Origin of the sequence: Sphingopyxis sp. OAS728, assembly GCF_014873485.1 — a bacterium.
Classification (GTDB): domain Bacteria; phylum Pseudomonadota; class Alphaproteobacteria; order Sphingomonadales; family Sphingomonadaceae; genus Sphingopyxis.
The window spans coordinates 796,911-854,581 of sequence record NZ_JADBDT010000001.1; the positions used below are offsets into that span (position 1 = coordinate 796,911).

41 protein-coding genes, 1 tRNA gene and 1 pseudogene (2 of these 43 cut by a window edge) are annotated in these 57,671 nt (G+C 65.6%); 22 read left to right on the plus strand and 21 right to left on the minus strand.

Annotated elements, in window-relative coordinates; genetic code table 11:
* The 4 genes from GGC65_RS03835 to pth form a co-directional block, all read left to right on the plus strand.
* On the plus strand, nucleotides 1–98 hold the 3' end of the coding sequence (locus GGC65_RS03835) for a TraB/GumN family protein (RefSeq protein ID WP_192645954.1). The gene continues 832 nt to the left of window position 1, outside the view; 98 of the gene's 930 nt are visible here — the last part of the coding sequence; its start codon lies off the left edge, out of view; its stop codon occupies nucleotides 96–98.
* Between the two features lie 26 nt (nucleotides 99–124).
* Nucleotides 125–994, plus strand: coding sequence for a TraB/GumN family protein (locus GGC65_RS03840; protein WP_225940664.1), 870 nt, complete (start codon nucleotides 125–127; stop codon nucleotides 992–994).
* 109 nt (nucleotides 995–1,103) lie between these two features.
* Nucleotides 1,104–1,739, plus strand: coding sequence for a 50S ribosomal protein L25/general stress protein Ctc (locus GGC65_RS03845; RefSeq protein WP_192645955.1), 636 nt, complete (start codon nucleotides 1,104–1,106; stop codon nucleotides 1,737–1,739).
* A gap of 66 nt (nucleotides 1,740–1,805) precedes the next feature.
* Nucleotides 1,806–2,375, plus strand: a complete 570-nt coding sequence (pth, locus tag GGC65_RS03850; protein ID WP_192645956.1) for an aminoacyl-tRNA hydrolase — start codon at nucleotides 1,806–1,808, stop codon at nucleotides 2,373–2,375.
* Nucleotides 2,376–2,529: 154 nt separating this feature from the next.
* Here pth and GGC65_RS03855 read toward each other — a convergent pair whose 3' ends face one another.
* Entirely contained in the window at nucleotides 2,530–3,213 is a 684-nt protein-coding gene (locus tag GGC65_RS03855; RefSeq protein ID WP_192645957.1) for a hypothetical protein, read from the minus strand.
* A gap of 503 nt (nucleotides 3,214–3,716) precedes the next feature.
* Between GGC65_RS03855 and GGC65_RS03860 the strand changes: the two genes are divergently transcribed.
* From GGC65_RS03860 to GGC65_RS03870, 3 genes are all read left to right on the plus strand, one after another.
* A complete protein-coding gene (locus tag GGC65_RS03860) occupies nucleotides 3,717–4,064 on the plus strand; it encodes a hypothetical protein (RefSeq protein ID WP_192645958.1) in 348 nt (115 codons plus the stop codon).
* A gap of 91 nt (nucleotides 4,065–4,155) precedes the next feature.
* The gene (locus GGC65_RS03865) at nucleotides 4,156–5,148 is read left to right on the plus strand and encodes an SDR family oxidoreductase (RefSeq protein WP_192645959.1); all 993 of its coding nucleotides are present in this window, start codon (nucleotides 4,156–4,158) and stop codon (nucleotides 5,146–5,148) included.
* A gap of 144 nt (nucleotides 5,149–5,292) precedes the next feature.
* On the plus strand, nucleotides 5,293–7,167 hold the full coding sequence (locus GGC65_RS03870; RefSeq protein WP_192645960.1) for a PhoX family protein: 1,875 nt from the start codon (nucleotides 5,293–5,295) through the stop codon (nucleotides 7,165–7,167).
* A gap of 44 nt (nucleotides 7,168–7,211) precedes the next feature.
* Here the strand turns inward: GGC65_RS03870 and GGC65_RS03875 are convergent, their stop codons facing one another.
* Together GGC65_RS03875 and GGC65_RS03880 are read right to left on the minus strand one after the other, a co-directional pair.
* Nucleotides 7,212–8,363, minus strand: a complete 1,152-nt coding sequence (locus tag GGC65_RS03875) for a serine hydrolase domain-containing protein (RefSeq protein WP_192645961.1) — start codon at nucleotides 8,361–8,363, stop codon at nucleotides 7,212–7,214.
* A gap of 67 nt (nucleotides 8,364–8,430) precedes the next feature.
* The gene (locus GGC65_RS03880) at nucleotides 8,431–9,087 is read right to left on the minus strand and encodes a CAP domain-containing protein (RefSeq protein ID WP_192645962.1); all 657 of its coding nucleotides are present in this window, start codon (nucleotides 9,085–9,087) and stop codon (nucleotides 8,431–8,433) included.
* 130 nt (nucleotides 9,088–9,217) lie between these two features.
* On the opposite strand from GGC65_RS03880, the gene ychF reads away from it, so the two are divergent.
* Nucleotides 9,218–10,315: a redox-regulated ATPase YchF gene (gene ychF / locus GGC65_RS03885; protein WP_192645963.1), complete on the plus strand. Its 1,098-nt coding sequence runs from the start codon at nucleotides 9,218–9,220 to the stop codon at nucleotides 10,313–10,315.
* A 27-nt stretch (nucleotides 10,316–10,342) separates the two neighbouring features.
* On the opposite strand, the gene GGC65_RS03890 is transcribed toward ychF, so the two are convergent.
* Nucleotides 10,343–10,747, minus strand: a complete 405-nt coding sequence (locus GGC65_RS03890; RefSeq protein WP_192645964.1) for a MerR family transcriptional regulator — start codon at nucleotides 10,745–10,747, stop codon at nucleotides 10,343–10,345.
* 41 nt (nucleotides 10,748–10,788) lie between these two features.
* Between GGC65_RS03890 and GGC65_RS03895 the strand changes: the two genes are divergently transcribed.
* The 3 genes from GGC65_RS03895 to GGC65_RS03905 all read left to right on the plus strand — a co-directional run bounded on the left by GGC65_RS03895 (nucleotide 10,789) and on the right by GGC65_RS03905 (nucleotide 14,412).
* On the plus strand, nucleotides 10,789–11,526 hold the full coding sequence (locus GGC65_RS03895) for a glutaredoxin family protein (RefSeq protein ID WP_318780114.1): 738 nt from the start codon (nucleotides 10,789–10,791) through the stop codon (nucleotides 11,524–11,526).
* Nucleotides 11,527–11,604: 78 nt separating this feature from the next.
* Nucleotides 11,605–13,173, plus strand: a complete 1,569-nt coding sequence (locus tag GGC65_RS03900; RefSeq protein ID WP_192645965.1) for an alkaline phosphatase D family protein — start codon at nucleotides 11,605–11,607, stop codon at nucleotides 13,171–13,173.
* A gap of 42 nt (nucleotides 13,174–13,215) precedes the next feature.
* Nucleotides 13,216–14,412: an alkaline phosphatase family protein gene (locus GGC65_RS03905; RefSeq protein ID WP_192645966.1), complete on the plus strand. Its 1,197-nt coding sequence runs from the start codon at nucleotides 13,216–13,218 to the stop codon at nucleotides 14,410–14,412.
* On the opposite strand, the gene GGC65_RS03910 is transcribed toward GGC65_RS03905, so the two are convergent.
* Both GGC65_RS03910 and mutL read right to left on the minus strand, forming a co-directional pair.
* On the minus strand, nucleotides 14,413–14,943 hold the full coding sequence (locus GGC65_RS03910; RefSeq protein ID WP_192645967.1) for a hypothetical protein: 531 nt from the start codon (nucleotides 14,941–14,943) through the stop codon (nucleotides 14,413–14,415).
* Nucleotide 14,944: 1 nt separating this feature from the next.
* The gene (gene mutL, locus GGC65_RS03915; RefSeq protein ID WP_192645968.1) at nucleotides 14,945–16,768 is read right to left on the minus strand and encodes a DNA mismatch repair endonuclease MutL; all 1,824 of its coding nucleotides are present in this window, start codon (nucleotides 16,766–16,768) and stop codon (nucleotides 14,945–14,947) included.
* A 192-nt stretch (nucleotides 16,769–16,960) separates the two neighbouring features.
* Here mutL and GGC65_RS03920 point away from each other — a divergent pair, with 192 nt between their 5' ends.
* The 6 genes from GGC65_RS03920 (at nucleotide 16,961) to GGC65_RS03945 (ending at nucleotide 22,688) form a co-directional block, all read left to right on the plus strand.
* Complete coding sequence (locus GGC65_RS03920) at nucleotides 16,961–18,007, plus strand: rod shape-determining protein (RefSeq protein ID WP_192645969.1); 1,047 nt, start codon at nucleotides 16,961–16,963, stop codon at nucleotides 18,005–18,007.
* A gap of 20 nt (nucleotides 18,008–18,027) precedes the next feature.
* A complete protein-coding gene (mreC, locus tag GGC65_RS03925) occupies nucleotides 18,028–18,945 on the plus strand; it encodes a rod shape-determining protein MreC (protein ID WP_192645970.1) in 918 nt (305 codons plus the stop codon).
* Nucleotides 18,942–19,463, plus strand: a complete 522-nt coding sequence (locus GGC65_RS03930; RefSeq protein ID WP_192645971.1) for a rod shape-determining protein MreD — start codon at nucleotides 18,942–18,944, stop codon at nucleotides 19,461–19,463. Before mreC ends, GGC65_RS03930 begins: the two co-directional genes overlap by 4 nt.
* A gap of 18 nt (nucleotides 19,464–19,481) precedes the next feature.
* Complete coding sequence (gene mrdA, locus GGC65_RS03935; protein ID WP_192645972.1) at nucleotides 19,482–21,389, plus strand: penicillin-binding protein 2; 1,908 nt, start codon at nucleotides 19,482–19,484, stop codon at nucleotides 21,387–21,389.
* Nucleotides 21,386–22,492, plus strand: a complete 1,107-nt coding sequence (rodA, locus tag GGC65_RS03940; RefSeq protein WP_192645973.1) for a rod shape-determining protein RodA — start codon at nucleotides 21,386–21,388, stop codon at nucleotides 22,490–22,492. The genes mrdA and rodA overlap by 4 nt, the downstream gene beginning before the upstream one ends.
* A 120-nt stretch (nucleotides 22,493–22,612) precedes the next feature.
* A tRNA-Lys gene (locus GGC65_RS03945) sits at nucleotides 22,613–22,688 on the plus strand.
* A 50-nt stretch (nucleotides 22,689–22,738) separates the two neighbouring features.
* Here the strand turns inward: GGC65_RS03945 and GGC65_RS03950 are convergent.
* The 5 genes and pseudogenes from GGC65_RS03950 to GGC65_RS03975 form a co-directional block, all read right to left on the minus strand.
* A pseudogene (locus tag GGC65_RS03950) lies at nucleotides 22,739–24,145 on the minus strand (MFS transporter).
* On the minus strand, nucleotides 24,142–25,599 hold the full coding sequence (locus GGC65_RS03960; RefSeq protein WP_192645975.1) for a leucyl aminopeptidase family protein: 1,458 nt from the start codon (nucleotides 25,597–25,599) through the stop codon (nucleotides 24,142–24,144). Before GGC65_RS03960 ends, GGC65_RS03950 begins: the two are co-directional and overlap by 4 nt.
* Before the next feature lie 12 nt (nucleotides 25,600–25,611).
* A complete protein-coding gene (locus GGC65_RS03965; RefSeq protein WP_192645976.1) occupies nucleotides 25,612–26,829 on the minus strand; it encodes an alpha-hydroxy acid oxidase in 1,218 nt (405 codons plus the stop codon).
* A gap of 29 nt (nucleotides 26,830–26,858) precedes the next feature.
* Complete coding sequence (locus tag GGC65_RS03970) at nucleotides 26,859–27,569, minus strand: helix-turn-helix domain-containing protein (RefSeq protein ID WP_192645977.1); 711 nt, start codon at nucleotides 27,567–27,569, stop codon at nucleotides 26,859–26,861.
* A gap of 146 nt (nucleotides 27,570–27,715) precedes the next feature.
* On the minus strand, nucleotides 27,716–29,947 hold the full coding sequence (locus tag GGC65_RS03975) for a TonB-dependent receptor (protein ID WP_192645978.1): 2,232 nt from the start codon (nucleotides 29,945–29,947) through the stop codon (nucleotides 27,716–27,718).
* A gap of 314 nt (nucleotides 29,948–30,261) precedes the next feature.
* Here GGC65_RS03975 and GGC65_RS03980 point away from each other — a divergent pair, with 314 nt between their 5' ends.
* The 3 genes from GGC65_RS03980 (at nucleotide 30,262) to GGC65_RS03990 (ending at nucleotide 34,723) form a co-directional block, all read left to right on the plus strand.
* Nucleotides 30,262–31,461 (plus strand): serine hydrolase domain-containing protein, encoded by a 1,200-nt coding sequence (locus tag GGC65_RS03980; protein ID WP_192645979.1) that lies wholly within the window; start codon nucleotides 30,262–30,264, stop codon nucleotides 31,459–31,461.
* Between the two features lie 27 nt (nucleotides 31,462–31,488).
* Nucleotides 31,489–32,358, plus strand: a complete 870-nt coding sequence (locus GGC65_RS03985) for an alpha/beta hydrolase (RefSeq protein ID WP_192645980.1) — start codon at nucleotides 31,489–31,491, stop codon at nucleotides 32,356–32,358.
* Between the two features lie 181 nt (nucleotides 32,359–32,539).
* Nucleotides 32,540–34,723, plus strand: a complete 2,184-nt coding sequence (locus GGC65_RS03990; protein ID WP_192645981.1) for a calcium-binding protein — start codon at nucleotides 32,540–32,542, stop codon at nucleotides 34,721–34,723.
* A gap of 8 nt (nucleotides 34,724–34,731) precedes the next feature.
* Here the strand turns inward: GGC65_RS03990 and GGC65_RS23250 are convergent, their stop codons facing one another.
* Nucleotides 34,732–39,543 carry a hypothetical protein gene (locus tag GGC65_RS23250; protein ID WP_264081020.1) on the minus strand — a complete coding sequence of 1,604 codons (4,812 nt, stop codon included), beginning with the start codon at nucleotides 39,541–39,543 and terminating at the stop codon, nucleotides 34,732–34,734.
* A gap of 241 nt (nucleotides 39,544–39,784) precedes the next feature.
* Here GGC65_RS23250 and GGC65_RS04030 point away from each other — a divergent pair, with 241 nt between their 5' ends.
* Together GGC65_RS04030 and GGC65_RS04035 are read left to right on the plus strand one after the other, a co-directional pair.
* On the plus strand, nucleotides 39,785–41,938 hold the full coding sequence (locus GGC65_RS04030; protein ID WP_318780115.1) for a type I secretion system permease/ATPase: 2,154 nt from the start codon (nucleotides 39,785–39,787) through the stop codon (nucleotides 41,936–41,938).
* Complete coding sequence (locus GGC65_RS04035; protein WP_192645982.1) at nucleotides 41,935–43,329, plus strand: HlyD family type I secretion periplasmic adaptor subunit; 1,395 nt, start codon at nucleotides 41,935–41,937, stop codon at nucleotides 43,327–43,329. The genes GGC65_RS04030 and GGC65_RS04035 overlap by 4 nt, the downstream gene beginning before the upstream one ends.
* 36 nt (nucleotides 43,330–43,365) lie before the next feature.
* Here the strand turns inward: GGC65_RS04035 and GGC65_RS04040 are convergent, their stop codons facing one another.
* From GGC65_RS04040 to GGC65_RS04080, 9 genes are all read right to left on the minus strand, one after another.
* Nucleotides 43,366–43,539 (minus strand): DUF1328 family protein, encoded by a 174-nt coding sequence (locus tag GGC65_RS04040; protein ID WP_192645983.1) that lies wholly within the window; start codon nucleotides 43,537–43,539, stop codon nucleotides 43,366–43,368.
* Between the two features lie 161 nt (nucleotides 43,540–43,700).
* Nucleotides 43,701–46,226 carry a beta-glucosidase gene (locus GGC65_RS04045; RefSeq protein WP_192645984.1) on the minus strand — a complete coding sequence of 842 codons (2,526 nt, stop codon included), beginning with the start codon at nucleotides 46,224–46,226 and terminating at the stop codon, nucleotides 43,701–43,703.
* On the minus strand, nucleotides 46,226–46,561 hold the full coding sequence (locus GGC65_RS04050; protein ID WP_225940666.1) for a hypothetical protein: 336 nt from the start codon (nucleotides 46,559–46,561) through the stop codon (nucleotides 46,226–46,228). Before GGC65_RS04050 ends, GGC65_RS04045 begins: the two co-directional genes overlap by 1 nt.
* Nucleotides 46,558–48,234: an AMP-binding protein gene (locus tag GGC65_RS04055; RefSeq protein ID WP_192645985.1), complete on the minus strand. Its 1,677-nt coding sequence runs from the start codon at nucleotides 48,232–48,234 to the stop codon at nucleotides 46,558–46,560. Before GGC65_RS04055 ends, GGC65_RS04050 begins: the two co-directional genes overlap by 4 nt.
* On the minus strand, nucleotides 48,231–49,829 hold the full coding sequence (locus GGC65_RS04060; RefSeq protein WP_192645986.1) for a tannase/feruloyl esterase family alpha/beta hydrolase: 1,599 nt from the start codon (nucleotides 49,827–49,829) through the stop codon (nucleotides 48,231–48,233). The genes GGC65_RS04055 and GGC65_RS04060 overlap by 4 nt, the downstream gene beginning before the upstream one ends.
* Nucleotides 49,826–50,674: an alpha/beta hydrolase gene (locus tag GGC65_RS04065; RefSeq protein ID WP_225940667.1), complete on the minus strand. Its 849-nt coding sequence runs from the start codon at nucleotides 50,672–50,674 to the stop codon at nucleotides 49,826–49,828. The genes GGC65_RS04060 and GGC65_RS04065 overlap by 4 nt, the downstream gene beginning before the upstream one ends.
* 14 nt (nucleotides 50,675–50,688) lie before the next feature.
* Nucleotides 50,689–52,152: a carboxylesterase/lipase family protein gene (locus GGC65_RS04070; RefSeq protein ID WP_192645988.1), complete on the minus strand. Its 1,464-nt coding sequence runs from the start codon at nucleotides 52,150–52,152 to the stop codon at nucleotides 50,689–50,691.
* Nucleotides 52,149–55,376, minus strand: coding sequence for an alpha-L-rhamnosidase (locus GGC65_RS04075; RefSeq protein WP_192645989.1), 3,228 nt, complete (start codon nucleotides 55,374–55,376; stop codon nucleotides 52,149–52,151). Before GGC65_RS04075 ends, GGC65_RS04070 begins: the two co-directional genes overlap by 4 nt.
* A 43-nt stretch (nucleotides 55,377–55,419) precedes the next feature.
* Nucleotides 55,420–57,671, minus strand: partial view of a TonB-dependent receptor domain-containing protein gene (locus GGC65_RS04080; RefSeq protein ID WP_192645990.1) — the 3' portion only. 394 nt of this gene lie beyond the right edge of the window; only the last 2,252 of its 2,646 coding nucleotides appear in the window; its start codon lies off the right edge, out of view — the gene reads right to left on this strand; it ends in the stop codon at nucleotides 55,420–55,422.

Sequence of the window (57,671 nt, forward strand, 5' to 3'; positions counted from 1 at the left end):
TGTTCGTTGCGGTCGGCGCGGGCCATCTGGCAGGCGAAAAAAGCGTGCAGGATTATCTGAAGGCACGCGGCATCGTCGCCAAACGGGTCAAATATTGACCGGGGCGCCCCGCCCTTCCGGCCATTTGGGTCGCCGCCTTGCGGCGGCCCTTTTGCCGTGCCTGCTCGCCGCATGTGGCACTGCCGAGCCCGCACGGCAGGCGAAGCCGGCGATGTGGCTGGTCGCCGACGATGATACGCAAATCTATATGCTGGGCGCGATGCATGCGCTGCCGCGCGGCACCGACTGGGACGGCGGCAAGGTCGCCGAGGCGGTGGGGTCCGCCGACGAGTTGGTGATGGAATTGTCGCCCGAGGAGCTGGCGGAGGCAGGCAGCGTCTTCCAAGCGCTCGCGCCGCGGACCGCGCCACTCGCGATGGAGAAGCGGCTGCCGCCTCCCGCCCTCGCGGGCTATCGGGCGCTCGAGGCCAGCGGCGGCGATTTCGGCGGCGACGCGCTCGACGATTGGGCGGTGATGGTGCTGATGGGCCAGCGCGTCGCGCAAAATGCGGCGCTGGATTCGTCGGGCGGTGTCGAAACGCGCCTGACACAGCGGTTCGCGGACGCCGGAAAGCCGATCCGCGGTCTCGAGACCGCGCGCGAACAACTGATGTTCTTCGAAACGCTCGATCCGGCGACGCAGCGCACACTCCTGACCCGCGCGGCCGAAAATTCCGCCGATGCCGTGAAGGAGGTCGGCGCGCTGACTGCCGCGTGGGGCCGCGGCGACGTCGCGGCGCTGGAAAAGGTCATCAACGAGGATGTCGACGCTGTGCCCGCGGCACGAAAGGCCATCATCACCGACCGCAACAGGCGCTGGAGCGCATGGGTGCAAAAGCGGCTGGAGCAACCGGGTACGGTGCTGATGGCGGTCGGCGCCGGCCATCTGGTCGGGCCCGACGGCGTGCCGGCGATGCTCGAAGCCGAGGGGCTCAAGGTCCGCCGCGTACAATAAGCGCGGCGGCGCTTGCATTTCGGCCACTTCCCCGCTAAGCGCCGCCGCTTCCGTCCATGGTCATCCCTGGAGGCGTGGCGGACTGTGAAATCTGTTTCGGAGAAAAATGATGAGCGACCAGCTGGTGCTGTCGGCCGAGACGCGTGATCGCGGAGGCAAGGGAGCCTCGCGTGAACTGCGTCGTAATGGCCGCGTCCCCGCCGTTGTCTATGGCGGCAAAGAAGAACCCCTGATGATCCACGTCGAAGAAAAGCTGCTGATGAAGCAGCTGATGACGGGTCACTTCATGAACTCGGTCGTGATGATCGAAGTCGGTGGCAAGCAGGTGCGGACCCTGCCGAAGGACGTCGCTTTCCACCCGGTCAAGGATCGTCCGATCCACGCCGACTTCCTGCGCATTTCGAAGGATGCGACGGTTCAGGTCGCGGTTCCGGTCGTGTTCGCGAACGAAGACGCCTCGCCGGGCCTGAAGCGTGGCGGCGTGCTGAACATCGTTCGTCACGAGCTGGAACTCGTCTGCGACGCGGACAAGATCCCCGACGAGATCGCGATCGACGTCACCGGCTTTGATGTCGGCGATTCGATCCACATCAGCAACGTCACCCTGCCCAAGGGCGTCGCAAGCGCGATCACCGATCGCGACTTCACCATCGCCACCATCGTCGCCCCGTCGGCGCTCAAGTCGAGCGACGGCGACACGACGAAGGACGAAGGCGAAGCTGCCGAAGGCGGCGACGAAGCCTAAGCATTTCGGAGCGCCCCTCCCCGAACGGGAGGGGCGTGTCCACCAGACCCCGGGAAAGGCACTTCCATGCAACTCTGGGTCGGCCTCGGCAATCCCGGGCCCAAATATGCGATGCACCGTCACAATGTCGGCTTCATGGCCGCCGACGTCATCGCCGATCTCTATGGCTTCCCTGCCCCCGCGAAGAAATTCCAGGGCTGGATCCAGGAAGGCCGTATTGGATCGCAGCGCATCCTGCTGCTCAAACCCGGCACCTTCATGAACGAAAGCGGCCGCAGCGTACGCGCCGCGCTCGATTTCTACAAATTGACCGCGCAGGACGTCACCGCCTTCTACGACGAGCTCGACCTTGCCCCGATGAAGGTCAAGGTCAAGCAAGGCGGCGGTGCAGCCGGCCACAATGGCATCCGGTCGATGATCCAGCATATCGGCGAAGATTTCCGCCGCGTACGCATCGGCATCGGCCATCCCGGCCACAAGGACCGCGTCACCGGCCACGTCCTCGGCAATTATCACAAGAGTGAAATGGAACCGCTGATCGACCTTTTGGGCGCGATCGCGGCCGAAGCGACATGGCTTGCCGACGGTGACGATGTGCGATTCCAGAGCGACCTCGCGCTGCGCCTGCAGGGTTGAGGCGACGCCGGCCGCTTTCGACCGATTGCAGACGTTCCTGCTCGCTACGTGATGAGCACACCGCCCATGCGCTACCAGCGGTGGCTCACCACTTGGAAGCAAGGATTGATCGAACGGCAGGCGTGGGCTTCTCTGAAGTGCGTGGCGGCCGCCTTTACCGAATCTCCGTCGAGAAGAGTCGTTTGAAATCGCCGAGCGGTATGCCCTCGGCCCGGAAACGAAGTTTTCGGCTGATTTTCTGAAAATTGTTCAGCCACGGCAGTCGCGTGCCGATGCCTTTCCTCACACGGTCCCTCGTCAAATGGATTGCGACGCTTTTAACCGCGTGCCCGGGACCGAGTGCCGCGGAGAAATCGACAGGCAGCACGCGCCGGATCGAGCTCGGATCCGCCGTATCGCCAAAGACCGCGATGATCGGATATTCGGCCGGAGCAATTTCAGCCGACTCCAGAACATTCTTTCGGCGGGCAATTCTTCGGGCGCTCTCGACGACATCGTTCCGAAAAGCTGGATCGAGTGCCAGCATCGACATTCCCGCAAGGTCGCCATGAATATTTCCGGTCCTCAGGAGAGCAAAGAGCGTCACGCCGTTCGGCAAATCGACCATCAGTGCTTCACCGCGTACATCCCATGAATGATACCTTCCTTCGGGATTTATTCCGAGCCGGTAACGCGCGCGCACTTCGTACACCGACGTGCCGGCCCAGGGTCCGGACGGCGTATCGACTTCCACATTCATGCGAAAACGATAAGCGGAACCGGTGCCGATATAGCGAAGCGAAAGGACCGGGAGGATCACGGCAAGTGCTAGAAGATTCAATAAGCTGCGCCAGCGCATTGCAATCATTCTCCTTCTGCGACGTGCTGATCAACGGACGCCACAAGCTTTGGATCAACCACTTCCTTGCGCACGAATAATCCGGTTGTATGCGATGAAGTTTAACGTCCGCCCCCCCCTTTTGTGGCCATTCGCTCAATGACCGGAAGCGACCGATAGTGGACGTTAGCATTCACGGGATACTAACCCCGAAAGAGCATCAGTAATGAATGCATTTTCGATACGATGACATAATCGCACAGATTTCAGGCCGCCCCACTTGGTGGTTCAACGGTGTGCCTCGCTATAGCGCGTTCGATCCAGCTATGGTCGGATCATTTGAAATTGCGTTGGTTCACACTGAATGCCGGGAATGTCGAACTCGCTATGACGTTGCGATTGGCTCGCAACCTCCATCCTTCGCTTCCCTTCGGGACGTAATCTCTTTCGAAAACCGTCTTAATGTGGGTGACCCACCATTTGCGTGCGCCGAAATGGGCGCGCGCTGCAGCGGGGGTTATTGCATGACATCACTTGAAATGCGCGTGCTTGAGTTTTGGACGAAAGATGGACGAATCTCAAACGCGTGGCGCCGCGATACTCATTGGGAACGCCCCCTCATCCACGCAAACTGGGATTCCAACGCTCAAGATGACGAAGGTGTTTGGGGCCGCATTCTGGATTCAGATCGGATTGACGAATGGTCGCAAGCGCGTCGCGACGGTGACTTTGCTACTATGGTTGCGATCCTCAAAGAGTTCGATTGCGAGCGCCCCTTGGAAGTGGCGCATATGATTGACCTCGAACGCCGTTATCAACTTTTGAGGGACAAAACCTCGGCGATAAGAAATGATCGCTTCGGCGAAAATTGAACGTCAGCTCCCCACCCCAAAACAGACATTCAAACGTCAATTTGGCGGGGCGACCGAAGTAAGGCATGATGGGTCCGAAAGGAGCCGTCTCATGCCCGATCGCCATAGCCCGAGCCGCCGCGAGCTTATCGCTGGCGCCGCCGCCCTCACCGCGGCAGCCCCCGGCCTGCTTCACGCCGCCACGCCGGAGGCTCCATCGCTGAAGGGCCGCACCGTGCTGATTACCGGCGCATCGAGCGGTTTCGGCCGCGTGGGTGCGCTCCACTATGCCCGGCTCGGCGCGAAGGTCATCGCGACAATGCGGGGTGTTCCGCGCCCCGAAGCCGAAACGCTTGCCGCCGAGGCCGCGAAGGACAAGCTCGACCTGCACATCGTCGAGATCGACGTGACCGATGACAGCTCGGTTGCAGCGGGAACCGCCAAGGCTCTGCAACTCGCAAATGGGCGTATCGACACGCTGGTCAACAATGCCGGCATCGGCATCACCGGCCCGGTCGAGGTGCAGGACATGGAAGCGACGCGGCTGATCTTCGAAACCAATGTGCTGGGCATCCAGCGCATGCTTCGCGCGTTGCTACCGCAGATGCGTGCGGCGAAGCGCGGGCAGATCTTCAACATCTCGTCGCAACTCGGCCGCGTTATCGTGCCCGGCGGCGGTCATTATTCGGCGACGAAGTTCGCGGTCGAAGCGCTGTCCGAACAGCTCGCCTATGAGCTGGTTCCGCACGGGATCGAGGTGACGATCATCCAGCCCGGCGGCTATCCGACGCGCGTGTGGCAGAATCGCAATGTCTATACCGGCGCATTGAAAGGGCGCAGCGACGCCGCGCTGCTCGCCGCCTACGAACCCTTTACCAAGGGCATGGGCACCGAAGACGGCACAGGCCGCAGCGCCGACCCTGCCGACGTGCCGCGCGCGATTGCCGACATCATGGCGATGCCCGCAGGGTCGCGGCCGCTCCGCCGCGCGGTGCACCCCGGCAACAAGCCGCAGGAGGCGATCAACAAGGTCGCGGCGGAGGTGCAGCTTGCATGGCTGGGCGGATCGCCGCTCGGCCCACTGATCAAGGCCGTGCACGACTGACCGTTCGCCATGTCACGGAAGCGTCATAGGAATCATATGCTCCCGACTTGGTGAAGCCATGTAGCTGACACCTCCCTCTGCAATCGGTGCGCGACCTCACCCGGACAGCGAGTCCGGGGCTCAACCGAAAACAGGGGAACTGCATTGTCCTATCTTACCGATGAAGCCCGCGCGCCCTTTCGCCGCGAGGCCGACGGGCTTCCCGGGCCCGACAGCCTGGAGGCGATTGTCGCCCAAAATCCGACGCGCCGCACGCTGCTCAGAAACGGCCTGTTCGGCCTGTCCGTGCTCCCCGTCATGGCCCTTGCTGCGTGCGACGATACGAGCGGCGACCCGAGTGTCACACTCCCGCCAAACCCCACCCCGACGCCGACCCCCACCCCGACACCCGCGCCGAGCTTCGCGGTCAGCTTTGCAGCGGTCGCCGCGAACCAAAATGACGCGGTCACCGTTCCCGCGGGCTACACCGTCGACGTTCTCCTAAAAGCCGGCGATTCGGTCGAAGCGGGCGCGCCGTATAGCGGCAGCTTCCCGACCCCCGCGGTCGCCGAGAAATGGGCCGGCGGCAATCACGACGGCATGGAATATTTCGCATTTCCGGGCGTCGACGCCAACAATCGCGGCCTGCTGGCGCTCAACCATGAGCTGCCCGATTTCAACATCCTGATGGCCGGCACCTATAATGAAGCGACCGCAACCGCCGACCAAAAGGCGCTTGCCCTGTCGGCAGTCGGCATCAGCGTCGTCGAGATTTCAAAGGGCAGCGACGGCAAATGGTCGGTTCAGGCCGGATCGACCTTCAATCGCCGCTACACCGGCAATACCAGCTATCGCGCCAGCGGCCCCGCCGCCAGCCGGACCACGGGCACTATCAAGGGCATGCTGAACAATTGTTCGAGCGGCCGCACGCCGTGGGATACCTATCTGACCTGCGAAGAGACGATGAACAATTATCTCGACCTGTCGCAGCCCGACAATGACTATGGCTGGGTGGTCGAGATCGACCCGCGGCGCGAACTGGCGGTGCCGACCAAACGCACCGCGATGGGCCGCTTCAACCATGAAAACGTCGCCTATATGACGAACAGCGCCAACCGCGTCGCATTCTATATGGGCGACGACAACACGCCGGGCTGTATCTACAAATTCATCCCCAATCAGGCGTACAGCACGACGAACCGCGCGGCGAACACCGACCTGCTCGACAATGGCACGCTTTATGTCGCGCGCTTCAACGCCGACGGCACGGGCGAATGGCGCGCACTGGTCGTTGGGCAGAACGGCCTGACTGCGGGCGCGTCGGACCCCGGCAACGTCAGCCAGAGCACGACGCCGCCGACCCCCACGATCGTCAACTTCAACAACCAGGCCGATGTGCTGATCAACTGCCAGTCGGCGGCGCGCGTCGCCGGCGGCACCGTGATGGACCGCCCCGAATGGCTGACCGTCGCGCCCGACAACAAGGCCGTGTTCTGCACGCTGACGAACAACAGCGGTCGCCGCGTCGTCGATGCGGCAAACCCGCGCGTCACCAACCTGCACGGCCATATCCTGAAGTTCCGCGAGCAAGGCGATTCGCCGCTGGCGACAACGTTCACCTGGGAAATCTTCCTGACCGCCGGCGACCCGTCGCTGGCATCGGGCGGCAGCAACCTCGTCGGCAATATCGTCGGCGACACCTTCTCGAGCCCCGACGGGCTGCGCATCGACCCGCAGGGCCGCATGTGGGTCCAGACCGACCATAGCGTTCCCGGCAACTCGGGCGTCGCGGGCCGGACGATCGACCAGGCCTTTGGTCATAATGCGATGTTCTACATCGACCAGGTGTCGAAGCAGTCGAAGCGTTTCCTCGTCGGCCCGCTGGGCTGCGAGATCACGGGCCTCGCCTATACGCCCGACCTTCGCACCTTCTTCGTCAACATCCAGCACCCGACCGGCAACTGGCCGGTCGCGGGGCAGCAGCCGCGTTCGTCGACCATCGTCGTCCGCCGCACCGACAATCAGCCCGTCGGGAACTGACAGGCCGCGCGCCGCCCGCTTTCATTGGGAAGCGGGCGGCGGCGTCACACGAATTTCATATCGCCGAAAATCCAGCGCCACGGCGTACCGGTCTCGCCGAGGATGTCGCGCACGATCATCGGGAACGCCGCCTCGGCGCGGACATCGTTCGACATGATCAGAACGCAGCGCTCGCCCTTTTCGAGGCAGACGAGCGTATTGCCGGTCGAATCATTATGCCCGCCGCGGAAGAATGCGGCGCCCTGCGGCCCGGTGAAGGTGATCAACCCAACGCTCGCAGCAATACCGGGCGACTGCGCGGCCACCGGCGCGTCGTCCTGCAGCGTTGGAAATTGCGAGCGCGACCGGATGGCAAGGCCCGGCCGCAGCAGTTCGGCGCGCGCGGCCTTCGACAGCCCCTCCCCTGAAACGAGAGCTGCTGCGAAATTGGCGAGATCGGTGATCGTCGTATCCATCGACCCCGCCGCGCGCACGCGGCTCCGCTCGTCGTGCGGCACTGCCTTGCCGTCGATTTCCCAGCCGTCGGCCAGATTGGCCGCAAAATCGGGGCGCCAGATCAGGCTGGAATTCGGCATTTTCAGCGGATCGAAAACGAGCCGCTGGATTTCCTTGCCGGCGTCAAGACCGAGCCCCTCATCGATAGCAAATTGAAGCAGGCTGATCCCCTCGCCCGAATAGCCGTAACGGCTGCCCGGATCGAAATGGATGCGCAGCTTTTCGTCGGGTTCGAGAAAAGCGAAATTCGCAAAGCCGGTGCTGTGGTTCAGCACCATACGCGGGGTGATCGTCCGCCAACGCTCGTCACCGGCCAGATCGCCCCAATTGCCATAGGCGTCGAGATTGCCATAGTCGGGCAGCGGCTTCGCGAGCATCGCCGCGATCGGCTTGTCGAGATCGACCTTGCCCTCGTCGACCAGCCGCAGCACGGTATAGGCGAACACCGCCTTGGTCAGCGACGCGCCATACATGATCGTCTGCGGCGTCAGCGGATCGCCCTTGGCATTGCGCTCGCCGAACGCCTGCACCGAGACGACCTTACCCTTGTCGATCGTCGCGATTGCCAGACCGCGCGCGCCGGTCGCGCTCATTGCCTGCTTTGCGGTTTTGGCGATCGCCGCCTCGCCCGGCAGCGATTTGGCGGCAGCGGGCGTCGCCATCAGCAAGGGTAACAGCCAACCGAGTTTCGCAGCACGCATTACCATCTCCCGATGCAAGATATGGCAACTGCTATACTATGGCAATACACCATGCAAGCTCTTGCGGTCAGGGCGCTTTTCTCCGTGGCGGCGGTGGCGGCGAACCGTCGCGGGTCTCCGACATCAGCGTCACGCACATCGTTCTGTGCACCGGATGCCGGCCGCATGCGATTCCGGCATAACGGTGCGTCGGGCGCAGCAGGCTATGGCGATGTCCGCGGTCGGGGACGCCGTCGTCGATCAGCAGCTGGTCGACCACGCCTTCGGGGGTGTGGTGGCCATAGGTGATGACCTCGTTCACATAGGGCCCACCACCGCGCGCCTTCATTCGTTCGCCGGGGCCGCTGCCCTTCGTGTAATGGCCGACCGCACCCGATCGCGACTGGACCGCGACATGGTCGGCGGCGGCGCGGGCCAGCGGGTCGCTCCATTCGAGTTCGGTAAGCGGCTTTTCGCGGCGGAGGTCGCGGATCGCCTCGTCGACCGCGGCGACGCCCTCGCGCGTCATGATGTCGATCTCGCTATCGTCGTCGCTGACGAGGAGCTTGCCCTCGAAGCGCGGGCGATAGTCGCGCAGATATTCGGCATAGGCCGCCGGATCGCTGCGGAAGCGATTGAGTTCGGTGAAGACCCCTTGCTCGAAACGGCTCGGCGCCGCAATCGCGGCAGTCGCGCCGATGGTGAGCAAGACGCCGGCGGCAAGAAGGAAGCGGGGCTTTGTCATGGCCGGTGCGATAAAGCCGCAAGTCTGAACCGCGCGCAACGGCAAAGGCTGGCATCCGGCGCAACTTGGCGCTAGGGGCGCTGCAACAGCGGCGCCCACTCAATCGCGCGCCGAACCTCACGGAGTTTTTATGGGTTTCAAATGCGGCATCGTCGGCCTGCCCAACGTCGGCAAGTCCACCCTCTTCAACGCGCTGACCGAGACCGCGGCGGCGCAGGCGGCAAACTATCCTTTCTGCACGATCGAGCCGAATATCGGCAACGTCGCGGTGCCCGACGCGCGGCTCGAAAAGCTCGCCGCCATCGCCAGCAGCAAAAAGATCATCGCGACGCAGCTCGCCTTCGTCGACATCGCCGGACTCGTGCGCGGCGCGTCGAAGGGCGAAGGTCTCGGCAACCAGTTCCTCGGCAATATCCGCGAAGTCGACGCGATCGTCCATGTGCTGCGCTGCTTCGAGGATGACGACATCCAGCATGTCGAGAACAAGGTCGATCCGGTCGCCGATGCCGAGACGGTCGAGACCGAGCTGTTGCTCTCCGACCTCGAAAGCCTCGAAAAGCGCGTCCCTGCCTTTGCGAAGAAGGCGGCGCAGGGCGACAAGGAAGCGAAGATCGCCGCCTCGGTGCTCGGGCAGGCGCTCGACCTGCTCCGCGAAGGCAAGCCCGCGCGGCTCGTCGAACCGAAGGACGACGAGGAAGCCCGTGTGCTGCGCACCGCGCAGCTTTTGACCTCGAAGCCCGTCCTCTACGTCTGCAACGTCGACGAAGGCAGCGCCGCCAATGGCAACGCTTTCTCCGAAAAGGTCTTCGCCAAGGCCGCCGCCGAGGGCGCGCAGGCCGTCGTTGTCTCGGCCGCGATCGAAAGCGAGCTGGTGACGATGGACATGGCCGACCGGCTCGAGTTCCTCGAAGAGATGGGCCTCCACGAAACCGGGCTCGCTCGCGTCATCCGCGCCGGTTACGAGCTGCTCCACCTGATCACCTTCTTCACCGTCGGCCCGCAGGAAGCGCGCGCCTGGACCGTTCACACGGGCGCCACCGCCCCCGAAGCCGCGGGCGAGATCCACAGCGATTTCCAGAAGGGCTTCATCCGCGCCGAAACCATCGCCTACGACGATTATGTCACGCTGGGCGGCGAAGCGAAGGCGCGCGAGGCGGGGAAGCTGCGCGCCGAAGGCAAGGCCTATGTCGTCCACGACGGCGACGTGATGCACTTCCTGCACAGCTAGTATCTGCCCTCCCGCTCGCGGGAGGGGTCAGTTCGGTTCGAATGCCGCCAATATGGGGCACGGCCCCTTGTCGCTCGCCGCGCATTGGTCGGCGAGGCGCGCGAGCGCGGCGCGCGTTTGGGTCATCTGCGCGATTTTTTCGTCGAGAACTTCGATCCGTTGGCGCGCCAGCGTGCGCACGCGGACGCGGTCGTCGCTCGCCTCGAGCGCGAGCAGTTCGGAAATCTCGTCGAGCGTGAAGCCCGATGCCTGCGCCGATCGGATGAACTTCAAGCGCCGCAGGTCATCCTCGCCATAGCGGCGGATGCCGCCGCCCCAGCCGTCGCCGCCGCTGCGCGCGGGTGTGTCGAGCAGGCCGCGGCGCTGGTAATAGCGGATCGTCTCGACCCCGACATCGCCTGCCCGCGCCAATTTTCCGATCGTGAGCTGCATCGCTTGACTCCGTACTATGGTACGGATGCCATATGGGGTGCATGAAACGCCAAGCAACCCTCCATCGCATGGTCATGCCGGGGCACACCTGCCCCTATGGCCTCAAGGCAAAACATCTGCTCGAAAGCCGCGGCTTCACGGTCGACGACCGCTGGCTGACGACGCGCGAAGAAACCGATGCGTTCAAAGCCGAACATGGTGTCAAAACGACACCGCAGACCTTCATCGACGGCGTGCGCATCGGTGGCCATGACGACCTCCGTCGCCATTTCGGGCTGAAGGTCGCCGATCCCGATGCAACGAGCTACACGCCTGTGATCGCACTCTTCGCGATGACCGCGCTGATGGCGCTCGCCGCGAGCTTTGCGGTCGAAGGCAATGCCTTCACCCTGCGCGCCGCCGAATGGTTCATCTCGTTCAGCATGATCGTCCTCGCGCTGCTGAAACTGCAGGATGTCGACAAATTCGCGACGATGTTCCTGAATTACGACCTGCTCGCCAAACGCTGGGTGCCCTATGCGAGCATCTACCCCTTTGCCGAGGGGCTCGCGGGCGTGCTGATGACCGCGCATGCGCTGCCCTGGCTGTCGATCCCGCTTGCGCTTTTCATCGGTGGCATCGGCGCGGTCTCGGTGTTCAAGGCGGTCTATGTCGACAAGCACGACATCAAATGCGCGTGCGTCGGTGGCAGCAGCAAGGTGCCGCTGGGCTTCGTCTCGCTGACCGAGAATGTGATGATGGTCGCGATGGCGCTGTGGATGGCGTCGATGTGGCTGTAACGGCAGCTCTTATCCGTCATTGATGAAACCTATGGCTGGGCTATCAGAGGCGGTGATTCGCCCCCACGGAGCCCAGCCATGTTCAATCGCCGCCACTTCCTCGCCGGGGCCACCCTCGCCGGTCTAGCCGCCCCTGCGATCCTGCGTGCCGAGGGCGGCATCTTTCGCGAATTTCCGTTCAGCCTCGGTGTCGCGGCGGGCGATCCCGCGAGCGACGGCTTCGTCATCTGGACGCGCCTTGCGCCCGAACCGATGGAGCGCCACGGCGGGATGCCGCTGGCGAATTTCCCCGTCGACTGGGAGGTCGCAAGCGACAGCGGCTTTCGCGACGTCGTCGCCAAGGGCACCGAACTAGCGCGCCCCGAACTTGCGCACAGCGTCCATGTCGAGGTCGCGGGTCTCCAGCCCGACCGCCCCTATTATTACCGCTTCACCGCCGGCGGTGAGCGCAGCCTGCGCGGCCGCGCGCGTACCCTGCCTGCCCCGGGCGCCAAGGCCGATGCGCTGAAATTCGGCGTCGCGGGATGCCAGCATTTCGAGGCGGGTTTCTTTGGCGCCTATCGCCACCTCGCGCGCGAAGACCTCGCCTTCGTCTATCATTATGGCGACTTCATCTACGAATATAGCGAGGAATATCTGTTCAACACCGGGCTGCCGACGCGCCCGGTGCGCAAGCACGCCTTCCGCGCGCTCGTCGACGTCACCGATTTCCGCAATGCCTATGCGCAGCAGCTCGGCGATATCGATTTGCAGGCGGCGCGCTGTACCCATGCTTTCCTCTCGAGCTTCGACGATCACGAGATCCGCAACGACTGGGTCTCGGATATCGACAATTGGAAGCTCGGGCTCGACGTCAACGATCCCGAAGCCGCATCGCCCGAAGTCTTCATGCTGAAGAAGCAGGCAGCGATGCAGGCGTGGTATGAGCATATGCCGGTGCGCAAGGCGCTGCTGCCGCGTGGCGGCATGGTCGCGATGAACCGCGAATTCCGATACGGCGACCTGATGGCGATGCAGTTGCTCGACACGCGGCAATATCGCGACGACCAGCCGTGCGACGACGGTTTCAAACCCGCCTGCCCCGGCGTGTACGACAAGAATGCGCAGGTGCTCGGCAAGGCGCAGGAAGAATGGCTCGGCCGCAACCTCGCGAAGGGCGGCGCGACGTGGAACGCCTTTGCGCAGCAGATCACGATGATGTCGCTCGACCGGCGGCGGAAAGCCGACGAGCCCAAGAAGATCGTCAACCTCGACAGCTGGGCGGGTTACGAGGCGCCGCGCGAGCGCATCCTGTCGCGCATGGCGGGGCTCAAGAACAATATCGTGCTGACCGGCGACGAGCATCAGAATTTCTGCGGCGACCTCGTCCTCAGGGACAAGGTTGTCGGCGCCGAGTTCGTCGCAACCTCGATCTCGTCGGGCGGCGATGGCAGCGACAAGCGCAACGGCACCGACGTGTTCCTGAGCCAGAATCCCGAACTCAAATTCGCGAACGACCAGCGCGGTTATGTCGTGTGCGAGGTCAATCGCGATGCATGGCAGACGCACTTCATGGTCGTCGACAAGGTGACGACGCCGGTGAACACGCTGTCGAAGCGCGCGACGGGCGTCGTCGAGCGCGACGTCGCCGGGATCAAGATGGCGTGAGCTGTCGCCGGACGGTCACATAAGGCCCATAGCGGACCCCGCATGACCCGTTTCCTCTCGCTGATCCTCGCCTTCCTCCTTCCCCTCGCCGCCCACGCGCAGGAGGGAGACGCGCGCAAGCCCGTCACGATCCTGATCTCGATCGACGGTTTTCGTGCCGATTATCTTGATCGCGGCATCACGCCGAACCTGTCGCGGCTCGCGGCAGAGGGCGCGCACGGCAAGCTGCGCCCGTCCTTCCCGACCAAGACCTTCCCCAACCATTATGCGATCGTCACCGGCAAGCGCCCCGATACGAACGGGATCGTCGGCAACAATATGATCGATCCGCGTCGCCCCGACGTGCGCTTCAGCCTTGGCGATCCCAAACAGTCGCTCGATCCCTTCTGGTGGGATCAGGCCGAACCCGCATGGATCACCGCGGGCAAGGCGGGCGTGCGCAGCGCGACGATGTTCTGGCCCGGGAGCGAGGTCGCGATCCACGACAGCCGGCCGCCCGACTGGCTGCGTTACGATGCCGACATCAGCTATGCGCAGCGCGTGAATACCGTCCTCGACTGGATGCGCCGCCCCGCCGATATTCGCCCAGCTTTCGTGACGCTCTATTTCGAGGCGGTCGACGATGCGGGCCATAAATTCGGCCCCGACAGTGCCGAGGTCAACGCCGCGATCACCGCTGTCGATGCACGGGTCGGCGAGCTTGTTTCGGGGTTGGCCGCGATGGGGCAGCCGGCGCGGATGATCGTCGTCGCCGATCATGGCATGCGCGCGATCGACGAAAGCCGCGTCATCCAGCTCGCCGACCTGATCGACCTGCCGAGCATCGTCGCGGTCGAAACCGGCCCCTATGCCGCGATCGAACCCGCCGCGGGCACCGACGACCGGGTGTATAAGGCGCTGCTGAAACCGCACGATCATATGATTTGCAACCGCCGCGAGGAGCTGCCGAAGCGGCTGCACTACGGCCAAAACCCGCGTGTTGCCGCGATTATCTGTATCGCCGAGCCCGGCTGGTCGATCATCGCGGGCACCCCGACATGGCCCGTCAAGGGCGGTGCGCACGGCTATGACAATCAGGATCCCGAAATGCTCGCGCTGTTCGTGGCGAGCGGCACCGGCCTCAAAGGCAATATTGGGATCGTCGACAATATCGAGGTCTACCCACTGCTGATGCGGCTGATCGGCGTTGCGCCGCTGCCGAGCGACGCGACCGGCGAACTCGCCAGGCGCCTGCGCTGATCAGTCGCGCAGCACCGCCATCGCGTGGATCGACGCGGTCGGCGCATTGACGATCTGGAGCTGGTAGCGCCCCTGCGTCACGTCGAATTCGACCATCTTGCGGATGCCAGAGCAGGCGGGCCCGTGGCCGTGGGTGACCGATTTCACCGCCGCGCCGTCGCGTACAAGATCGATCCACGCGCCGGCGTCGAGTGCGACGATGAGCCGCCCCGCCTTCTTCACCTCGATCGGGATCATGCCGCCGAATTTATGGACGTCGGGCTTGCGTTCGGGGGCGACGCCATAGCGCAGGCTTTCGAACTTGTGCAGCGGCAGCGCCGTCCGCGCCGCTCCCAACGCCGACCAGTCGGCGCCGAGGTCGTCGCCATAGGCATAAATCGTCTTGCTCGACGCATCGCGCGACCAATCGGCGAGTTCGGGCGGCAATACGGGCGTTGCAGGACAGGCGGTCGCGGGCTTCTCGGCCGGCGCCGCAACGACCGTCGCGGGCAGAATAGCAGCCAGCGAAATCGCGATGATCCGAACCTTCATCCTATTTCCTCCCGAACAATTTCTCGACATCGTCCATCGCGAGTTTCACCCACGTCGGGCGGCCGTGATTGCACTGCCCCGAATGCGGCGTGACCTCCATCGTACGCAAGAGCGCATTCATTTCGGCGACACTGAGCGTACGCCCTGCCCGCACCGATCCATGGCACGCCATCGTCGCGGCGACCAGTTCGAGCTTCTCGCTGAGCCCCAAAGCGGCGTCGTAACCCGCAAGATCGTCGGCGATGTCGGTAACGAGCTTCTGGCAGTTGATCGCCCCCAGCATCGCGGGGGTTGCGCGAACCATCACCGCGGCGGGGCCGAAACGTTCGATCTCGACGCCCAGCGCCGCCAACTGCGGCGCGGCCGCCTCGAGGCGGTCGCACGCGGGCTCGTCGATTTCGACGACCTCGGGAAGCAGCAGGCCCTGCGACGGCACCGCTTGCCCGCCCATGCCGCGGCGGAGTTGTTCGAGCACGAGCCGCTCGTGCGCGGCATGCTGGTCGACGATGACGAGGCCGTCTTCGGCCTCGGCGACGATATAGGTTTTCGCGATCTGCCCGCGCGCGATCCCCAACGGGTGCGCCTCGGCCTCGGGCACCGGCGCGGTCGCAGGCTCGGCGCGGCCCATCGGGAGCGCATCGCGCGGCGGCGTGAAATCGACGATGCGGTCGTGCAGCAACGCCGTTGTCGCGGCATCGCCCTCGGCGCCGAAGAGATGCGTCGCCGGAGCATGGGGATAGGGATAGTGCGCGGCAAACAAAGTCGGCGCCGGAGGTTGCGGAGCGACGGGTTCCTGCTGCCACGCCGCCAGCGCCGCCTCGGCGGGGCGCTGGACGCTTCGGAACCCATGTTCGTCGAGCGCGCGGCGGAGCCCCCCAACAATCATGCCGCGGATGAGCTGCGGATCGCGGAAACGCACCTCGGTCTTCGCGGGATGGACGTTCACGTCGACCTCGCTCGTCGGCACGTCGAGGAACAGCGCGACGACCGGATGGCGATCGCGCGCGAGCAGGTCGGCATAGGCACCGCGCAGCGCGCCGACGAGCAGCCGGTCCTGTACCGGGCGGCCGTTGACGAACAGATATTGATGGTCGGCGATCCCGCGATTGTAGGTCGGCAGGCTGATGACGCCGCCCAGATGCACCTCGCCGCGATCGATATCGACGCCGATGCTGTTTGCGGCGAGATCGCGCTGCGTCAGCGCCGCGACGCGCGAAAGCTGGTCCTGCCCGCCCTGCACATCGAGCACGCGGCGCCCGTCGTGCTCGACGGTGAAGCCGATATCGGGCCGTGCCATCGCGAGCCGCCGCACGACATCGAGGCACGCCGCATATTCGCTGCGGCCGCTGCGCAGGAATTTGCGCCGCGCAGGGACGCGCGCGAACAGGTCTTCGACCATCACGCGTGTCCCTTTGGCCAGCGCCGCCGGCCCTTCGGCGACGACCGCGCCGTTGTCGACCACGCGCTTCCAGCCATCGCCGTCGGCAACGCGACTTTCGAGCGTCAGCCGCGCGACACTCGCGATCGAGGGCAGCGCCTCGCCGCGAAAGCCCATCGTCGTGACGTCTTCGATGGCATCGGTCGGCAGCTTCGACGTCGCATGGCGCTCGAGCGCGAGAGCCATGTCGGCGGCGGTCATTCCGCAGCCGTCATCCTCGACCTCGAGCCGCGAAATCCCGCCCTCGGCGATTCGCACCGAAATGCGAGTCGAACCGGCGTCGATGGCATTTTCAACCAGTTCCTTGAGCGCCGCGGCAGGTCTTTCAACCACTTCACCGGCTGCGATCCGATTTACGAGCTTTTCGGGCAGGCGACGTATTGACATGGCCGCTCTCCTAGCGCAGTCGAACGCAAATCGCGACCCATCCGCACAGCCCTGATCATTTTGTCCAGCCACCCCAAAAGGAAGAGCCGGAATCTCCCCCTGATTGTAGCTGTCGCCGGCCGGGCGCACGCGTAAAATCACGGTAGGGGCGTGTCCGTCACGGGCGCGGCTTCATGACAGGAAGCAGTATCGATGTCCTTCTTTTCTCGCTGGCTTAAATTCAACTCCCAAGACATGGCTATCGACCTCGGCACCGCAAACACGGTGGTCTATGTGCGCGGCAAGGGCATCGTCCTGAACGAACCCTCGGTCGTTGCGGTCGAGACGCTGAACGGGATCAAGCGGGTGAAGGCGGTCGGCGACGACGCGAAGCTGATGATGGGCAAGACCCCCGACAGCATCGAGGCGATCCGCCCGCTGCGTGACGGCGTCATCGCCGACATCGACGTCGCCGAACAGATGATCAAGCACTTCATCACCAAGGTGCACGGCGGCAAGCCCAACGCGTTCCGCAGCCCCGAAATCGTGATCTGCGTCCCCTCGGGCTCGACGAGCGTCGAACGCCGCGCGATCCGCGACGCCGCATCGAACGCCGGCGCCAGCGAAGTGTGGCTGATCGAGGAACCGATGGCGGCCGCGATCGGCGCCGACATGCCCGTCACCGAACCGATCGGTTCGATGGTCGTCGACATCGGCGGCGGCACGACCGAAGTCGCGGTGCTTTCGCTCCGCGGCCTCGCCTACACCACCTCGGTCCGCGCCGGCGGCGACAAGATGGACGAAGCAATCGTCTCCTATGTCCGCCGACACCATAATCTGCTGATCGGCGAAGCCACCGCCGAGCGGATCAAGAAGGATTTCGGGATCGCGCGCATTCCCTCGGACGGTGTTGGCCTGACCATCCACATCAAGGGCCGCGACCTTGTCAACGGCGTGCCCAAGGAAATCTCGATCAACCAGGCGCAGATCGCCGAAGCTTTGTCCGAACCGATCGGCACGATCGTCGAAGGCGTGCGCATCGCGCTCGAAAACACCGCGCCCGAACTCGCGGCCGACATCGTCGACCAGGGCATCGTGCTCACCGGCGGCGGCGCGCTGATCGCCGAGCTCGACGAACTGCTCCGCGACGCGACCGGCCTGCCGGTCACGGTGGCCGAAGACCCGCTGACCTGCGTCGCGATCGGCACCGGCCGCGCGATGGAAGACCCCGCTTTCCGCGGCGTACTCCAGCAAGCCTGATCGGACGGTAGCGCTTCACTATGGTCCGCCCGGCACATCGACGTCCGGGGCAATCCCGAAAGGCTCAGTACAGCCTGTTCGTCGCCTATGTCATTGCGGTGACCGGCGCGGTGGCCGGGCTGTTGCTGGCGATCCTTTCGGTCGTTGATCCCATCGGCTTCGCCCAATTGCGTGTGGCGAGCCAGGAAATCACCGCGCCCATCGCGCGGGGATCGCGGTCGATCATCGGGTCGATTTCGGGCATCGACGATACCGTCGGCGCCTATGTCAGCGCGGGCACCCAGAACCGGCGGCTGCGCAAGGAACTGGCCGACACACGCCGCGAGCTTGTCGCGACGAGCTCGCTGCAGGAAGAGAATCGCCAATTGAAGGCGCTGCTCAAGCTGCAGGAAACCGACAAGACCGCGCTCGCCAACGGCTATCTGCTGACCTCGACCTCGACGAGCAGCAAGCGCATCGCGCTGCTCAGCATCGGGCGCAACCTCGGCGTCGCCGCGGGCCAACCGGTGCGCGGCGCCGACGGGCTGATCGGCCGCGTGCTCGGCGCCGGGCCCTCGGTGTCGCAGGTGCTACTGCTGACCGACGTCGACAATATCGTTCCCGTCCGGCGCGCGCGCGACGGCCTGCCCGCGCTCGCCAGCGGCCGCGGCAACGGCGACCTCGACGTGCGCACGCTCAACATCGCGAACAATCCGTTCAAGCCGGGCGATATCCTTGTCACCTCGGGCACCGGCGGGCTCTATCCGCCCAACATCCCGGTCGCGATCGTCGTGCGGCGTCAGGACGACGGCGCGCTCGCCCGCCCGCTCGCCGACCCCGGCAAGGTCGATGCGGTATCGGTGCTGCGTCCCTATACCCCCGACAATATCGAAGCGCAGGGCCTCCCCGGCCCCGCGACACCCTCGGCCACCCCGCCCGCCCCCACCGGCGCGCCATGAACCAGAAGGGCCCGCGCCTCGGCGAACCGGCATCGCTGTGGCGGATGCGCATCGTTCCGATCGCGAGCGTGATGTTCGCCTCGGCGCTGCCGTTGATGCTGCCGCTGATCGCCAACTCGCCGGTGCTGCCGCCGCTCGGGCTGCTGCTTTTCCTGTGCTGGCAGTTGCTTCGCTCCGAAATGTGGCCGGTGTGGATCGGACTGCCGCTCGGGCTGTGGGACGATTTGTTCAGCGGGGCGCCGATCGGCACGGCGATGGGGCTGTGGACCGTCGCCAGCATCGCGATCGCCTATTCGTCGCAGCGCATCTATTGGCGCGGCTTCTTCCACGACTGGGCCATTGCCGCGGCATCGGTTGCGATCATCCAGTCGCTCGCCGCGCTGATTACCCATCCGCATGCCGCGACGGGCCGCGTCCTCGGCCTCGTGGTGCCGCAGATCATCATCTCGGCGCTGCTCGTCCCGCTGTTCATGCGCCTGACCGGCAAGTTTGACAATTTCCGCCTGAAACGCCGATAGACTGGTTCTAATCCCCCGATGCCGAAGAAGAAGAGTCCGCCGATTACCGAAGCCTGGAGGGGCCTTACCTTCACCCGCCGCGCGCTCGTCGTCGGCGGGGCGCAGGCGGCGGTCGGCGTCGCGCTCGCGGCACGAATGGCCTATATCTCGGTCATCGACAATGACCGCTATGTCCTTGAATCGGAAAGCAACCGCGTCAATCTGACGCTCATCCCGCCGCGCCGTGGCTGGATCGTCGATCGCAGCGGCAAGGCGCTCGCGAACAACCGTGTATCCCTGCGCATCGACATCATTCCCGACCGCCTCCACAACAAGGAAATGGTGCTGGGGCAGCTCCAGACCTTGTTGCGGCTCGACGGCGACACGATGGAACGCATCAACCGCGACCTCAAGGCAGCGTCGGGATTCCAGCCGGTCGCGATCAAGGAAGACATGACCGAGGCCGAGTATAGCTCGATCCTCGTCCGCCTGCCCGAATTGCCCGGCATCGCGCCGCAGCGCGGCTTTGCCCGCAATTATCCGACCGGTGCGGCGGTCGGCCATCTGATCGGCTACGTCGGCGCGCCGAATGCGGAGGAATATCAGAAGGTCAAGGACCCGCTCTACATCACGCCGGGGTACAAAATCGGCAAGGACGGGCTGGAGAAATATTTCCAGGACATGCTGAAGGGCCAGCCCGGCGCGCGGCGCGTCGAGGTGACCGCGCGCGGCAAGGTCGTCCGCGACCTTTCGACGCAAGCCGATGTGCAGGGCAAGACCGTCCATCTGACGATCGACGCCGACCTGCAGGAATTTGTCGCGCGGCGCATGGGGCGCGAGTCCGGCGCGGCGGTCGTGATCGACTGCCAGAACGGCGACATCCTCTCCTTCGTCTCGATGCCAAGCTTCGATCCGAACAGCTTTTCGGACGGGATCAGCAGCAGCGAATATGCCTGGCTGCGCGCCGACGATCACCAGCCGCTGATCAACAAAGCGACGCGCGGCCTTTACCCGCCGGGCTCAACGCTGAAGCCGATGGCGGCGATCGCCGCGATCGAACATGGCATCGACCCGAGCGAACGCCACACCTGCATCGGCGGTTACCGGCTCGGCAGCCGCTTCTTCCGCTGCCTCGGCCGGCACGGCAGCGTCGACATGGCCACCGCGATCATGAAAAGCTGCAACAGCTATTTCTACTGGGTCGCGCACCGGCTCGGCTATGATGCCATCGCGCCGACCGCGAAGCTGATGGGTCTTGGCGAAGAGTTCCAGCTCGCGGGCAGCAATCAGCGGTTCGGCACCATACCCGACAGCGCGTGGAAGATGAAGAAATACGACCAGCCATGGTCGGCCTCGGACTCGCTCAACGCGGTGATCGGCCAAGGCTATGTCAGCGTGAACCCGCTCCAGCTCGCCGTGATGACGGCGCGCATCGCCTCGGGCCGCCGCCTCTATCCGCGCCTCGTCAACCGGCACTTCAAGAACGAGGCCCTGCCCTTCTCGGCCGAAGCGCTTGCGACCGCGCGCCACGGCATGGACCTTGTCGTCAATGGGCCGGGCGGAACCGCAGGGCGCAGCAAACTGCCCCTCGACGGCATCGCGATGGCGGGCAAGACCGGCACCGCGCAGGTGCGCGGGCTCAACACCGGCAATGGCAAGGCCGGGACATGGAAATTCCGCGACCATGGCCTGTTCGTCGGTTTCGCGCCGGTCGATAATCCGCGCTATGCCACTGCGGTCGTAATCGAGCATGGCATGGGCGGCAGCCGCGCAGCGGCGCCGGTGGCCAAGGACTTCATGACCTTTCTGTTCGACCGCGAAAAGGCGATGGAGGCGCTCGAAACCTTCGAGGCCGGCTGGGGCGGCACGATCAAGGAACGCATGGACCGCGACTATGCGGCCTGGAAAGCGGGTGCATCGAAGCCCGATCCGGAGTTGCCGCAATGATCCCCGTCCCACCAGCCATCCAGCGCATTCCGTGGAAGCTGATCGCAATCCTTGGCGGCATTACCGGTTTCGGCCTGCTTGTCCTTTACTCTGCCGCGGGCGGCAGCTGGACGCCGTGGGCGCTCAATCAGGGCGTCCGCTTTCTCGTCTTCCTGAGCGTCGCGCTGGTAATCGGCCGCTTCCCGATCCGTATCTTCGAGGATTTCGCGTATATCGCCTATATCGGCGTGCTGGTCTTGCTGATCGCGGTGGAGCTGTTGGGCTTTGTCGGCGGGGGTAGCCAACGATGGCTCAACCTCGGCTTTATGAACCTGCAGCCGTCGGAGTTGATGAAGGTCGCGATCGTCGTCGCACTCGCGCGCTTCTATACACAGCTTCCACCCGGCAATACGCGGACATTCACCGCGCTATGGCCCGCGCTGGTGATGATCGGACTCCCCGCCGCGCTCGTCATGCTGCAACCCGACCTCGGCACGGCGCTCGCCATCTGCATCGGCGGCGTCGTCGTGATGTTCTGCGCCGGCCTGCCCTTCTGGTGGTTCGGCAGCACGGCGGCCGCCGGGCTCGCTGCGCTCCCCGTGCTCTTTTCTTTCCTCCACGATTACCAGCAAAAGCGCGTGCTGATCTTCCTCGACCCCGAGAGCGACCCCTTGGGCGCGGGCTATCATATCAGCCAGTCGAAGATCGCGATCGGATCGGGCGGAATCGGCGGCAAGGGCTTCCTCAACGGATCGCAAAGCCACCTCGACTATCTCCCCGAAGGGCATACCGACTTCATCTTCGCGACGATGGCCGAGGAATGGGGGCTGATCGGCGGGCTCGCGTTGCTCTTCGGCTTTTTCCTCCTGCTCCGCTGGTCGACGCGCGTCGCATTGAAGGCCCGCACGCGCTTCGGACAGCTGACCGCCGCCGGCCTCACGATGACGATCTTCTTCTACATCGCGATCAACCTGATGATGGTGATGGGCCTCGCCCCAGTCGTCGGCATTCCGCTGCCGCTCTTTTCCTATGGCGGCTCGTCGATGCTCACGATCATGACCTGCGTCGGCATCATGCTCGCGATCGAAAACGACAGCAAAACGGGCACGCGCCGCTTTCATTGAAAAAAACTTGGCAAAAAGACATCGGGGGCATTGCCATCCCCCCAGAGCCATGATAGCGGGCCGCTCGCTTCGCAGCAAAGAGGGCAACTCTTCGCAGCCAAGCAGGCCTGAAATGGCAGTGGACGCATAGCTCAGTTGGTAGAGCAGCTGACTCTTAATCAGCGGGTCCTAGGTTCGAGCCCTAGTGCGTCCACCATTTCTTTCAAAATGCGACCGCCAGTTTGCAGTGACTTCTCAGTCACAAAGCTACGCGTTAGCTGAACGACCTTCGTTGTCCCGACCAGATTCGCGCTGCGCCGCCAGTTGCAGGTTTACCTCGGCGACGCGGGCGCGGGTCAGCGGGAAGGCCCAGAAGAGCGCGCCCGCGAAGCCAAGCCCGATCGCAGGAAGGATGACCGCGGTCAGCCGGATAGCAAACGCGCCATCGGAACCCTGCGTCGCCGCGGTCGCATCGAAGCCCATCCAGCCGACCACCGCGATACCGGCGGCACTCGACACGGTGCGTAGCGATACCTGCACGAAGTTGAACACCGCCGTGTACAGACCCGACAGATCTTCGCCCGACTGGAGCCGGCCATAGTCGGCGATATCGCCGATCATCGGGAAAAGAACGACGATGCCGAGAAGCGCGAGGATCGTCAGTGGATAGAAGATCAGCACCAGCGTCGCGGCGCCGGGGCCCGGCGCGACGAAGGACAGGCCGAGATAGGAAATCGCGCCGAGGATGAGCGAGATGGACACGACCTTGTGGCGTTCGAACTTGACCGCGAGGAAGCCCCAGAGCGGGACGCCGATCAGCGCCATCGGCGCCGACGCGAGCAGGATCGTCGGATAGGACTCGCCCAGCCGCAGATAGACGTCGAGGAAGAGAAACATCACCCCCGTGGCGATGCCGGTGAGGGTCGCGACCGGCAGCATCGCGCCGATCAGCCACATCATCGGCCGGTTATCGAGCACCGCGCGGAAGGTTCGCGCAACGCCGTAATTCTTCCGTTCTTCGGATGTCGGCGGAAGCGCCTCGCCTTCGGGCACGCGCCACACGACGAGGATGGCCGTGAGCGGTACCAGAACGGCGCACAGAACCGCCGTTACGCCCAACGCCGGAAAACCCAGATCGCCCGACTGCGTTGTCCCGAGCGCCTTGGCAAGCGCGGGCGTCGCGAAGAAGATCATACCGCCGAGCAGCTGCGCCATCGCGCGCCACGCCTGCAGCCGCGCACGATCCTCATAGTCGCGGGTGAGCGCATAGCTCCATGCCTGATAGGGGATTTCGGCAACCTTCCATCCCAGATAGGTGACCGCGGTCCAGACGCCATAATAGACGATCCCCGCATCGGCGGGGGGCTGTTAGAGAAACCATACACCGAAGGCCGAAAAGAGCGCGCCGCCCGCCACCCACGGCTTGCGCGTGCCCGTCCGCGCATAGGTCAGGTCGGACAAATAGCCAATGAGCGGATAGGTGACCGCGTCGAATGCGCGCGTGAGCAGGGTCGCCGCCGCCAGCGCCGACAAGGCGAGCCCGGCATATTTGGCGTAGATACCCTGGATCTGCATCTCTGGCCCGTGCATGAAGCCGACGAGCAGCGCGGGCAGAACGAACAGCAGGATCGTCCCGAAAGGCAATCGTGACCGTGTCGGGACGGTCGCGGTCATCGCTCCGTCGCCAGATCGGCCCAGCGGTCGAGCAGCGCGACACCGAAACCCGTCGCGCCCGGACCGCACCGCGAACTCCGCCGCGAGGCCCAGCCGGTGCCAGCGATGTCGAGATGCGCCCAGCGGCGGCCCTTGGCGAATTTCTCGATGAACTTCGCGCCCGCTACGGGCGAGCCGGTGCCCATCCCGAACCAGCCCGGCGCGCCGAGGTTCGACACATCGGCGACGGGCGATTCGACGAGATAATCCATCGAGGCGACGAGCGGCAGCCGCCATAATGGTTCGTGTGCCGCCGCGCCCGCCTCGGTCAGGCTTGCGGCAAGCGCATCGTCGCTCGTGAACAGCCCCGCGAAATCCTCGTGCAGCACGCCCATGATCATGCCCGTCAGCGTCGCGACGTCGACGATGACCGCCGGATCATATTCGTTGATCGCGTATGTCACCCCGTCGGCGAGGACGATGCGCCCCTCCGCATCGGTGTCCTGCACGTCGATGGTGAGGCCCGCGAGCGAGGTAATGACGTCGCCGGGGCGATAGGATTTGCCGTCGATATTATTCTCGCACATCGGCACGATCGCGACGATGTTCACCGGCGCCTTCCGCAGCGCGAGCCGCTCGATCGCACCGAGCACAGCCGCGCCGCCGCCCATGTCGAATTTCATCTTAGCGATGCCGGGGCGCGGTTTGAGGTTGAGCCCGCCCGCATCGAAGGTCAGCCCCTTGCCGACGAATGCGGCGTCCCAGCTCTCACTTTCAGGCGCGCCGCGCCATTCGGCGATCGTCAGGCGCGGCTCGTTTTCGCTCCCCGCCGCGACCGCGAGAATCCCGCCCGCGCCGAGCGTTTCGAGTTCGGCCGGTCCCAGTTGGCGAACCGTCACGCCGAGCGGCGCGAGCGCGGCTTCGGCTTCGTCGGCGAAGACCGCAGGCGTCAGCAGATTGGCGGGCTGCTCGACCCATGCTCGTGCGCGATTGACGGGATCGGCGCGCAGCCGCGCGCGATCGGCAAGCCCGCTGTCCTCCTCCGCGATCAGCAGCGTCGACGCGAACTGGCCGGGCACCGGGTCGCGGCGCCCCTGATCGAGGCGGTAGCCGTGGAGCAGTACACCTTCGAGCAGGTCGTCGAGCGCATCGCCGATGCCAAGGTCGGCGGCGGCGGGCAGCCGCGCGGCCTTCAATTGCAGCGCGCGGATCGCGTCGACGACATGGCCTCCGGCGCTCCGCCAACGATCCGCGTTATCGTCGCCGGCCACCGCGATGACGATCAGGCGCTCGCCCGCTTCGCCGACCAGATCGAGCCAGCGGCCGGGCTTCGCATCAAAGCCGGCGGACCCGACGAGCGAGGTTGCGCGGTCGCGGAGCGCGTCGGGAGCGAACAATGTCTCGCCGCTCGCAAAAACCAGCGTCGGCGCGGCCTCCGCGCCCGTCGCGATTTCGATACTCGTCCAGCTCGTCATGAAAATTCCTTGTCAGCTATTCGCGGTCCGGCGCTTCGCCAAACGGCTCGGCACCGGCTTGTCCGGCTTCGACCGGAAGGTGGAGAGATGATCGACGTCGGCGGCGGTGACGTCGGCAATCCGCGTCCGTCCCATCAGCCCCATGTCGCGTTCGATCTCGGTTCGGAATATCGACAGCACGCGCGCGACGCCGGCCTCGCCGCCCGCCGCTAGCCCATAGAGATAGGGTCGGCCAATCGAGCAGCCGTCGGCGCCGAGCGCGATCGCCTTCAGCACATCGGTACCGCGCCGGATCCCGCCGTCGACAATCAGTTCGGCGCCGGTCCCGATGCGGTCGCGGATTGCGGGCAGATAGTCGAGCGGCGCGCCCGCGGTATCAAGCTGGCGGCCGCCATGGTTCGACACCATCACCGCGTCGACGCCGCACGCGACGGCATTCGCGCAATCGCCGGGCAGGATCGCGCCCTTGATCACGAGCTTGCCGGACCACTGCGCGCGCAGCCATTCGAGATCCTTCCATGTCGCCGACCGGTCGAACTGCGCGTTGACATAGTCGATGACGCTCGTGCCCTCGCTGCCGATATCGCCGACATGATCGACGACATTGGCAAGCTGGAAGGACCGGTTCTTGAGCGCGCCTAGCGACCAGCGCGGATGCGCCGCAAAGCTCATCAGGCTGCCGAGCGTGAACCGCGGTGGCATGATCATGCCGCTCTTGAGGTCGCGCTCGCGGTTACCCGCCATCGCAGTGTCGACGGTCAGGCAGAGCGCGCCATAGCCGTTCGCCGCCGCACGTTCGAGCAGCGCCTTCGTCAGCCCGCGGTCGCGAAACAGATAGAGCTGGAAATAGCGGCTGGCTCCGGTTGCCGCGATCGCCTCGATCGAGGTCGTCGCCATCGTCGACAGCCCATAGGGCACGCCAGCCGCCGCCGCCGCGCGCGCGACCGCAGGCTCGCCGGCGGCATGGAAAAGCTGCGACATGCCGGTCGGCGACAGCATCAACGGCATCGCGCTCCGGAAACCGAGCATGGTCGTGCTCGGATCGACCGTGCTCACATCGACCAAAGTGCGCTGCGCCAGCACCCAATCGTCGAACGCCGCGCGGTTGCGCGCGAGCGTCCACTCGTCGTCGGCGCCGCCTTCCAGATATTCGCGGATCGGCAATGGCAGCGCGCGGGCGGCGAGCGCTTGCATGTCGGCGATGTTGAAAGCTTTTTCGAGCGAGGCCATTCAGAGGCCCCCGCCCGCATCGACTGCGGCTATTTGCCGTGCACCGATTCCAGCGTCTCGCCGTCGGCATCGACGACGCGCATCGACCGGCGGTCGGCCGCGGGCGCACCCAGCGGCTCCATGCGCGGACACAGGATCGCGAGGATGCGGCAGGTTCCGCTCCCGACCTTCACATGCGCATGCTTCATCTCGGCATCGAAATAGATGCTCGATCCCGCGGTGAGCCGAACCGGCGCGTAGATTTCGGTGTGGAATTCCATCTCGCCCTCGAGGACATAGTTGAATTCCTCGCCGCTGTGCTGGGTGAAGGGGCCATATTGGGCCACATCCTCGATCAGCAGTTCGGCGACCACCGGCTGGAAGCGCTTCTGAAGCATGTCCGACGCGTGGAACCATTCGAGATAGGATCCGGCGTCGACCATCGTTCCGTCCTCGGGCCGCGTGACGCTGCGCCGCATGCCATAGACCGACGACGGCTGCATCGCGATCGCCATCGGCGCCGCACTGCCCAGGAACTCGGTGAGGTCGGCCTGCAGCGCGCGGCTGACGCTGTCGAGCCGCTCGAAGCTCGTCGAAATCTTGCCATTCTCGATTTTCGACATGGTCGACAGCGCAACGCCGATGCGGTCGGCGAGCTCGGCGAGCGAAAGCCCCGCTGCGAGCCGCCGCGCGCGGATCGCCGCCCCCACCCGCAAGCGGCTGGTTGCCAGTTCCTCTTTGCGTCCCGTCTTCTCGCGCATCGTACCCTAAAAACCCCTGCCCTGTCCGCACCGTCCGAATCAAGGACCGATGCGCGCGTGCGGCATCGCCGCAGCGTTGCCCGACATGGCCAGGGACGGCCTGCCTGTGCAAGAAGAAAGGCGAATCCATCGCGCTGGGCCCTTGGTCAATATTTGAAGGTCACCGACGCCCCGAACGTCCGCGGACGCTGGATCAGGACTTCGTTGATCCCGCTGGCGGTCGTCGCGCTGAGCTGCGCGCGCTTGTCGGTCAGGTTGCGGACGAACAGGCCGATATCGACCCTGTCGCTCTCGACGCCGGCGCGCAGGTCGAACAGCGCATAATTCGGGAGAATATAGTCGGGGTTGAGCAGGCTCGACCGCAGCGCCGAGTGACGCTCGCCGACGAATTTCGCGGTGGCGCCGACCACCGCCTGCCACTCGCCCGAAACCGGGGTGCGGTAGTCGAGAGCCAGCGAGCCGCTCCACTTGGGATTGTTCGGCAGCGGATCGCCGACGCCGATCGATGCGGCCGCCAGCGGGTCGATGCTGGTGATCTTTGCATCATTGTACGACAGTGTGCCCGCCAGCGTCAGCCCCTCGACGGGTTGCAACGTCAGCGCGCCTTCGACGCCATAGACGCGCGCATTGCCGCCATTGGTATAGGCGTTGAGCCCGCCGCTGCTGACCTGGATCAGGATATCCTTCCAGCGCATGTAAAAGCCCGAAATGTCGATCGTGCCCTTGCCGCCCCAGAATTTGGTCTTCACGCCGCCTTCGAAATTCTCGGTCGAATCGGCCTGGAAGCTCGGCGGGAGGCCGGGCACGGTGAAGTTGGGCCCGCCCGGGCGGAACCCCGTCGCATAGCGCGCATAGATCATCCCGTCGGGCGAGAAATGATAGCGCGCCGTCGCGAGATAGGTCTTCACCGTCTCCTCGCCGCGCGTCGTCCCGGTATCGGCGGGTACGGGCGTCAGGCCCTGCAGGGCGAGGAAGGTGTTGAAGGCGGTGGAATCGCTGCCGTAGAAGGTTTGGTTGTACGACTGCTTGATCCGCCCGATGCGCAAGCCCCCGGTCAGGTCGAAGGCGTCGCTGAACTTGTAGGTCAGATTGCCGAACCCCGCGATCTCCTTGTACGTGTCGTTTACCCCGAACCCGATCGCCGGATCGAGCGTCGAAACCTCATTGAAGTCGGCGTCGAAGCCAACGACATTCGTCGAGGTCCGCGCCTTTTCATATGTGTAGAAGGCGCCGACGACATATTGCAGCGGCCCGTCACCCGAGGAAGCCAGCCGCAGTTCCTGCGAAAATTTCTTGATCGGCCCCTTCGCGTCAGCGCCCGCCGCGGTGCCGGGCGGCACCGGGACGCCGCCGAACAGGGTAAAGAAGGGCAGCTGCGCGGTGAAGGTCAGCGCGTTCAAAACGATGTAGCTATCGATCTTCTGATAGCTGCTGACCGAGGTCAGATTGCCGAACCCCAGATCATAGTCGACGGTGCCGATCAGCACGTCCGACGTCTTGCGATATTTGTTATAAAGCTGCTGGTCGTAATGGAGATCGGTCACCGGCTGGCGGTCCGCGCCATAGATGACATAGTCCTGGCCGAGCTGGTTCACGCGCTGGTGGAAGCCGACGATATTGATGCTGAGGCCGGCGGTCGGTTCGAAGCGAAGCGAACCGTTGACGCCCCAGTTGCGCGCCTTGTTGAAATCATTGACGCCCGCGACGTCATTGTCGACGAAGCCCGCGGGCCGGTCGATATAGCCCGATACCCGCACCCCGAACTTGTCGCGAACGATCGGCGCGCTGACCGCGCCACGGACCGAAAAACTGGTGCCGCCATGTTCGGTGCCGCTGACCTCGGCGCGCGCGATCGCGGTGACCGACGACAGGTCGGGACGCGCGAAGGTGTAGGAGATCAGACCGCCGAGCGTGTTGGCGCCGTACAGCGTTCCCTGCGGCCCCTTAAGCACTTCGACGCGTTCGAGGTCGATCGGATCGAGGTCGGTCGAATTGGCGCCGCCGAGGTTGAACGACGAACTCGGGCCGACCGGTGCGCCGTCGACGACGATCCCGACGATCGCACCAAGGTTGGTGCCGGTGGTGAGCCCGCGGATGATCGGAGTGCCGCCGCCGCCCGCCTGGCTGACCTGAACGCCGGGGGTCAGCGCGAGATAGTCCTTGAGGCTGGTATAGCCATCGTCGAGCAGGTCGCTCCCGCGAAAGGCGGTGATGGCGCTCGGCACGTCGAGCTGGCGTTCGGCGCGCTTGTTCGCGGTGACGATGATATCGCCGCTTTGCTCGGCCGCCTCGTCCGCCGGCACCGTGCTTTGCGCCCATGCCGCCGTCGGCGTCGCCGCTGCGGTCAGAAGGAGCGCCATCATCGTCCGATTTGCCATAATCCGTCCCCAATCCCGGCGCCGCCATTCGGCGCTTTCCTTATTTCCTAATTGGAAACTCATTTTCCTCAACCTGTCAATCCTTGATTTCGTCGGAGCGATCCCGCGTGCAGCCGCCCGGACACACGCTCGCGTCACACATGCTGCCTTTCCCCTTCAATAGAGCCTATATTGTCCCCACCCTCTCGACGGCTTGAACAAATGGGGTTGACCGAAATCTCTTTCCGTACTTTCCTTATGTGAAACTAACGATAGCCAAAAGGAGGTGAAACTCTCCGAGTCGGCCGCAGCCCCATGGGACCGGGAGAAACAGAATGACGGCTTTTCAATTCGCGTCGGCGGCCGCCAGCGAGGCGGGTTTCTCGGCGGGCGTGCTCGCCGAACTCGATGCCTATTACGACTCGATGGTCGCGAACGGCGAGCTGCCGGGGCACGTCCTGCTGCTTGCGCGCGGCGACCGGATCGTACACAGCCACGTCACCGGGCTCGCCGACCGCGAAAGCAAGCTCCCGCTCCACGCCGACTCGATCTTCACCCTCTTTTCGATGAGCAAGCCCCTCGCCGCGGTCGCGATGCTGCTCCTTTATGAAGAGGGCAAATGGCAGTTCGACGATAGCGTCGCCGACTATCTTCCCGAATTCAAAGGCATCGCCGCACTGCCGGGCAGCAAGGCGACGCGCCCGCCGACGATCCGCGAGCTCTTCACGCACAGCGCGGGCTTCAGCTTCGGCAAGACGATCGAAGAGATGATGGAGAAGGTCCAGAAGCTGTCATGGGTCGACGCGCGTTCGCTCACCGAACTCATCGGCCGCTACGCGTCGCAGCCGCTCGATTACGAACCCGGCACCGCGTGGGAATATAGCGTCGCCACCGACCTGCAGGCCGAAATCGTCGAGCGAATCGCGGGCGAGCGCTACGACCTGTTCCTTAAGAAGCGGCTTTTCGACCCGCTCGGCATGACCGACACGGGCTTCGTCCTCGATTACGACCAGACGCGCCGCCTTGTGCGCGGGTATGTCCTCGATCCCGAAACCGGCCGCCTTCGTCCGGCGACGACCGCCGAACGGATGGAATCGATCTTTCCGATGGGCGGCACCTCGTTCAAATCGACCGCGGGCGACTTCGCGCGCTTCGCGCGCATGTTGCTCGGACGCGGGACGCTGGGCGATGTCGAAATCCTGAAGCCCGCGAGCGTCGACCTGCTCTTCGCCAACCACCTGCCCGACGACCTGCTCGAACAATGCTTCCCGATCCTTCACTACACGATCGGCCAGGGCAATGGTCATGGCATGAACGGCATGGTGTGCCTCGATCCCGCGCGCGCGGGTCGGCCGGTCGGCAAGGGCACCTATGAATGGGGCGGCGCCTTCGGCACCTGGTTCTGGATCGATCCCGAGCACGACATCCTCTGCATCGGCATGACCCACCGCCAGCGCCTCCGCACCGACATGCGCCCACCTGAGGTCGTCGCGCAGGAATATGTCTATCGCGCGCTGCGCGAAGCCCGCCCCTAATCACGCACTCAAGCAGAAGGACCTCGCATGAGCTTTTCCCTCCAAGCCCCCGTCCACCAGTTCGAATTGCCACACCCGAGCGGCAACGGCAGCTTCAAGATCAGTGTCTCGCGCGCCGCGCATGTGCCCGAAGGCGCCAGCATCCCGGTGCTCTATGTGCTCGACGCCGACATCGGCTTCGCGCTCGCGGCCGAGGTCGCGCGGCTGCGCGGAACGATGGGGATGCTTCCGACCGCGATGGTCGTCGGCATCGGCTATGGCGTCGGTTTCGCCGAATTCGCCAAGCTGCGCACCGCCGACCTCACGCCGCCGCTCAGCGACGCCGGGCGCGAAGCGCTAGGCGGCATGACCAGCTTCATCGGCGATCAGGACGGCGGTGCCGACGCCTTCCTCGCCTTCCTCGCCGACACGCTCGTGCCCGAAATCGGCCGTCGTTATGCTGAAGCGTCGGCGACCGACCGCATCCTCTTCGGTCACTCGCTCGGCGGGCTGTTCACCGCCTATGCGCTGCTCAACCGGCCCGATGCGTTTACGACCTTCCTCGCGAACAGTCCGTCGCTCTGGTGGGACGGCTTCGCGATCCTCGGCCACCTCCCAGCCTTTGCCGACAAGCTCGCCAGGCTCGACCGCCAGCCGCGCGTCCTTATCGGCGTCGGCGGCAAGGAGCAGGACCTTCCAACCAAGGTCCCGGCCGGGATGGCGATGTCGCTTGCCGAGGTCCAGGCGGTCGTCACCGCGTCGCGCATGGTCGACGCCGTTCCCGAATTCGCTACGGCGCTGACTGAAGCCGGACTGACCGAGGTCGAACATGTCATCTACGCAGACGAGGATCATGGCAGCGTCGTTCCCGCCGCGATGATGCGTGGACTGCGCTTCGCAGTTCCCGAGCCGGCGTGAATCTGCCGTTAGGGATATGTCGCAAAACGAAGCAAGTCCCGCAATCTATGGAGAAATACGCTACGGCCCATCGCGATAACCTCACCGATGACGAGGATTATGCTGGCTTAATCACGCTGCGGAGTCAGCATGACGAATTCGACGAGGTTAACCTCGTCGCAACAGCAAGGGGTCGTTCGTCATGCCAAGCCTGTACATTTCGCCCGCCGGATCCGGAGACAAAAGTGGTCGCGATATCGACAATGCCGCCTCGATCGGCTCGCTCAACACACTGATCGGAAGGGCGGGTCCGGGGGGCGAGGTTCTGCTGCTGGCCGATCAGGGCAGCTATAATGTCACCGGCATCCTCGGCCTCACGCGCGGCGGGGCGGAGGGCCAGCCGGTGGTGGTGCGCGGCATCGATTCCAGTGGCAACACCATGGCTGCGCATTTCTCCGGTTCGCGCCCCGCCGACTGGCAGGCGGGCGACGCCTCCGGCAACGAGCTGTTCAAACTCGGCACGGGCGCGGACAATCTGGAATTTCGAGACCTCAAGATCGACAATGTCGGTACCGCGTTCCGCGTTACCGCCGATATCAGCAATCTCCATATCGAGGGCGTTGATGCGAATAATGTCCGCCGCTTCTTCGAGGATTATGCCAGCGCGCCCTCGGGCACCGCGACGATCAGCGGCCTCACGATCCGCGATGTCGACGTGAAAGGCTTCTCCAGGGCTGCGATCCGCATTCAGTACGACACCAACGATGTGGTGATCGACAATGTCACGGCGGACATGGCCGGACAAACGGGCGACGACCTGCCGGCCGGCGTCCACCTCGACGGCACCGTCCATAATGTGACGCTCAATCGAGTGATCATGGAGAATATCCAGAGCACCGCCGGCGCTTATTTCAACGGCGACGGCTTTGCGAGCGAGCGCGGCGTCTATGACGTGCGCTTTATCGACACGATCGCGCGCGGCAACAGCGACGGGGGTTACGACCTCAAATCGAGCGCCACATTGATCGTCCGCTCGCTCAGCGAGGAGAATGGCCGCAACTACCGGCTGTGGGGCGAGGCAATGCTGATCGACTCGGTCGGCCTGAACCCGGTGCTGCGCGGCGGCATCTCCGAACAGAACCAGCTCTGGCTCGACGACACCGCTATCGTGACCGTGATCGGCGGGCGCTTCGCCGATGCCGGATCGCGCACCAAGGTGATCTCCTCGCAGGGGCGGCTTACCTTTCAGGGGGTCGAAATCATACGGTCCGAACTCTCGACGTTCGCCACCCGCGATTCGCTCCCCGGGCTCGGCGGCATCGGAACGATTCGCGAAACGCTGACCGTCGACAAAGGCGAGGCTTCGCCCGGCGCGACCGGCTATATCGCGCTGCTTCCCCTGCCCGCCACGCCCACGGCCGACGCGTTATTCGGCACGGCGCGCGACGACATCTTCCTTGTCGACGACGGCGGCGACCGGGTTACCGAGGCTGCCGACGCCGGATTCGACCGCGTCGAGACGACGCTCGGCAGCTACACGCTTGGCAGCAATGTCGAGGCACTGATCCGTCGCGGTGCTGCCGATTTCACCGGCAATGGCAACGCACTTGCCAATATGATGATCGGCGGCGCGGGCAGCGACGAACTGGCCGGGCTCGGCGGCAACGACGATATCGCCGGCAATTCGGGCGACGATATGCTTGCGGGGGGCAATGGCGAGGACCTGCTTTGGGGCGAGGCAGGTGCCGACATACTGATTGGCGGCTGGCAGTCGGACATGCTCTCCGGCGGCACCGGCGCCGACCGGCTGGTCGGCGACCAGGAATGGCTGAGCAGCCAGGGTGCCAACGACCGGCTCGACGGCGGCGACGATGCCGACCTGCTCATCGGCGATGCCACGAATATGTACGGCAGCGGAAAGGGCGGCAGCGACCGGCTGACCGGCGGCGCGGGCAACGACATATTGATCGGCGACGGCGACGTGATGACGTGCAGCGCCAGGGGCGGCGCGGACACGCTAGAGGGCGGCGACGGCAATGACTGGCTCTATGGCGACGGCCGCGAGTCGGCCGCGACGGTCGGTGGCGGCGCGGACAAGCTCTATGGCGGCGACGGTCCCGATCATCTTATCGGCGGCGGCGGCAACGATTTGCTGTCGGGTGGAGCCGGCGCCGACTGGTTCGTATTCGGGCCCGGGTCTGGAGCCGACGAGATTACCGACTTCCTCTCGGGCGCGGACCATATCGATCTCAGCGCTTTCGACATCGCCTTTGAACAACTCGGTTTCACGACGAGCGCCGACGGCGTCCGTATCACCATGGGCGCGGACAGCATCTTCGTCCGCGGCGCGCCGAGCTTGTCGCCCAACGACTTCGTCTTCGGGTGACGCAAGGTTCAGCCGAAGACGAAATCTGCCTGATCGAGCGCGGTCACCCCGCGCACGAAGATCGTGTCGGTGCCGCCTAGCTGGATCGTCACTCCGGCGCTGCTCGTGGTGAAGCGCAGCGCCTCATAGGCGAGATCGAAAGCGCTCAGGTCGATCCGGTCGGCCTCGGCGCCACCGCGCGTGAAGTCGGTGATCTCGTCCGCACCCGAACCGCGCGCGAAGACGAAGCGGTCACTCCCCCCGCCGCCGGTCAACTTGTCCGCCCCGCCGCGCGCACCGGCCGCCATCGTCACCGCATCGCCGATCAGCACGTCGTTGCCGAGCCCGCCGATAAGCGTATCGGCGCCGCCGATCCCGGTCGCCGTCATATTCATTCCGTCGCCGATCAGCACGTCGTCGCCATCGCCGCCGTCGAGCGTGTCCCTGGCGGCGAGCGACGAGACCCACTCGGTATCGCCGACCAGCACGTCGTTGGCGCCACCGCCATAAAGCCGGTCGGTCTGCGATCCGCCGTACAGCGTGTCGTCGCCATCCTCACCGGCCAACATATCCTCATTCTTTCCGCCATCGAGCCGGTCCGCCCCCGCGCCGCCGCGCAGCGTGTCGTTGCCGTCGTCGCCCGAAAGCGCATCGTCGCCTTCGCCGCCGGACAGGACATTGGCGCCGGCGCTACCTAGCAGCACATCGGCAAAGGCCGAGCCCTGCGCATTCTCGATACTGATCAGCCGGTCGCCCATCGCATCGCCGCCGGTCGCGGTCTGGGCGCGCAGGTTGACCAGCACGCCGCCAAGCGAGCCGGCATATTCGACCGTGTCCGATCCCGCGCCGCCGTCGAGTATATCGCCACCCGCGCCGCCACGCAGCACGTCGGCGCCGTCACCACCGCTCAGCCGGTCCTCGCCGCCGCTGCCGACGATGAAATTGTCGAGCGCATTGCCCGTCATCGTCGCGCCGATCGTCCCGGTGTAGACGAGTTCCTCGATATTGGCGCCGAGCGTGTAGCTGGTCGCGGCGGTGCGGATGCGGTCGCGTCCCTCTCCCGCCGCCTCGATCACCTGGTCACCGGCCTCGAAGACCACATAGAGGTCGTTGCCGCTGCCGCCGCGCATCACATCGTTGCCGCTGCCCCCGTCGAGCTGGTCGTCGCCGGCGCCGCCGAACAGGAGATCGTCGCCGCCCCGCCCATAAAGGATGTCGCCGACCAGCGCATCGTCGCTGCCGGTGATGCTGTCGGCATAGTTGGAGCCGGTTACCGTTTCGATGTCGACCAGCCGGTCGCCTTCGGCCTCGCCACCGCGATTGACGTTGGTGACGAGGTTCACGGTGATCGCGGCGGACTTGGTGTAATCGACCTGGTCGCGCCCCGCCCCGCCGTCGAGCAGGTCGGCGCCTGCGCCGCCCACCAGCTTGTCGTCACCATCGAGACCGTAGAGCGCGTCATCCAGCGCCTTGCCATAGAGGCTGTTATCGAGCGCATTGCCGGTGCCGGTAAAGCCACCGCTGCCGGTGTAGCTCAAATCTTCGACACCATCGGCAAGCGTCAACGAGGACAGGCTGGTGCGCACGATATCGACCCCGCCGCCGATCGTCTCGATCACCTGGTCGCCGGCGTCGTCGACGACAAAGGAGTCGTCCCCGGTGCCGCCGATCATCGCATCGGCGCCCGCGGCGCCATCGAGTATGTCGTTGCCCGCCCCGCCTTCGAGCCGGTTCGCGTTCGCATCGCCCGTGAGCGTGTCGGCGAAACCACTGCCCACGACTGCCTCGATCCCCGACAGACTGTCGCCTTGCGCATCGCCGCCGGACACGGCGCCGGTGGCGAGATTGACCTTCACGCCAAGGGCGCTGTTCGAATAGACCGCCGTATCGAACCCGCCCGCCCCGTCGAGCCGGTCGCTGCCCGCCCCGCCGACGAAAATCTGGTCGCCGCCATCGCCGATCAGTGTGTCGGCAAAAGCCGTACCGATGAAACGCTCGACGCCGTCGAACCGGTCGCCCTCGGCGTCGCCGCCACTGCTCGCGCCGGTCTGGAGGTTGATCGAGACGGCGCCCGCATTGGCGCTGTAATCGACCGTATCGATGCCCTCCCCGCCGATCAGCACGTCGGCGCCCGCGCCGCCCTGAAGCAGATCATCGCCGCCGCGCCCGTCGAGCCGGTCCGCCCCCGCGCCGCCGTACAGCGCCTCATCGGCGCCTACCCCGGCCAGCGCATCGTCGAAGGCCGATCCGACCAGCGCTTCGATACTCGTCAGCCGGTCGCCCGCGGCATCGCCGGTGCCGCCCTGCACCGACAGCGCGAGATCGACCTGCACCGCCGCCGCCGAGCCCGAATAGTCGGCGGCATCATGGCCGTCGCGCCCGTCGATCAGGTCCGCGCCCGCGCCGCCGACCAGCAAATTTTCGCCCGCATCGCCGTTCAGCACATCGTCGAACGCCGAGCCGATCAGGCCTTCGATCGCGACGAGCGTCACCCCGCCCGAAGCCGTGCCCGCAGCAAGGTCCGCCGTTACCGCGCTCGCGCTGGCGGAAAAGTCGGCAATGTCGACACCCGCGCCGCCGTCGAGCCGGTCGGCCCCGCCGTTGCCGACCAGCCGGTCGTCGCCGGCACCGCCCGACAGCAAATTGGCCGCGCCGTCGCCGACGAGCACGTCGCCAAAGCCGCTGCCGACCAAATTCTCGATCTCGGTCAGCACGTCACCCGCTGCGTTGCCGCCGCTGCCCGTACCGCCCAGCACTGCAGTCACCGCTGCGCCGCTCGCCGAATAATCGGCGGTATCGATCCCTGCGCCGCCCGTCAGCCGGTCCGCGCCCGCACCGCCGGCCAGCACGTTGTCGAAGGTGTCGCCGGTCAGCACATCGCCAAAGGCAGAGCCGATGAGCCGCTCGATCCCCTCGAGCCGGTCGCCCTGTGCGTCTCCGCCGCTGCCGGTGCCCAAGGCGAGATCGACCGTGACCGCCGCACCGCTGGCCGAATAGTCGGCGCTGTCGAACCCCGCCCCGCCGATCAGCGTGTCGGCACCCGCGCCGCCAACGAGCAAATCGTCGCCGCCGCGGCCGTCGATCCGGTCATCGCCCGCGCCGCCGCCGAAGGCATCCGCCCCTTCGGTGCCGGAAAGACTGTCGGCGAAGCTCGAGCCCTCGACCGCCTCGATACCGATCAGATGGTCGCCCGCCGCCTCGCCGCCGCTTGCGCCGCCATCGGCCAGATCGACGACGACGCCCGCACCGCTGCTGCCATAGTCCACCCGGTCGAATCCCGCGCCGCCGTCGAGCAGGTCCGCGCCGGCACCGCCGTCGAGCAGGTCGTCGCCTAGCCCGCCCGAAAGCGCATCGTCGCCCGCTCCGCCGAACAGCCGGTTCGCGGCCTTGTCGCCCGCGAGCACGTCGGCGAAGGCCGAACCCTCGACATCCTCGAACCCGTCGAACAGGTCGCCCGCGGCATCGCCGCCGCTGGCGGTAAGCCGCATCAGGTCGACGCGCACCGCGGCATCGCTGCCCGCGTAGCTGAGCATGTCGCGTCCCGCTCCGCCGACCAATATGTCCGCGCCCGCACCGCCGCTGAGCACATCGTCGCCGGCGTTGCCGACCAGCATGTCTTTACCGGCACCGCCGATCAGCAAATCGGCGCCCGCGGTACCGCCGATCATATCGTCGCCCGCCGTCCCGGCCGCGACCACCACGCGCTGCCCTTCCAGCGTGAGCACGGATCCCGTGCCCTTCTTCCAGGTCAGCGTGCCCGTCCCGGTCGCGAGGCCATAGTCGCGCACCGTCAGCGCGCCGTTCCTTTCGGCAAGGTTGAACAGGGTCGGCGAGCCGGGATCGGAAAAGAAGGCCCCGTCGATCGTCGCATTCGCACCCTCGGCCAGCCAGATATGCTCGCGATTGCCACCGGCCAACGGCGCCCCGGCATCGAGGCTGACGATGTTGCTCAATTGCGCGCCCGTGCCCCACAGACGGACATTACGGCCGTTGCCCGATACGATCGCGCCGTCGACCACGATATTGTCGCTCTTGAGGTCGAGCCCGCCATCGCTGTTGCCCGTGGCGATCACATTGCGCAACGTGATGTCATAGGTACCGCGCTCGGTCGCGAAACCGTCGCCGTTGCGATAATCATTCACCGTATCGAGCGCGTTGCGCATGGCGACGCGGTCGATCGTCACATCGTGCGCGGTGCCGGTGATATGGACGCCGATCGCGAAATTATCGCCGTCCTGAAACTGGCTGTCGCCGCGCACATCCTCGATCAGCACATTGTTGCTGTCGTACTGGACGCGGATCGCGCCCTTCGAATAGCCGTCGACTGCGACGTCGCGGATCGTCAGCCCGGAGATCGTCGCGCTGGCATTGGCGCCCGAGACCATATTGTCAAAGAAGCGCGAGACGTTCGCGGCATCGACATGCTCGATCGAGAGGTTGCGCACATCGGCGCCGACGCGAAAGGCCGTTCCGACATTCTCGAAAGCCAGATCGCTGAAGCGCAGATTGTCCGCGCCGCTCAGCAGCCGAAACACTTCCTCGCCCGACGGATTGGCCGGATCGAAGGGCTCGGACCGCGTCCCGGCGATCGTCGCCGCCATCGCATTGCCCGCGCTGTCGACCCCGCGGATCGTCACCGGCGCGCTCGCCGTTCCGCCCCCGACGATCGCGAGCGCCCCCGTCGGCGCGGTATAAGCGCCCTGATCGGCGAGCAGCAGCACCTGCCCACCCGGCCCCGCCGCCGCAATCAGCTGGGGCAAGTCCTTCAGCGTCGCGGCGTTCGCCGCGCTCGAGCCGTCGCCCGAACCGCTGCCGGTCGGCGAGATGTAGAGGGTGGGCATGGCAGGGCTCCCGTCATAAGCCTGAAAACATACCCCCCACTCGACCAGACAGCCCGCGACACCAGCCGGGTCAACCATATGCTGCACCTGCGAAAGCCGAGTTGCCCCTTTGCTCCGACGACTGGAGCGGGGGCGCCTTCGCTCTCCAGCCTTGGGCGGCTACCAAGATTCGTGCCGGACGGTTCATGTTGCCGCACCCCGCAGATTGTCCACGCCCCAAGAATCCGATCGGAGACGCACCGTGCAGCAGGATCTGTCCCTCGGGACGTCGGAGCCGCCCGCGGACACCGCGCTCGCCGCCTTCGCGCAGATCCTCGCGATGCACCGCATTCTCGCGGATCCGGTCGAACTGCGCCACAGCCTCGGCCATTCGGACCCCGTCACGTCATCCGACCTTGTGCGCCTGGCAAAGCGAATCGAAGGCGTCCGCGCGCGCGCCACGACCGCCGATTTCGAACGATTGCGGCGTCTCCCGATGCCGGTGATGGCCGGCGGCGCCGAGGGCTGGTTCGTGATCGGCCGCGTCGGCGAGGATGCCGTCGCGGTCCAGCGCCCCGGTGCCGAGATCGAGCGCTGGGAGCGTGCCGCGCTGGAGGCCCGCTGGTCGGGCGAACTGCTTCTCATTACCACCCGCGATACCGCGCAGGTCGCCGCGCCCGCCTTTGACATGACGTGGTTCGTTCCCCAGATCGTCAAATATCGGAAGCTGATCGGCGAGGTGCTGCTGATCACCCTCGCGCTCAATCTTCTCGGCCTCGCCGCGCCGCTCTTTTTCCAGAATGTCGTCGACAAGGTGCTGGCGCACAACAGCTTCGCCACGCTTCAGGTGCTCGCCATCGGGCTCGTGGCCGTCTCGCTCTGGGAAGTCGCCTTCGGCTGGCTGCGCACCCGGCTCTATTCGGAAACGAGCCAGAAACTGGACGTCGAGCTCGGCAGCCGCCTTTTCCGCCACCTGCTCCGCCTGCCGCTCGCCTATTTCGAGAACCGCCGCGTCGGCGACACCGTCACCCGGGTGCGCGAGCTGGAAACGGTGCGCGAATTCATGACCAATGCCTCGCTCACGGTCCTGATCGATCCGCTGTTCACGATCGTCTTCATGATCGCGATGTGGCTCTATTCGCCTTTGCTCTTCGTCATCGTCGCGCTCACCCTTCCCGCCTATGTGATCGTTTCGCTCGTCGTGACCGGCCCCCTGCGCCGCCGGCTCGACGAGAAATTCGCGCGCGGCGCCGCGAACAACGCGCTGCTCGTCGAGAGCGTTTCGGGCATGCAGACGCTCAAGGCAGCCGCGGTCGAGCCGCAATGGCAGGACCGCTGGGAACGCCAGCTCGCCGCATATAGCGCCGCCAGCCAGCGCGTGATCAACCTCGGCAATTCGGGCAGCCAGGCGGTCCAGCTCATCTCGAAGCTCAGCCTCGCCGCAATCTTGTTCTTCGGCGCGCAACAGGTGATCGCCGGCGCGCTGACGATCGGCGGACTCGTGGCGTTCAACATGTTCGCCCAGCGCGTGTCGGGCCCGGTCATCCGCATGGCGCAGCTCTGGCAGGACTTTCAGCAGGTCCGCCTCTCGGTCGCGCGGATGGGCGACATCCTCAACACGGGCGCCGAGCCCGGCGTGGGATCGCGCACCGCCTTGCCCGCGCTGGCCGGTCATATCCGTTTCGAGAGCGTCCGCTTCCGCTATTCTGCCGAAGGCCCGTGGACGCTCGACGACATCGACATCGACCTGCCCGCCGGTGCGACGCTTGGGATCGCCGGCGCCTCGGGATCGGGCAAATCGACCCTCACCAAATTGCTCCAGCGCCTCTATCTGCCCGCAAGTGGCCGCGTGCTGATCGACGGCGTCGACATCGCCCAGATCGACCCCGCCTGGCTGCGTCGCCAGATCGGGGTGGTTTTGCAGGAGAATATCCTGTTCAACCGCTCGATCCGCGACAATATCGCGCTCGCCGATCCTGTCACGCCGATCGAGCGGGTGATGACCGCCGCGCGCCTCGCCGGCGCGCATGATTTTATCCTCGAGCTGCCGCGGGGCTATGACACGATCGTCGAGGAACGCGGCGTCAACTTCTCCGGCGGGCAGCGGCAGCGGCTCGCCATCGCGCGCGCGCTGATCACCAATCCGCGCATCCTGATCCTCGACGAGGCCACCTCGGCGCTCGATGCCGAGAGCGAGGAGATCGTCCAGCGCAATTTGAAAGCGATTGCGGCGGGCCGCACCGTGCTGATCATCGCGCACCGCCTCTCGGCAATCCGCCAGTGCGACCGCATCCTGACGCTCGACAAGGGGCGCATCGTCGAAAGCGGCACGCATGACGAGCTGCTCCACCTCGGCGGCCGTTATGCCGCGCTCCATCAGCGCCAGATCGGCGTTCAGGCGGGGGCCGCGGCATGAACGCGATCACCCGCCACTGGACCGCCGTTCGCGACGCGCTCGACAATGAGCGGGCACGGTCGCGCGGTGCGTTACGCGTCGAGGAGGCCGATTTCCTTCCCGCCGCGCTCGAAGTGGTCGAGCGCCCCGTGTCGCCGACCGCGCGGGTCACGGCCTGGGCGTTGCTAGGTCTGCTCGCGGTCACGCTGCTCTGGCTGGCGTTTGGACGCGTCGATGTTGTCGCCTCGGCACCGGGAAAGCTGGTGCCCGCCGACGACGTCAAGCTGATCCAGCCCGGCGCGGGCGGGATCGTCCACGCCATATTGGTGCGCGACGGTCAGCGCGTCCGCGCCGGCCAGCCGCTGGTCGAACTCGATCCCACCGTCTCGGACGCCGACGCCGCGCAAGCGGGAATGGCGCTGGAGACGGCGATGCTCGACGCCGCGCGGCTCCGCGCCATCTTGTCCGCGCTCGACGGCGGGGGTCTCAGCTTCAATCCGCCCGCCGGAACCACGGCCGACGTTGCCGCCACCCAGCTCGCGCTCGCCCGCGCCCAGCTCGCCGAGATCAGGGCGGGTAGCCAGACGCGCGCCGCCGACACCCAATCCGCCCGCGCTGCGCGCGCCGAGGCGGAAATTCAGGCTGCCAAGCTCGATGAAACCCTCCCCTTGCTCGACGAGCAGATCGCCGCCAACGAGAAATTGCTCGAGAAGGGTTATGTTTCCAAGCTGCGTGTGATCGAGATGCGCCGCCAGCGTCTCGTCGCGGCGCGCGACCGCGACGCCGCGCTCGCCACCGCCCGCCAGGCACAGGCGCAGATCGCGGTGGCGGGCGGCAACTCGAGCCAGTCCATCGCCGAGGCGCGCGCCCGCATCCTCGCCGACCTCGCAAAAGCCGAGAGCGACGCGCGGCTGCGTCAGGAAGAGCTGACCAAGGCGACGAAGCGCAGCAGTCTACAGCGCCTCGTCAGCCCCGTCGACGGCACCGTCACGCAGCTCGCCGTCCACACCGTCGGCGGCGTGGTCGAGGCAGCGAAGCCGATCATGATCATCGTGCCGACGCGCGGGAAGCTGGTCGCCGAAGTGACGATCGACAACAAGGATGTCGGCTTTGTCCGCGCGGGCCAGCCGGTCGCGCTCAAGGTCGAGGCCTTTCCCTTCACGCACTACGGCGCGGTGCCGGGAAGGCTCGAGCAGATCAGTTCGGACGCTGTTCAGGACGAAAAGCGCGGGCTCGTCTACACCGCGCGGGTGGCGCTCGATCGTGCGACGATCCAGCGCGATGGCAGCGCGATCCCACTGACCCCGGGCATGGCGGTGACTGCCGACATCAGGACCGGCCGCCGTTCGCTCGCCTCCTATCTGCTGAGCCCGATCGACGAGATGCGCACGACAGCCGCGCGGGAGCGCTAACTATCTCCCGCGCGGCCTTCGCAAGTTGAGGATGGATCAGGGTAGCGTGCGGCGCCCGCCCCTGCCGAACAGAAAGCCGACAACGACGAGGATCACCGCCAAAACAAGCAGAATCTTGGCGAAGTCCGCCGAAAGTCCGGCAATGCCGCCAAAGCCGAGCAGCGCCGCGACAAGCGCGACGACCGCGAAAATGATGGCCCATCTGAACATGATATTCTCCTTACCCGGCGCACGCCTCCTCTCGCTCCCGCGCGTAGTCGCGGAAGCGGCGGAGGCTCCGCCACATCATCCTGTCTGGATATGCGGTTAACGCCGTTTCAGGGTGAAAGTTCCTGCGATGGTCAGGCGCCGGGCCGGCGTCACGCGCGCCATCAATCGAAAACCTCGACCTCGCGGGCTTCACGGATATCGGCCGATGAAGATCCCACAAGAATGCGGTAGCGCCCTGATACGACCTTCCACTGTCCCGCGGCAGCGTCAAACTGCGAAAATGCCCGCGGATCGAGCGTAACGGTGACGGTCCGGCGGGCTTTCGGCGCGAGTTCGACCTTTGCGAAACCGCGCAGCGCTATCGGTGGCTCGCCGGCGGCTGGCGCGACGGGCGCGACGTAGATCTGCACCACCTCCTTGCCGGCACGCTTGCCGTCGTTGCGCAGCGTCAGGCGTACGGGCACCGCATCGCCAGCCTTGATCCGCGCCGGCGCCGACAGGCCCGAAAATGTAAAGCTCGTGTAGCTGAGCCCATGGCCGAATGCGAAGAGCGGCTTGACGCCCTTCGCGACATAGCCGCGATACCCGACGAGCAGCCCTTCAGAATAAGGCGTCTTGGCGCCCTTGAGGTTGATAGCATCATCCTCGGTCCGGACCGGGAAAGTGACGGGCAGCTTGCCCGACGGGTTGACCTTGCCGGTAAGCACATTGGCGAGCGCCGCCGCGCCGCCCTCGCCCGGCAGCCACATATCGACGATCGCAGGTGCCTTGTCGGACCAGGGCATCGTCATTGCGGCCCCCGCGTTGACGACGACCGCGGTCTTCGGATTGGCGGCAATGATCGCCTCGACAAGCTTGTTCTGGTCGCCCGGTAGATCGAGCGACGCGCGGTCATAGCCTTCGCCTTCGGTCGTCGAGGAAGAACCCACGAATACCACTGCTGCATCGGCGCCGCGCGCCGCCGCAACCGCCGCTTCGAACGACGGCAGCGGTTCGCGGATGCCGAAGCTCAAATATTCATAAGGGGTCTGGCCGGTGACATAGTCGATGCGGATCGGATAGCTGCGCCCGGCTTCGAGCTGGACCGAGACCGTCCGGCGCGGGATCGGGAAGCCGAGCACGTCGCGGATATCGGGCTTCGACGCGCTTTCCTTGCTGAGCACGGTCTTGCCGTCGAGGGTGATCGTCGCATTGCCGGTGCCGCGCGTGCTGAATTCATAGGTCCCGCTCTTGTCGGGCCAGAACAGCCCTTCCCAGCGAAACGCCGCATAGCCGGTGACCTGCGGCCCTGCGATATTGCCGCTGATCCGCTTGAGGAAGCTCGTCGCGGTTTCGCGCTTGACCGGCTCGCCGCTCATATCGGCGTTGGCGTAATAGGTTGCCGCGAGGCCGGTGACGCTGCGGTCCTGCCCCGGACTGAACAGCTTGGGGTTCGCCCCCGGCGGCGTTTCTTCATTGTCGACGCCGCGGGCGTAATCGATCTTCACCCCCGGCAGCGCCGCCTTGAGCGCCGCGAGCGGTGTGCTCGTCTCGAACGGCACCACCGCCGAGCTCCCGCCGCCCTGGATGCGCACGACATCGGCGTTCGGACCGATCACCGCGAGCGACTTGATCGACGAGGGAAGCGGCAGGACGCCGCTGTTTTTGAGCAGGACGATCGCCTCCTCGGCGGCGCTTTGCGCGAGCGCGGCGTTACGCGGGGTTTGTTCGGCCACGGGGCGGGCGACGCCGCGTTCGATCGCACCGCTGCGCACGATCAACCGCACCATGCGGCGCGCATTGTCGTCGAGCTGCGCGGTCGTGACCTTGCCCTCGTCGACCGCTTTCCTGAGCTTCGGCCCGAAATGGTTCGGCGGTCCGGGCATTTCGAGGTCCATGCCGGCGTTGACGGTTGTGGCGGTCGAATGGACCGCACCCCAGTCGGACACGACAATGCCCTTATAGCCCCATTCGCCCTTGAGCAGGTCGGTGAGCAGCCAGCGATTCTCGGCCGCATGGGTACCGTTGATCTTGTTGTACGACGCCATCACCGACCAGGGATCGCCCTGTTTGATCACCGTCTCGAACGCCGGGAGATAGATTTCGCGCAGCGTCCGCGGATCGACGACCGAGTCGACGATGAAGCGATTGGTTTCCTGATTGTTCGCGGCGAAATGCTTGAGCGAGACGCCGATGCCCGCGCCCTGCGCACCCTTCACATAGCCGAGCCCGATCTGGCCCGCCAAATAGGGGTCTTCGGAATAGGTTTCGAAATTGCGGCCCCAGCGCGGGGTGCGCACGATATTGACCGTCGGAGCGAGCAGCACGTCCGCGCCGTGCGCGAGCGTTTCCTTGCCGATCGCCGCGCCGACCTTTGCCGTGAGGTCGGGGTTCCAGGTCGCCGCCATCGCGACGCCGACCGGAAAGACCGTGGCGGGCTTGCCGTCGGGCGAGCGCACGCCGGTCGGCCCGTCGGTCATGCGGATCGAGGGGATACCGAGCCGCGGAATCGGGTTCAGCGTCATCGAGCTTTCGCCAGCGAGCAGCAGGATCTTCTCGTCGAGCGTCAGCCGCATCATCAGATCGTCGACGCGCGCCTCGAGCGGCGCCGATTTATCCTTGTAGACCATATCCTGCGCCTGTGCGCCGGACAGCGCCACCGTGGAGGACAGCAATGTTGCCGCCAGATAGGCTGCCCGGCTCTTCATCACTTGATCTCCGCCAGATCCTTGGCCGCCGCGGCCAGCATCTCGTCGGTGATCTTGCCGTTCGAATAGGGCTGGAGCTGCGTCAGGCTGATTGCCTTGAACATCTCATATTCGGGCAGCGCGATCATGCCGGGGAAATGCTTTTCGATCACCGCCTTGCCCTTTTCGTCGGCGACGATGTCCTGCAGCGGGGTGTCGAGATTGAACTTCGCATCGCTCGCGGGCGCAGTAGGCGCCGGGGCGGGTGCGGCGGGAGCCGGTGCCGGCGCAGCGGCGCCTTGGGCGAATGCGGGGGCGGCAGCCATCAGCGCCGCAATAAATATCGCAGTTTTCATTTTACTTCTTCCTTTTGAAGATCGGCGACCATCGCTTCTCTGATCAGATATTTCTGGACTTTCCCTGTCACCGTGGTGGGGAACTCACCGACGATACGCACGTAACGCGGGACTTTATAGTGGGCGATCTGGCCGCGGCAGAACTCGCGAATATCGTCGGCGCTCGCCTCCGCGCCGGGCTTCAAACGCACCCAAGCGCACAGCTCTTCGCCCATGCGCTCATCGGGGATGCCGACCACCGCGACATCTTCGACCGCGGGATGGCGATAGAGATAATCTTCGACCTCGCGCGGATAGATATTCTCGCCGCCGCGGATCACCATGTCCTTCAGGCGGCCGACGATATTGCCGTAACCTTCCGTGTCGATTGTTGCGAGGTCGCCCGAATGCATCCAGCCGTCGGCGTCGATCGAATCCGCGGTGCGTTCGGGCTCGTCCCAGTAACCGATCATCACCGAATAGCCGCGCGTGCAGAGTTCGCCGGGTTCGCCCGAGGCGACGATGTTGCCATCGGTGTCGACGATCTTGCATTCGAGGTGCGGCTGGACGCGGCCGATCGAACCGACGCGGCGCTCGAAGGGATCGTCGGGCGCGGTCTGGAAGCTTACCGGGCTGGTTTCGGTCATCCCGTAGGCGATCGTTACGTCGCGCATGTTGAGCCGCTCGACGACCTGCCGCATCAGCGGCTCGGGGCATATCGCCCCCGCCATGCAGCCGGTGCGGAGCGACGACATATCGAACTTGTCGAAATCGGGATGCGCGAGCACCGCAATGAACATCGTCGGCACACCATAGAGCGCCGTGCAGCGTTCGGCCTCGACCGCGCGCAGCACCGCTTCGGGATCGAAACCCTCCGACGGATAGACCATCGCCGCGCCATGGGTGATGCTGGCCAGATTGCCCATCACCATGCCGAAGCAATGATAGAGCGGCACCGGGATGCAGATGCGGTCGCCCTCGCCCAGCCCCTGCGTGCGGCCGACGAAATAGCCGTTGTTGAGGATGTTGCGATGGCTGAGCGTCGCGCCCTTCGGCAGGCCGGTGGTACCGCTGGTGAACTGGATGTTGATCGCGTCGTCCGGATCGAGCGTCGGCCCGATCGCCGCGAGGCGCTGGCGGTCGGCATCGGTAGCGAGCGCAACCGCGTCGTTGAAGCGCAACCAGCCGGGCCGCGCATCCGTGCCGATCAGGATCAGCGAGCGCAGCGTCGGCAGACGCGCGGCGTGAAGCTGTCCGGGCGTGCTCGGTACGATCTCGGGCGCGAGTTCCTCGATCATCGCCGGATAGTCGCTCGTCTTGAAACTGCGCGCGGCGACGAGCGCGGACAAGCCCACCTTGTTGATCGTATATTCGACCTCGGACAGACGATAGGCGGGGTTGATCGTGACGAGGATCAGCCCGGCGCGCGCCGCCGCGAACTGGGTCAGTGTCCATTCGACGCAATTGGGCGCCCATATGCCGATCCGGTCGCCGGAGTTCAGCCCGAGCGCAAGCAATCCCGCAGCGAAAGCATCGGACCGTTCGAGCAGCTCGGCGGAATTCCACCTGATACCCTGCCCCACCGACACCAGCGCGTCCTGGTCGCCCCAGCGTTCGGCGGCAAGCGCGAGCGCGTGGCCGATCGTGTGCTCGATCAGCGGCGGTTCGGTCGCCCCTTTCACATGGCTCGTCATTTTCCGGGTGCCTCGCACGCGAAGCTCGCGGCTTCATCGGTCGAACCCTTACCGTCCCACTTCGCGACCTTCGGGAACGCGCAGAGCGGCCGCGTCCGTCCGGCCTTTGCTGGAAGGCCGATATAGGCGAACAGATCGTTGTCGAACTTGGTCGCGACGATGCGTTCGGGCGCGGGCCCGCCCTGCCGCCAGCCGTCGAGCGCGGTCAGCGGATCGAAATTGTTCGGTCCCGGTCCCGCAAGGCAGTGCGACATGCCCGGCACCATGAACAGGCGAACCGAAGTCGCGGCGGCCTTCGGGTTCGCGGCGACCAGACGCTCGTAATAATCGACGGTGTTCTGCGCCGGAATGCCGGCGTCGTTCCAGCCGTGATAGAGGATCAGCTTGCCGCCGCGCTTGTAGAAGGCGCGGAGGTCGGTGCTGTCGGCATCGAGATCGCCGCCGACGCGCGCCTTCGCCAGCTCATAGTCGCGATCGAGGTTGAAGTCGGAGAGCTGCCAGTCGGGATTGGCGTGGACGAAATAGCGGAAGAAGGCGGTGCCGAACTTCACATGCTGCGACGCCTTGCCGGTCAGCCACTGCGACCAGGTGCCTGCCTCGGCCTCGGCGCCGGGTGCGAAACCGGGGTAGAAGCTCTTGCCGTCTGCACTCTTCGGACCTTCGTAGAACAGCTTTGCGGTCGCAACTTCGCCGGGCGTCAGGCAATCGGCGCCCTCACCGCCCTTGCATGCGAGCTTGGCGGGGTCGAAATGGCACGCACGCGGATCGTCGATCACGCCGTCCTTCACCCCATCGAGTGCGTCGCACGCCCCTAGCGATGCCGCCTGAAGCAATTTCAGCTTCGCCATCGAGAGGTCGGCGCCGGGCTTGTTCGCGGCGACGGCATTGTTCGCAAAGGCGCTCGCCATGCGCGTCCACGGCATCGCCGGGGCGCCCGCGATGATCGCGTCATAGTCCGCAGGGTAACGCTGCGCGAGCGTCAGCGCCTGCCGCCCGCCGTCCGAGCAGCCGTGGAAATAGCTCGCCGCGAGCGGGTTTTCATAAAAAGCCGCGATCACCTGTTTCGCGGTCTCGGCGCCGACATGATTGGCGCGCCAGCCATAGTCGCGGATCTTCTCGGGCGCGTTCAGTGCCCAGCTTGCGTCGACATCGGCTTCGCTGAAATGCCCCATGTCGGTGCCGACCGCGGCATAGCCCTTTTGCACCGCGCCGCGCATCAGCAGCGACGGAAGCAGCATGTTCGCGCCGAAGCCGCCATTGCCCGCGCCGAGCAGCTTGCCGTTCCAGCCCGCACGCTCGGGCAGCCACACCTCGACCTTGATCGACGATCCGGGCACGGGCGAGAGCGTGGCTTGCACGCGGCAGAATGCGGCGGGAGCCGGCAGGCCGGGTTTGCCCGCCTCGAGATTGACCATCGCACCGCCCGCGAGCGAGGTCGCGGCGTCGACCTTGCCGTCCTTGAGCGCCAAGCCGGTCAGCGCCTCGCAGCTGCCGATTTTTTGCACGGCGGGCGTCGGCGCGGGTGCCGGCTCGTTCGCGGTACAGCCCGCGAGCAGCGATCCGCTGGCGAGGAGGAGGAACGATGCGGTCCTCATTTGCCGACCAGTCCCTGACCGCGCATCCACGTCGCCATCGCGTCGGTCCATGCGTCGCTTGGTTTGCCGCTCTTCTTCATGCCGAAACCATGGCCTCCGCTCTCGTAAGTTACGATCGTGCTGCTTGCGCCCGCCGCCTTCCACGCTGCGGCGAGGCGGACGCTGTCGTCATAGGCGAGCTTGTCGTCCTTCGCGGCCGCGACGAACAGCGGCGGCGCCTTCTTCGGCACCGCGACCGTATCGGGGAGCAGGCCGGGATAGATGGCGATCGCGAAATCGGGACGGCTCGCGGGCTTGTTCGCCGCCAGCGTCCATACCGTCACCGCGCCGCCCGCCGAAAAGCCCATCAGGCCGACGCGGTTCGATTTGATGCCGTAACGGGCCGCGTTCTTGCGCACCCACTTCACCGCATTCTCGCCGTCGGCGGTCGCGAGCGGGCGCAGCGGTTCGACGGCGGCGCGCAACGAGGGAAGATTGGAGAGGTAGCGCATCATCTGGAGCGGAAAATCCGCGCCGGTTTCGAGCAGCCGATATTTGAGCACGAAGGCAGTGACGCCCTGGCTGTTCAGCCACTTCGCGACCGCCTCGCCCTCATTGTCGATCGACAGCATATGAAAGCCGCCGCCGGGCGCGACGATCACCGCGGTGCCGTTGGGCTTGTCGGCGACATATGGGGTCAGCGTCGCGTCGGATACATTGCGCACGATCGTCCCGAATGCCCCGGTCTCGCGCACTTCCTTCGAGGTTGCGGGCACCGGGTCGGACGACAGGCGGATCACCTCCCACGCACAGGCTGGGATCGCAACGATGGCGAGTGCGCCGGCGATGACGGCAGAGAGGCGCATAGTCATGGCTTTCATCATTTTCCGTTCCGTGCGGCGGCGATGGCAGTGAGCGCGGGCGTGCTTGCCGGCTTCATTGCGGTTGCTGCGATTTCCATCGACAGAAGCTGCGGCGCAGCGGGATCGAGCCGGCTCCATGCGGGCAGTCCGCTGCCGTTCGGATCGCCGGTTTTCGCGAAATTGGTCCAATAGTCGCCGATCTGCTTCGCCGCTGCGCGGTCGGATACCGTCGCATCGGCGGGCAGATTGCCGAACTGGAACGAGACATCCGACGCGTGCACCGCGCCAACGTCGGGTTTGCGCTGCGCCTCGGCGACATAGCCGAAACGATAGAGGAAGGTCGGCGCCCCGGCGCGCGCCTGCAACAGGCCGAAGGCGAGCGCCGGTTCGGCGAACATCGCATCGCCGCCGAGCCGGCGGTTTGCTTCGTCTTCGCTTGCGTAGGCCGCCTTCACCGTCGCGGCGGCCGCACCCAGCGACTTTTCGACCGGGCCATTGACCATCGCGCGGAACGGTGCCGGGATGAAGCCGAGTTCGTCGTCATTGCTGCCGATGATATAGGGAATGCGCGCCTGCTTGCCCTCGGCAAAGATCGTCTCCGCGCCCACGGGAACGATCGTCCCGTCGGTCATCGGCCCCGAATAGCGGTCCTCTTCCTTGCTCATCAGCGCGACGCTCCCAAGCACCTTGTCGGCAGGCAGCGCACGCAGCGCCGCCACATCGGCGGCGTCTGCACGGGTCGCGAACACCTGCCCCTTCGCCTGTGCGTCGGCCAGCGTCGGCCAATCGTCGCGGCCGCCGCCCGAGGCGACGATCGCGCGCACGAACAGGCCCTTTGCGGCCGGCGATGCCATCAGCCGCGACACCGATTCCCCACCGGCGCTCTCGCCAAAGATCGTGACCTTCGCCGGATCGCCGCCGAAGGATGCGATGTTGCGCTGAACCCATTTGAGCGCGGCGATCTGGTCCATCAGGCCCCAGTTGCCGCCCTGCCCCAATGCCGGGTGCGCAAAGAAGCCGAAGCGGCCGAGGCGGTAGTTGAAACTGACGATGACGACGTCGCGCTTGGCCAGCAGGGCGCCGTCCGTTTCGGGCAGCGTGCCCGATCCGCCGACGAAACCGCCACCATGGATCCAGACCATCACCGGCAGCTTCGCGCCCTTGACGGGCTTCGGCGTCCAGACGTTGAGCGTCAGGCAATCCTCGCTCATCGCCCGCGATCCGGGCTGTATGCCCGGTAGCGGATTTTGCATGCAGTCGGGGCCGTAAGCGGTTGCGTCGCGCGGCGTAGTCCACGGGCCAACGGGCGCGGGTGCGCTCCAGCGCAGGGCGCCGACCGGGGGCGCAGCGAAAGGAACGCCCTTGAACGACGCCACGCCATCGGCCGTCGCCGCGGCCACGGCGCCGCTGTCGATGGTAACCTGCTGCGCCGCGACCGGCGAAGCCAGCAGCGCCGCCGAAACCAATATGCTGCGGATCATTGCGTGCCTCCGGTGGTGAAGATGAAACGGCCGGGGCCGGTACGGTATACGGAATACCCCTTGTCCTGACGCAACAGCGCAGCACCCGTCGGCGGGACCGTGGCGCCAAAGCGTGTCGGCACCCAGATTTCGCCCGTCGTGTTCGCCGGCACCTCGGCGGTCAGCGTCAGCCTGCCCCCCTCGACCTTCCAGCCCGAGAAAGCGCGGCCGTGGACGCTGTCTATCGCTGCCTCGGCGCTCGCGAGGCCGTCGGGGATTGCTGGTTTGACCAGCACCAGCTTGTACCCCGGCGCACCGGGGCGAAGGCCCGCGAGACGCTGACGCATCCAGTCGGCGATCGAGGCGAAATAATGATGGTCGCGCGAGCGGCTATTGAGGCTCCAGGTTTCGAACATCGTCGAATGGCCATTCTTGATCCACCAGCCCCAACTCGGCTCGTCGGTGCGCGTCGCGACGCGGTATGCGAGGCTGGCGTGGCCGTAATCGCTGAGGATTTCGAGCAGGTAACGCGCGCCATAGACGCCGGTGCGCAGCCCCTGTTTATCGACGTCGCGTGCGATGGTGTCGGCGACGCCCTGTTCGCGGCCCGGCGGCACCATGCCGAACGCGAGCGGCAGGATATTCTGCACCTGCGTGGCGGGACCGGCTACACCCTTTATATCGACGGTCCGGTACCAGCCATTCGCCGCATCCCAATAGCGCGCATTATAGGCTGCGCGGATATCGTCCGCGAGCTTGCCATAGCGCGCTGCATCATCCGCCTTGCCGACGATCGCCGACGATTTGGCGAGCAGGTCGGCCTGATGGAAGAAATAGGCCGTAGTCACCGCGTCGATCCCGCCGCCACGCGCATTGCTGTAATCCATGCCGCCGGCCGACGCCCATTCGGAGAGCCCGGCCGACCGTTTGAAATCGGGCGCCTTGATAAAGGTCGCGGTATAATCGACGAGCCGCCGCTGCATGTCCTGATTGTCGGCGAGGATGCGCGTGTCGCCGGTCGTCGTGTAAAGCTCCCACGGCAGGATCATCACCGCGGCATCCCACGGCGTCGTCGGGCCCCAGATCACATTCCAGCCGGGCGTATTCTCGTAACCGTAGAAAGGCGTCGTCGGCGCAATCTCGGGCACCTCGCCCTTCTCCGACTGCGCATCGCGGAAATCGGCGAGCCATTTGGTCCAGACGCGCGCGATGTCGAGGCTGCGCGCCGCGGCACCCGCCGACGCCTGCGCATCGCCGCTCCAGCCGTTCTTTTCATAGGTCGGCGTATCGGTCTGGAAACCGTGGAGATTGTTGAGGATAGACGCGATCGCGGCAAAATCGATCTGGTTCAGTAGCGGATCGGCGCTGGTGAAGCTGCCCGTCCGTGCGACTGCCGAATGGACGACGCGCGCGGTAAGCGCGTCGGCGGGCGGCGCGCCCGGAAAGCCGTCGACCTGCACATAACGAAAGCCGCGATAGCCGAAGCGCGGCTCCCATTGCTCCACACCCTTGCCTGCGACCGTGTAACGATCCGTCTGGAGCTGCGCGTCGATCAGACCCGCGGCGGGCACGACCTTGCCGTCGTCGGCGATGCGCTCGCTCGCGACCATCGAAACCGTGACGCCGCGCGGCCCGCTGAGCTTCAACACCGGCCAGCCCGCGACGATGCGGCCAAAGTCATAGACATGGACGCCGGGGGCGACCTCTTTCACCGCGACGGGCATGATATTCTCGACCGGTTCGATCGCTTCGGAATTGGCGGCGACAAGCTGGCCCGTCGGGCCGGCGACGACCGGCGCCGCCTGCCATTTGCGATCGCGGAAACCTGCGCGGTCCCATCCCGCTGGCACCAGCCGTGCGTCGAAGCGTTCGCCGCGATGGACCGAGTCATTCAGCGTCGGGCCCGAAATGGTTCGCCAACTGCCGTCGGTCGCAACGGTGTCGCGCGTGCCGTCGGTGTAGGTGATTTCGAGCTGCGCCTTGAGCGCGGGCTCGGCGTGCCAGGGCGCGGCATGGAAATACCATTCATTGGGGTCGGTCAGCCCGTACCAGCCGCGACCCAGCTCGGCACCGATCACATTCTCGCCGCGACGCAGCAGCGCGGTCACGTCCTGCGTGTAAGCGAGCACGCGCTTGTCGTAGGCGGTATAGCCGACGCCGAGCGGAGAGCCGACGATAGCGCCGTTAATCGACAGGCGCGGCATGCCTGCCCCGGCGTAATAGAGGCGCGCGCTTGCGACCGACTTGCCAAGACGGAAGGCACGGCGAACGAGCGGCGCGGGTGCCTCGATGGGCAGCACAAGGTCGACGCCCGGAACGCCGCTGGCGACCACCAGCCCGTCCTTGCCGACGCTGCCGCCCGTGAAGGGGTTGTCGCCGCCCGCGAAGTCGAACGCGACCGCGGGGCTTTGCGTGCCGGATACGCGAACCGAGTGGACGATCGCCGCCGCGGCTTCCTTGCCCGCAAAGCCGATCGTGCCATGCTTGTGCGCGTCATTGTCGACCGTCGCAACGATGGCGCCATCGATGCGCGTGACGATCTGCCCGCCTTCGGCGCGGATCGACAGCGCGATGCGCCGACCCTTGATCGGCACGGGCAATTTGACCTGCCCCAGCCGCTCCATCTTGATCGCCGAACTCGTGCCGCCCGGATAGCGGCGTATCGTCTGGATCAGTTCGGGTCCGTTCTTGCCGTCGGCGAGCGTCCAGACATAGGCGTCGCCATAGGTCTTGCCGTTGGGCAGCGCGCGGAACAGTATGTCGACGGCCTTGCCCGTGAGCGTCAGCTCGGCATCGAGCGTCAGGTCGTCCCAGTCATGGTCGCGGCGCACGGGCCCCGAAATCCATTTGGCCTGCCAGTCGGATGCCGCGAGCAGGCCGGTTTCCCACCAGCCGGGCGCGCTCCAACCGGTGGCCTTGCCGTCGGCGTCCCATACCTGCACCTGCCACCAATAGCGCTGGCGCGATGCGAGGGCTGGCCCGGCATAGGCGATCTGGACATTGTCCGCCGACGCGACCTTTCCGCTGTCCCAGAGCGGCGCGCGCTCGAGATCGGCTTCGGAGGTGGCGACGCGGACGCGATATGCGCTCTGCCGCGCCACGGGCGAGCGCCAGGCAAGCCGCGGCGCCGCCGTGTCGAGGCCCAGCGGCGCCACGGCATATTCGGTCCTGAGCTCTGCCGGGGCCGGATCGGCCGCCCATGCAGGCGCGTTTGCCATGCCGACGGCCGCGAGCGCACCCAGCAACAGGCCTCGCAAGCTTCCGATCAGCGGCAACCCAACCTCCCCGTCAGAATTTGGTGCGAATACCGAAAGATACCAGCCGGCCGAGCGTGCTGCCATTGGTATATCCCGATGCACTGTTCAGGAACGGCGGGTCCTCGTCAAAGACATTGTCGACGTTCAGCGTCAGCAGCGTGTTCGCGAGCATGTCGCCAAGATCGTAGCTGAAGAAGAGGTCGACGGTGTCGAACGCCGCGACGCGCTCCTGCGGCGCCAGCCCGACGACCGGATAGCCGCTGCGATGGTTGAGCGTCGCGCGCGCGGTGAAATCGCCGACCGTCGCACCGAGCCCCGCCGTGAAGAGGAAGCGGCCCGTCCCGTTCTTGAGGTCGTCGTTGACCGGACCACCCTGCACCACCTGCGTCTCGCGATTGAGGAGGTAGCTGCCGGTGAAATTGGCGTTGATCGAACCGAAACCCGTCGGGCGATTATAGGCGAGATTGAAGTCGATGCCGTCGACCTTCACCGCGCCGAGGTTCGCGCGCTGCGCGAGGAACAGCACATAGGGCGAGCTGATCGCGAACAGCGTCGCGAGGTTGGGTACGCCATCGACACGGAGATTTCCGGCCGCCGCCTGCGCCTGCGCGAGCGTCGGGTTGAGGATGAAGAAATCCGCATAGGCCGGCGTCGTGAACAGCAAAGGCGAGGTGAACGGCGGCACCGCAATCGCATCCTTGAACTTCACGTTGAAATAGGTCGCGCTGGCGACAAGACCCTCGATCGCCGCGGGTTTGAGGTCGAAGCCGAGCGACCAAGTATCGGCCTTCTCGGGCTTCAGATTGGCGTTGCCGCCGGCGATCGCAATCGTCGGACGCAGCGCGTCGAAGGGCGAACTGGTCGGCGCGCGGAACGGGCTGAACGGCAGCACCTGCACGCGCGCATCGACCGAATTGCCGAGGTCGGCGAGGCTGGGCGCGTGGAACGACGTGCCATAATTGCCGCGGATCGTCAGCGCCTCGAACGGGCGCCAGGTCACCCCGATCTTGGGATTGGTCGTGCTGCCGACGTCGCTGTAATCGTCGTAGCGGACCGACCCCGACAGCTCGAGGCTGTAGAAGCCGGGCGTGCGGTTGTCGGCGCCGAAGATCGGGATCAGCAGTTCGCCGAACAGCGACTTCACATTGCGCGCAGCATAGGCGTTCGAGCCCGTGACCGCCGCTTCGGGGCCGCTGCCGGTGAAGGAGCGGATATTTTCATAGTGATATTCGCCGCCGACTGCGAGGCGGATGTCGCCGCCGGGCAGGTGCGTCAGCGGGCCGTCGAGCACGACGCGCCCCTCGGCGAGTTCCTGTGTCGCATCGCCATAGTTGACGAAATCGTCGATCGCCGCGAGCACCGCGGGCGAGGTTGCCGAGAGATTATAGGGATTGAGCGCAGTCGCGGTCGTGGTCCCGGCAAGCGCAATCGTCGCTGCGGTCGAGTTGAACGAACGCTCGGTCGATTCATTCTCGCTGCGTCCGAAATTGGCCATCGTGCGCAGCTGCCAACCGCCGCCGAGTTCGAAGTCGAAGCTGGGGGTGATGCCATAGGAGCTGAAGCTCGACGGGCTGTCGTTGCTCGGACCGAAAACGTCGTCGAACGCGAACGAAACGGTGTGCGCGAGTTCGGCGCCGATCGGGCGGAAGAAGGGATTGGCCGCGGTGATCGTCCCGCTCGCACTGCTCTGCGCGCTCCGGTGCAGCGTGTCGCGCTTCGACCAATAGGCCGACAGTTTGAACGCGACCGAATCGCTGAGATCCTGCGTCAGCCCCGCGAAGACGCTGTGGCGTTCCTCGCGCGGGTAGATGGCGGCATAATCGGTCTGGTCGCAGCGATTGATGCCCGGCGCCCGGCCGGGGAGCGCATAGGTCGTCGTGCCCACGGTGATGTTCGCGAGCGCACAGGCGGTGCTGCGGAAATCGCCGCCGCCGCGGTCGGTCTGGTTCGCGGTCGCATAGTCGCGGTCGAGCCCGATCAGATCGTCGTGCCAGGCGTAGGAATAGGAGACGAAGACCGATCCCGAGCCCCAATCCTTGCCCGCGATGACGCTGGCGTCGATCGTCTGGTAATTTTTGGCAAAGCCGTAGCGCGCGTTGACGCCAATGCCGTCGTAACGGTCGCGCGTGATGAAGTTGATCACGCCGCCGATCGCGTCGGAGCCATAGATCGACGAGCCGCCGTCGGGGATGACGTCGACGCGCTTGATGACGTCGGGCGGGATGACCGAGGGGTCGAAGCTTGTTTGCAAGATGCCCGCGCCGACCATGCGGTGACCGTCGA

Coding starts and splice junctions, on each gene's coding strand:
- GGC65_RS03845 (WP_192645955.1), top strand. CDS start 1,104: ATGAGCGACCAGCTGGTGCTGTCGGCCGAGACGCGTGATCGCGGAGGC.
- pth (WP_192645956.1), top strand. CDS start 1,806: ATGCAACTCTGGGTCGGCCTCGGCAATCCCGGGCCCAAATATGCGATG.
- GGC65_RS03855 (WP_192645957.1), bottom strand. CDS start 3,213: ATGCGCTGGCGCAGCTTATTGAATCTTCTAGCACTTGCCGTGATCCTC.
- GGC65_RS03860 (WP_192645958.1), top strand. CDS start 3,717: ATGACATCACTTGAAATGCGCGTGCTTGAGTTTTGGACGAAAGATGGA.
- GGC65_RS03865 (WP_192645959.1), top strand. CDS start 4,156: ATGCCCGATCGCCATAGCCCGAGCCGCCGCGAGCTTATCGCTGGCGCC.
- GGC65_RS03875 (WP_192645961.1), bottom strand. CDS start 8,363: ATGCGTGCTGCGAAACTCGGTTGGCTGTTACCCTTGCTGATGGCGACG.
- GGC65_RS03880 (WP_192645962.1), bottom strand. CDS start 9,087: ATGACAAAGCCCCGCTTCCTTCTTGCCGCCGGCGTCTTGCTCACCATC.
- ychF (WP_192645963.1), top strand. CDS start 9,218: ATGGGTTTCAAATGCGGCATCGTCGGCCTGCCCAACGTCGGCAAGTCC.
- GGC65_RS03890 (WP_192645964.1), bottom strand. CDS start 10,747: ATGCAGCTCACGATCGGAAAATTGGCGCGGGCAGGCGATGTCGGGGTC.
- GGC65_RS03895 (WP_318780114.1), top strand. CDS start 10,789: ATGAAACGCCAAGCAACCCTCCATCGCATGGTCATGCCGGGGCACACC.
- GGC65_RS03900 (WP_192645965.1), top strand. CDS start 11,605: ATGTTCAATCGCCGCCACTTCCTCGCCGGGGCCACCCTCGCCGGTCTA.
- GGC65_RS03905 (WP_192645966.1), top strand. CDS start 13,216: ATGACCCGTTTCCTCTCGCTGATCCTCGCCTTCCTCCTTCCCCTCGCC.
- GGC65_RS03910 (WP_192645967.1), bottom strand. CDS start 14,943: ATGAAGGTTCGGATCATCGCGATTTCGCTGGCTGCTATTCTGCCCGCG.
- mutL (WP_192645968.1), bottom strand. CDS start 16,768: ATGTCAATACGTCGCCTGCCCGAAAAGCTCGTAAATCGGATCGCAGCC.
- GGC65_RS03920 (WP_192645969.1), top strand. CDS start 16,961: ATGTCCTTCTTTTCTCGCTGGCTTAAATTCAACTCCCAAGACATGGCT.
- mreC (WP_192645970.1), top strand. CDS start 18,028: ATGGTCCGCCCGGCACATCGACGTCCGGGGCAATCCCGAAAGGCTCAG.
- GGC65_RS03930 (WP_192645971.1), top strand. CDS start 18,942: ATGAACCAGAAGGGCCCGCGCCTCGGCGAACCGGCATCGCTGTGGCGG.
- mrdA (WP_192645972.1), top strand. CDS start 19,482: ATGCCGAAGAAGAAGAGTCCGCCGATTACCGAAGCCTGGAGGGGCCTT.
- rodA (WP_192645973.1), top strand. CDS start 21,386: ATGATCCCCGTCCCACCAGCCATCCAGCGCATTCCGTGGAAGCTGATC.
- GGC65_RS03960 (WP_192645975.1), bottom strand. CDS start 25,599: ATGACGAGCTGGACGAGTATCGAAATCGCGACGGGCGCGGAGGCCGCG.
- GGC65_RS03965 (WP_192645976.1), bottom strand. CDS start 26,829: ATGGCCTCGCTCGAAAAAGCTTTCAACATCGCCGACATGCAAGCGCTC.
- GGC65_RS03970 (WP_192645977.1), bottom strand. CDS start 27,569: ATGCGCGAGAAGACGGGACGCAAAGAGGAACTGGCAACCAGCCGCTTG.
- GGC65_RS03975 (WP_192645978.1), bottom strand. CDS start 29,947: ATGGCAAATCGGACGATGATGGCGCTCCTTCTGACCGCAGCGGCGACG.
- GGC65_RS03980 (WP_192645979.1), top strand. CDS start 30,262: ATGACGGCTTTTCAATTCGCGTCGGCGGCCGCCAGCGAGGCGGGTTTC.
- GGC65_RS03985 (WP_192645980.1), top strand. CDS start 31,489: ATGAGCTTTTCCCTCCAAGCCCCCGTCCACCAGTTCGAATTGCCACAC.
- GGC65_RS03990 (WP_192645981.1), top strand. CDS start 32,540: ATGCCAAGCCTGTACATTTCGCCCGCCGGATCCGGAGACAAAAGTGGT.
- GGC65_RS23250 (WP_264081020.1), bottom strand. CDS start 39,543: ATGCCCACCCTCTACATCTCGCCGACCGGCAGCGGTTCGGGCGACGGC.
- GGC65_RS04035 (WP_192645982.1), top strand. CDS start 41,935: ATGAACGCGATCACCCGCCACTGGACCGCCGTTCGCGACGCGCTCGAC.
- GGC65_RS04040 (WP_192645983.1), bottom strand. CDS start 43,539: ATGTTCAGATGGGCCATCATTTTCGCGGTCGTCGCGCTTGTCGCGGCG.
- GGC65_RS04045 (WP_192645984.1), bottom strand. CDS start 46,226: ATGAAGAGCCGGGCAGCCTATCTGGCGGCAACATTGCTGTCCTCCACG.
- GGC65_RS04050 (WP_225940666.1), bottom strand. CDS start 46,561: ATGAAAACTGCGATATTTATTGCGGCGCTGATGGCTGCCGCCCCCGCA.
- GGC65_RS04055 (WP_192645985.1), bottom strand. CDS start 48,234: ATGACGAGCCATGTGAAAGGGGCGACCGAACCGCCGCTGATCGAGCAC.
- GGC65_RS04060 (WP_192645986.1), bottom strand. CDS start 49,829: ATGAGGACCGCATCGTTCCTCCTCCTCGCCAGCGGATCGCTGCTCGCG.
- GGC65_RS04065 (WP_225940667.1), bottom strand. CDS start 50,674: ATGCGCCTCTCTGCCGTCATCGCCGGCGCACTCGCCATCGTTGCGATC.
- GGC65_RS04070 (WP_192645988.1), bottom strand. CDS start 52,152: ATGATCCGCAGCATATTGGTTTCGGCGGCGCTGCTGGCTTCGCCGGTC.